This window comes from Micromonospora ferruginea, from assembly GCF_013694245.2.
Classification (GTDB): domain Bacteria; phylum Actinomycetota; class Actinomycetes; order Mycobacteriales; family Micromonosporaceae; genus Micromonospora; species Micromonospora robiginosa.
Genome location: NZ_CP059322.2, coordinates 5,649,298 through 5,706,139, shown reverse-complemented (window position 1 = coordinate 5,706,139; position 56,842 = coordinate 5,649,298). Strand labels below are relative to the sequence as shown.

Here is a 56,842-nt window from a genome sequence, read left to right as displayed (position 1 = left end):
GCCGGCCAGGCGTCCGCGCTCTTCGGGTGGTAGGCGTCGGTGCAGTCCACGGTGAGGAACGTCTCCAGCCCGTTGTTGTACGGGAAGTCGTACCCCCGCTGCTGCCGGGCCTGCGCGGCGCGGGCGGCGAGCGCCTTGCGGGCCGTCGCGGTGGCGGCCTTGCCGGCGGCCGGGTCGGTGGCGGCCAGCAACTGGACGGTGATCTCCACGACCGACGACCAGCCATACGGGTCGTAGAGCGCGCCGAGCGTGGCGCCGACGAAGTCGGCGTAGCTGACGGTGTAGGAGCCGTAGTCCGGGTCGTCGATCACCACCGGCTTCTTGCGCAGCCGCTTCGCGACCGTCTCGTAGGCGGCGACCGGGTTGCCCTTGGCGGCCAGCTCGCACTTCTCGGGGCCGACCTGGCCGCACCGGACGAGGATCTCGTGCAGCGCCTTGTAGGCGCCGTCGGCGCTGCGCAGCCGGGTCTCCTGGAGCTGGTCGCGGGCCTTGCCCTGGCCGACCCAGGCGTTCGGGTTGAGCACGCCGTCCACGACGAGCGCGCGGAACCGGTCCGGGAACATGTTGGCGTAGTACTGACCCAGCGCGGTGCCGTAGCTGAAGCCCAGGTAGCTGAGCTTCTTGTCGCCGACCGCCCGGCGCAGCACGTCCATGTCGCGGGCCACCTCGGCGGTGGACGCCGCGCCGGTCAGCGGCTTGCCGGTGGTCGAGCACGCCTTGCCGACCGCCTTCGACGAGGCGACGTACGCCTTCTCCTCGGCCTTCGTCCACGGGAAGGCGACGTTCAGCCCGGCGTACGCCCGGGTCTGGTCCTTCACCGACGGGAAGCACTTGATGTTGTCGCTGGCCGCCACGCCGCGCGGGTCGACGCCGACGACGTCGAAGCGGTCGAGCAGGTCGTCGCCGAGGAAGTAGGGCGCGGCGAGCGCGATGTCCGTGCCGGAGCCACCCGGGCCGCCCGGGTTGAGGAAGAGGCTGCCGACCTTGTGCTGCTGGTCGCGGGCCTTCACCCGGAGCAGCGCCACCTCGGTGGTGGCGCCCTTGGGCTGGTCGTAGTCGAGCGGCAGCCGGACGGTGGCGCACTCGGCGTAGTCGTAGCAGGCGTACCAGTCGAGCTTCGGCGTCGGCACGCGATCCACCCGGCGCGCCTCGGCCGCGCTGGTGCGGTCGTACGTCGGCGGTTGCGCTGCCGGGGCGGCGGCCGCGGCGGGCGCGACGGCCGATCCGGCGAGGAGGATCCCGGCGATCCCTGTTGCGGCGAGGGACCGGACTACTCGGGGCATGTGGCTGCCTTCCGGTGGGGAACAGATCCGTCGAGGGAACCTCGACCCCCGTCACTGTAGGGATCGGCGGCCGTCGGAGGTGCCCCTCGAACACGGACCAACACGGCAAATAGCCAAGTGATGTAACGATTTTTTCTCGATCGACGCTTTTTGCGCTCCGAAGTGGAGCGCGTGTGTGACGGGAAGCCGTCGCATGGCAGCGGTTGACAGGTCGACGCGCTAAGCCATGCTTGTCGGGTGAGTTCGTTCCCGAGGTCGAGTGCGCGGACGAAGGCCGTCGTCGCGTGCGTGGCGACGCTGGTCGCGCTGGTGACGCTGGCGGCCTGGCGGCCGGCCGGCATCCTGTCGGTCGTGCTGGCCCTGGTCTGCGTCGTGCTCGGCATGATCGCCGGCGTGACCGTCACCTCCGCCCGACAGTCCGGCGGCGCCGAACCCCCGCGGGCCGAGGACTGGCCGGCCTCCGACCCGAGCTTCGGGGTGGACGCGGACACGCTCCAGGCGATCGACCCGCGCGCGGTGCGGAACCTGCGCGCCCCCGGCGGTCACCCGATCGACGCGGACACGCTGGAGACGCTCGACCCACGGTCGGTGCGCCAGCAGCAGCGGGCCGGGAACGGGCTCAGCGACCGGTGAGGGTGGGGCGGGCGAGCGCGTTCACGCCCTGCCCGGCCAGGCAGCGATAGGTGCGGTCGGCCTCGGTGGCGGCCGGCGGCAGCACCTCCAGGTTCCACCCGGTCGCTTTCTCGACGCCGCTGACCAGTCGGAACGTGCCGGTGTTGCAGACCTTGCGGACGGCCGGGTCGGCGGTGACCGCGTCGTGCGCCGCACCGGCGAGCGCGGCCGGCAGGTCACCCGCGGCGTAGGTCTCCCAGGTGTGCTGCCCGTCGCACGGCACCCGGCTCGCCTCGGCCCGGTCGCGGCGCAGCCGCACCGGCCCGTAGCACTCCAACTCGGACCCGCAGCGCGCGCCGGCCGGGAGCCGGACGTCGGTGGACGCGCACCCGGGCAGCGACGTCGCCCCGGCCACGCCGGTGGCCAGCACGGTCGGCGACACCGCCGGCGGCGACCCACCGGCCAGCCAGGCTCCGCCGGCGGCGGAGGCGGCCAGCGCGAGCACGCCGGCCCCGCCCAGGAACCAGCGCCTCGGCCAGCGCCGGCTCCGCGTCGGCACGGTCGGGTGGTCGTCCTTGACCGGCTGGCGCGGGCTCGGCCCGCCGGGGCGGCCGTACGGGCCGCCGGTGCCGACGAACGGCGGGGCCGGGGCGCCCGGGTCGAGCGGGAGCGCGGCGAGCATGCCGCGCAGCTCGACGGCGGAGGGCCGCTCACCCGGGTCGTTGGACATGCCCAGCCGCAGCACGTCGATCAGTTCGTCGGGCACGCCGGGCAGGCCGGGGATCGGGTGTTGGAACATCTCCAGCACGGTGACCAGGCTCGGGCTGCGCTCGGACTGCCAGCGCGGCGGCCGACCGTGCATCACCGCGTAGAGCGTGGCGCAGAGCGCGTAGACGTCGACGGCCGGGCTGGGCGGGCTGTGGCTGAACATCTCCGGCGGCGCGTACGCCGGGGTGAGCACCTCCAGCGTGACCGAGGCGTCGCGCACCTCGGCCAGCACCGCGAGCCCGAAGTCGGCGAGCACCGCCGAGTTGAACTCGGAGTGCAGGATGTTGGCCGGCTTGACGTCGCGGTGCAGCACGCCGGCGGCGTGCGAGTGGGCCAGCGCGTCGGCGATCTTGACACCGAGGTCGCGGGTCTCCGCGGGGCCCAGCGGCGAGGTGCGCATCCGCTCCGCGTACGAGCCGTCGCAGAGTTCCATGATCAGGTAGGGGTGCTGGTCGACGGTGACCCCGACGTCGAAGAGGTCGACCACGTGCGGATGCGACGACATCCGGCCGGCGGCCCGCGCCTCGCGCAGGAAGCGGGCCTGGTCGCGCTCGCTGTCCAGCGTCCGGTTCTCGACCTTGACCGCCACCTCCCGCCCCACCGAGATCTGGGTCGCCCGGTAGACGGTGGCGTAACCACCCCGGGCGAAAACCTCCAGATCGGTCAGACCGGGCACGATGGGCAGCCGCAGGGCGCCGGGCGGGGTCTCGGTCACGGCTCGAAAATACCCAACGGTCCCGGTCGGTCAGCGCGCCGCGTCGGAGGCCGGTGCCGGCACCGGGTCGCCCGGCCCCACCGCACCGGCCGGACCGGCGGTCGCCCGGCGCGCGTCCCACCACAGGCCGGCGGCGGTCGCCAACGCGCCCAGCCCCTCCCACGCGGCCACCCCGAAGAACCGCCCCGGCGCCACGTCGGAGAGCACCGCGATGGTGAACACGGTGAACGTGACCAGCCGGAACCAGACCGTGAAGCGGTAGAACGGCCGCCACTCGGTGGCGACCGCGAGCAGGTAGTAGACGCCCATGTTGAACGAGGCCATCGAGGAGGCGGTGAGGAACGTGCCGGTGTAGTCACCCGGCGCGCGTTCGGCCGGCACCTCGAAGCCGAGCAGGCGTAGCTGCGTCTCCGGCCAGATCAGGCCCAGCGCGCCGAGCAGCAGCGCCAGCAGCCCGAAGACCGCGATCGTCCAGCCGGCGCCGGAGCGCGGCAGCCTCATCGTCCCTCCCCACGAACGCCCGCGGTGATCGCCCACGCGCACCGCCGCCCCACGCTAACCGCCACCACCGTGGAACACATCCCCGGAACCGGCAGAACCGGGGGCGGTCAGCCCGCGAGGAGGCGGGCCCGCAACGCGTCGGCGGCGGCCCGCTCGCTGCGCTGCTCGGTGGCGTACGCCAGGCGCACCGCCTCCTCGGCGCCGGCCAGCGCCTCCGCCCGACGGCCGCCGGCGTCCAGCGCCTCGGCCAGCACCAACTGCGCCACCACCTGGCTGCGGACGTCCTCGGCCGGGGCGGAGATCGCCCGCTGCGCCCAGTCCAACGCCTGCTCCCGCTGGCCGTGGGCGAGCAGCGCACCGGCGTACCGGGCCATCGTCTGGCGCCGGGAGAACAGCAGCGAGGGCGCGTTGGCCGCGCCGGTGGCGACCGGGGCGAGCAGCCCCACCGCGGTCCCCGGATCACCGGCCGCGACCCGGGCCATGGCGAGCAGCACCCGCGGCGCGACCTGGGCCGGCGCCTGCGGGTTGTGCGGCTCCACGCTGGTCAGCACCGCGCGCGCCTCCCGCTCTGCGGTCTCGCAGTCGCCCATGTCCAGCGCGACGAAGCCGCGCAGCGTGCCAGCCATGCCGGTGAGCAGCGGGTGGGTGGTGCGGTCGGCATATTCCAGGGCGTCGGTGAACAGGTCGGCGGCGTGTTCCGGCTCGCCCAGCCCCCGTGCCACCACACCGCGCACCACGAGCGCGAAGCCCTGCCCCCAGTCGTCACCCACCTCGGCGAAGTCCCGGTACGCGCGCCGCGCCGCCCGGTCCGCCTCGGCCAGGTCACCCAGCTCGGCGGTCGCGTACGCCTCGACCGCCCGCAACGTGCCCACCGCCCACGCCTCGCCGACCCGCTCGCCGAACGGCAGGAACACCCGGGCCAACCGGCACGCCTCCCGCAGCCGGCCGGCGAGCAGCCGGGCGAACGCGGTGGTGCCGCGCAGCCACGCCCGCCCGTACGGGTCCTTCAGCTCGGCGAAGAGCCGGGCGGCCCGGCCGAGCACCGCGTCGGTGCCGGCGAAGTCGCCCCGGGTGGTGGTCACCCAGGCCAGGTTCTGCAACGACCAGGCCTGCCCGCGCGGGTCCCGGGCCGCGAGGCTGACCTGGTAGGAGGCGGCCAGCCGGCTGCTCGCCTGCCCCAACCGGCCGGCGATGAAGTCGGCCATGCCGAGCCGGCGCATCGCCGAGCCCCGCACGGTCGGCAGGTCGGCGTCGGTGGCCACCTGCAACGCCTCCTGATAGCTGCGCTCGGCCCGCTCGGCGTCGCCCAGGGTCTGCTGGGCCTGCCCGGCCAGCAGCAGCGCGGCGGCCCGGGTGGCCGGTTCGCCGGCGTTCGCGGCGATCTTCTCGGCCGAGGCGAGCGCGTCGGCCGGGCGGCCGATCTGCAGCAGCGCCCGGGCGTGCACCACCCGGTCGGCCGGCGGTATCGCGCCCCGGGCCAGCTCGGCCGCGCGCTCGGCGTACTCGACGGCCAGCGCCGGCTCGCCCAGCCGCAACGACCGGCGGGCGGCCCGGCCCAGCGCGGCGACACCGAGGCCGGCGACCGCCCGGGCCGCCGCGTCCGGGCGGAGCTTCACCGCGTCGGCCAGCGCGGTCGCCCGCTCGACGTGCTCGGCGACGAAGTCGTCCCGGGCCGTCTCGGTGAACCCGCCGGCCGGGGCGCCCGCCCCGACCGCGCTCTCCGGCGCGGCCCAGCGGGCCAGCGCGGCATGCCGTTCGGCCAGCTCGGCCTTGCTCACCCCGGCGTACGCGGCCTCCCGCATCAGCGGGGTGGCGAAGGCGAACCCGGAGCGCGTGCGGTGCAGCATCCGGCGTTGCAGCAGCTCCTCGACGGCCCGGTCCAGCTCCACCGCGGCCACCGCGGCGGGCCGCCCGTCCCGGCCGACCCGCTGCTCGCGCAGCGCCTCCAGCGCGCCGGGGGCCACCGTGTCGCCGACCACCGCGGCGTCGCGCAGCACCGAGCGGGCGTCCGGCGGCAGCGCGTCGATCCGCGCCGCGAGGACGGCGGCCAGGTCCCGGGAGAGCAGCCGGCTGCCGAGCGAGCCGGGGGCGAGCCGCCAGGACACGTCCGCGCCCCGCCCCGGCCCGGCGGTCAGCGCCCCGCGCTCCATCAGCAGCGTGACCAGTTCGGCCAGGTAGAACGGGTTGCCCTGGGCGGTGGCGAGCAGCCGGTCGGTGTCGGCCTGGGGCAGCTTGCCCCCGGACAGATAGCTGGTGAGCAGCCGGGCCGCGTCCGCGCCGCGCAACGGCGGCAGCGCGTGCACCTCGGCGTCCGCGAGCCGGGTCAGCGCGCCGGCGGTCCGCACCAGCTCGGGGCGGCCGAGCAGCAGCACCAGCACCGGCCCGGCGAGCCGGTTGAGGGTCAGCGCGAGCGCCTTGACCGTCTCGGCGGTGGCGTCGTGCAGGTCGTCCACCACGATCACCATCGGCGCCTCGCCGGCCAGCGCGCTGAGCAGGTCAGCGACCGCGTTCGGCACCGCCTCGGCGTCCGGCGGCGGGCCGGCCGCGTTCCACTCGACGCTGTCCTCGGCGGGCGGCAGCTCGGCGTACCCGAGCAGGGCCAGGAGCTGGTCCACGGCGATCGGCGGCGGGTCGCCGGGGAGCCGGGCGAGACGCTGGCCGAGGCGGCGCAGCCGCTCCTCGACGGCCGGTCGGGTGACCGCGGTCGCCGCGTCGTTGGGCAGGCCGACCGCGGCCCGGACCAGGTCGGCCAGGGGCGCGAGCCGGCGCCGCTCGCCGAATGCGGCGCAGCGGACCGAGAGCACCCGGGCGCCGGTGTGCGCCGCGTAGCGCCCGGTGCCGACGTCGTAGCCGGCGGCGAGCCGTTCCACCTCGGCGGCGAACCGGGACTTGCCGATGCCCGCCTCGGCGGTCATCAGCAGCACCCGGGGCTCGCCCCGGTCGATCACCTCGGCGAGCCGGCCGGCGACCCGCCCGATCTCGGTCTCCCGGCCCACGTAGGGCGCCTCGTCGCCGAGACCGGACCGGGTGCCCGGCGCGTCCAGCAGGCCCAGCAGCTCGTACGCCTCGACCGGCTCGCGCTTGCCCTTGAGCCGCAGCGGGCGCAGCGCCCGCCAGGAGGCGACGTGCCGGGTCGCGGTGGAGGTCCGCGCGCCGGCGTAGATCGCGCCGACCGCGGCGGCGTCGGCGAGCCGCGCAGCGGTGTTCACCGTGTCGCCGATGACGGTGTACTCGATGGCGGCCTGGATGCCGGCGATGACGTCGCCGGTGTTGAGCCCGACCCGCAGGCCCAGCGGCGCGCCGCCGCCCCGCTCGTCGTCGAGCACCCGGCGGACCGCCCGCTGCATGGACAGCGCGGCCCGGACCGCCCGCTCGGCGTCGTCCTCGTGCGCGACCGGCGCGCCGAAGACCGCCATGATCCCGTCGCCGGTGAGCTTGTCGACGTGCCCGCCGAACGTCTTCACCGCGCCGGCCAGCGCGGCGAGCACCCGGTCGGTGACCGCACCGACCCGCTCCGGGTCCAGGTCCTCCGACCAGGAGGTGAACTCGGAGAGGTCGCCGAAGAGCACGGTGACCACCCGGCGCTCGGCGGCCGGCAGGGTGGCGGCGGCCGGCAGCGCCGCCCCGCAGTTGTGGCAGAACCGCGCGCCGGGCACGGCGACGGTCCCGCACACCGGGCAGGTCACGGCTGCTCCACTCCGAGGTGTTCGAGCTGGGCCCGGACCGACCACTCGGCGGCCCACCACAGCGACCGGTCGACGTCGGCGTAGACCACGGCGACGACCTCGGGCGCGGTGGTGGCGCCGGCGGCCACGGCGGCGCGCACCTGGTCGAGCCGGGCCCGCCGGTGGGCCAGGTAGAACTCGGCCGCCGCGCCGCAGTCGGCCAGCGCCGGGCCGTGGCCGGGCAGCGCCCGGATCCCCCGGTACGTCGAGAGCAGCTCCAGGCTCGACAGGTAGTCCCCGAGGTGCCCGTCCGGGTGGGCGACCACGGTGGTGCCCCGGCCGAGGATGGTGTCGCCGGTCAGCACGACCCGCTCGCCCTCATGCTCGACCAGGAAGCAGACCGAGTCGGCGGTGTGCCCGGGGGTCTTCAGCAGCCGGAGCGTCATCCCGAAGCCGCCGAAGTCCTCGGCCGGCTCGGTCAGCGGCTCGCCGCCGATGGTGTGCGCCGGGTCGGCGGCGAGCACGTGCACGCCGCCGAGCAGTTCGCTGAGCCGGGGCGCGCCCTCGGTGTGATCGGGGTGCCCGTGCGTGATCAGCACCAGCCCGATCGGCCCGTGCGCGGCGATCGCGGCCAGGTGCCCCTCGTCGGCCGGGCCCGGGTCGACCACCACCGCCGGCGCGCCCGCCCCAGCGCGCAGCACCCAGGTGTTGGTCCCGTCGAGCGTCATCGGCCCCGGGTTAGGCGCCCGCAGAAGCGACACCCACCCCGGCAGTTCCTCCGCGAGCGCCCCTGCCGCCCCGGTCACACGCCCACCCATGGCAGCGATCGTACGACCCCGCCCGCCATCCCCCGCGATCTTGCAGTTCCGGCCCGGGGTTTGTCCTCGTTCGGGGCTTGTGCCGGGGCACAATCTGCAAGATCGCGGGGACGGGGTGTTACGCGACCTCGACGATCAGCTCGACCTCGACGGGGGCGTCGAGGGGGAGTTCGGCCACGCCGACGGCGCTGCGGGCGTGCCGGCCGGCCTCGCCGAAGACGGCGCCGAGCAGGTCGGAGGCGCCGTTGATCACGGCGGGCTGGCCGGTGAAGCCGGTCGCGCTGGCCACGAAGCCGGTCAGCTTCACGATCTTGACCACGTTCTCCAGCCCGACCAGCGTGTCGATGGCGGCGAGCGCGTTCAGCGCGCACCGCTCCGCCAGGTCCTTGGCCTGCTCGGCGGAGACGCCGTTGCCGACCTTGCCGGTGGCGAGCAGCTTGCCCTCGGCCATCGGGAGCTGACCCGAGACGTAGACGTGCTGCCCGGACTGGACGGCCGGCACGTAGCTGGCCACCGGCGGCACCACCTCGGGCAGTTCGAGACCGAGTTCGGCGAGCTTCGCGTGGGGTCCGTTGCTCATCTGCTCTAGCCCTTCGGGCGCTTCAGGTACGCGACGAGCTGCTCCGGGTTCGGGCCGGGCACCACGGAGACCAGCTCCCAGCCGTCCTCGCCCCAGTTGTCGAGGATCTGCTTGGTCGCGTGGACCAACAGCGGAACCGTGACGTATTCCCACTTCTGCATCGGACGAAGGCTCCCTTGCCTGGCATGGACTCCGGTCAGGCACAGCCTACGGTCCGGCCACCTCAGCCGGTCGCGGGACGCTGCTCCGGGGCGGGCGGCTCGCCGCAGGGGCCCAGGTGCTCGTAGCGCTGCGGGCAGCGGCTGCGGTCGGCCAGCAGCAGGTCGCAGAAGACCCGGTGCCGGTTGTTCTGGTCGTCCGCCGTGGAGACGGTCGTCTCGCCGGCGTCCAGCTCGACCAGGAAGCCCAGCGAGGTGGCCACGATGCTGGCGAGCGCGGTGGCCGCCGCCAGGTCGGGCACCCGTACCGGCAGGTGGATGACGTAGCCGGGCTCCTCCTCGTCCCGGCCCCGGCCGATCGGCCGGACCAGCGTCCGGACCACCTCGACCGGGGGACGGTAGGAACGTTCGTTGAACGACGTGCCCGCGCCCGGTCCGTCGGCGTCGCCGGGCCGCGCCGCCCGGTCGCCGGGGGGAAACTGGGCTCGGGGAATGTTCTCCGCGTCGCGCATCCGCTGCCTCCGGGCGTCATACCTGCTCAGGAACACCACCGGGTGGCTCGGAGTCCCCCGATCCGGCCACCGCGTCGCGACGAACGTAGGACGCGGCAACCGTCCCGACAACGGGACGCGCATGACTGATCACGTTAAGTCACATATGCGACACAAGGCTGGTCGGGAACGCGACGGCTTTCTCGCGTCCGGCACGCCGCGGACACGGGGCTGGCAAGCGGCCCGCCGACCGCTACCCTTCCGGACTGGGTGCGCGCGGTCGCTCGCCCACCACCTCGACCCCGTGCCCGTCGCCTGGGGCGGCGACGGGCGCGCCGCAACCCGGGGGAGATCGATGACCCAACCACCCGCCGGTGGCGCCACCGGCACGCCCGGCGAACCCATCCCGCAACCGACCTCCACCGGGGCCACGCCGACCGGGCCCGGCCAGCCGCCGCTCGGCACGCCGCCAGGCCCGGCACCCGGCCACCCGCCCTATCCGTCCGGAGCGCCGCAGCGTAAGCGCCCGACCCTGCTGATCGCCTCGATCGTGCTGGTCGCGGCGGTGCTGCTCTGCGGCGGCGGCGGCACGGTCGCCTTCCTCGCCCTGCGCAACGGCGAGGAAGGCCGGGGCGCGAAGGAGCCGCAGGTGGCGGTGGACGGCTTCGTCAAGGCGGTCTACCAGGACCGGGACGCCGAGAAGGCGGCCACGTTCGTCTGCTCCGCGGCGCGCGACGACGAGAAGATCGCCGCCAAGGTCGCCGAGGTGCAGAAGTACGCCGCCCAATACCAGAACCCGCGGTTCCGCTGGACCAACCCGACGGTCGACAACCAGACCGGGGACCGGGCCACCGTCTCCACCCGGGTCACCATGACCACCGCCGACGAGAAGGTCGCCGACCAGGAGCTGCGCTTCACCGTGGTGCGGAAGACGGGTTGGTGGGTCTGCGAGGTGGGATGATCCCCGCGGCTGGATAGGCTCGACGGGTGGCAGCGAGTGAGCAGCCGGCCGAGTCCGCCGGCAGATGGCGGGGCCGCCTGCACGTGGTGACCGGCAAGGGTGGCACGGGCAAGACCAGCGTGGCCGCCGCGCTGGCCCTCGGGCTGGCCGCCGGGGGGCGGCGCACCCTGCTGGTCGAGGTGGAGGGCCGGCAGGGCATCGCCCAGTTGTTCGACACCGACCCGCTGCCCTACGAGGAGCGGCACCTCACCGACGCCCCCGGCGGCGGTGAGGTGCGGGCGCTGGCGGTCGACGCCGAGGAGGCGCTCCTCGAATACCTGGACATGTTCTACAAGCTCGGCGCGGCCGGCCGGGCGCTGCGCAAGCTCGGCGCGATCGACTTCGCCACCACCATCGCCCCGGGCCTGCGCGACGTGCTGCTCACCGGCAAGGTCAAGGAGGCCACCACCCGCACCAGCGGGTCACGCCGGGTGTACGACGCGGTGGTGCTGGACGCACCGCCGACCGGGCGGATCGGCCGCTTCCTCAACGTCACCGCGGAGACCGCCCGGCTGGCCAAGGTCGGCCCGATCAAGACCCAGAGCGAGGGCGTCTCCGCGCTGCTCCGCTCGCCGATGACCTCGGTGCACGTGGTGACGCTGCTGGAGGAGATGCCGGTCCAGGAGACGCTCGACGCGGTGGCCGACCTGACCCAGCTCGGTTTCCCGGTCGGCCGGGTGATCGTGAACGGCGTCCGGCCGCCGGTGCCGGCCGGCCGCGCGGTGACCGCGGCCGAGCTGAAGCGGGGGTTGGCCGCCGCCGGCCTGCCCACCGACGCCCGGACCGTGGCGGGCCTCGCCGAGGAAGCCCGTGACCAGCGGGTACGCCGTGAGCTTGAGGACTCGCTCCGCGGTGACCTGGTGGAGTTGGGGCTGCCCCTGACCGAGCTGCCGCTGCTGCCCGACGGGGTCGACCGGGCGGGCCTGGCGACGCTCGCCGAGGCGCTCGTCCGGGCGGATTGACTCACACCTGCGGCCGGCACGGAGCAGAGAGCCCCTCGGGACCGATACGCTCGAATGGTGCCTTCCGAAGACGCGGCGCCTCCGCTGGACGTCGACCAGATCCTCGCCGACCCGGGCGTGCGGATCGTGGTCTGCTGCGGCGCGGGCGGGGTGGGCAAGACGACCACCGCCGCGGCGCTGGCGCTGCGGTCGGCCGAGCGGCACGGCCGGCGGACGGTGGTGCTCACCATCGACCCGGCCCGTCGGTTGGCCCAGTCGCTCGGCCTGACCGAGCTGGACAACACGCCCCGCCAGGTCAAGGGCATCGACGTCGAGGCCAGCGGCGGCGAGCTGCACGCCATGATGCTGGACATGAAGCGCACGTTCGACGACGTGGTGCTCCAGCACACCGACCCGGCGAAGGCGGCGGAGATCTTCGCCAACCCCTTCTACCAGGCCATGAGTTCCACCTTCGCCGGCACGCAGGAATACATGGCGATGGAGAAGCTGGGCCAGTTGCACGCCCGGGGCGACTGGGACCTGATCGTGGTGGACACCCCGCCGTCGCGTTCCGCGCTCGACTTCCTCGACGCGCCGGCCCGGCTGTCGCGGTTCCTCGACGGCCGGATGCTGCGCCTGCTGCTGGCGCCGGCCCGCAGCGGTGGGCGGAGCATGTTCAGCCTGGTCACCGCGAGCTTCGGGATGTTCTCCAAGGTCGTGCAGAAGGTGCTCGGCGCGCAACTGCTCACCGACCTGTCCGGCTTCGTCGCCGCGCTCGACTCGATGTTCGGCGGCTTCCGGCAGCGGGCCGAGCAGACGTACCGGATCCTGCAGGCCAACGAGACGGCGTTCCTGCTGGTCGCGGCGCCGGAGCCGGACGCGGTCCGGGAGGCCGCCTATTTCGCCGGCCGGTTGCGTGACGAGCGGATGCCGCTGGCCGGGCTGGTGCTCAACCGGGTGCACGAGCCGGCGGCGGCCCAGTTGGGTGCGGCGGAGAGCCTGGCCGCCGCGGAGCGGCTGGCGGCCTCCGGCGGGCACGAGGGCACCGTCGAGGTGCTGCGCGCGCACGCCACCCTGGCCCAGCAGGCGGACCGGGAGCAGCGGGTGGCCGCCCGGTTCACCGAGGCGTTCCCGGCGGTGCCGGCGGTGTCGGTGACGGCGCAGCCCGCCGACGTGCACGACGTCGACGGGCTGCGGACGATCGGCGAGGCGATCAGCAGGCGGTGAACGCGCCGGCCGGCCGTGCCGGTCAGGTCGCGGTGGTGACCAGGACCTTGTCCTTGCCGGCCTTGTCCTTGGCGTTCTTCTTCATGGCCGCCTCGAACATCTTGCGCCAGCTCGTCACCTGCGGGTGGCGGCGCAGCAGCGCGCGTCGTTCGCGTTCGGTCATGCCTCCCCACACCCCGAACTCGATCCGGTTGTCGAGCGCGTCGGCCAGGCACTCGTACCGAACTGGGCAGCTCCGGCAGATCCTCTTCGCCACGTTCTGTTCGGCGCCCTGTACGAACAACGCGTCCGGGTCCCCGTTCTGACACGCCGCCAGCGACGGCCAGTCAGTGATCATGCCCATCTGTACACGTCCCCCCTTGCAGTACCTACCGACTTCGCGCGAGCAGCCCCCGAACTTCCCCCCGGTCGTCCCGGCCGGCCTCCCCAGGGCGGCATGGACGACGTGTGACTGCGATCGCCGTCACCATCATGCTGTGTAGTCACCCGATTACGCAACGTTGTCGGCGAAATCCATCGTTCCGGACATTCCCGGCTTACCCGGGCCTTCGCCGCCGTCTACCCGACCCCGGTACGGCAAAACGCGGCTGTTTGACGGAACTTTTGTGGATCTCGCGCAACCCGTCACCCGGGCTCGTGCGTTTAGCACAACGAGGCCGGCGCGTGATGGAAATGGGGAAAGTTCCCCGTGCGCCTGCCGTTCCCTGCTCGCGTACCCTGTCGAGGTGACCTGGATGCGGAAACGTGACCACAACGTGTTTACCAACGCCGCATCGCTGCTGATCTGTGGCCTGCTGGCCGGCGTGGTGGTAGCCGCGGCGGCCTTCCCCGCGGTGGCGATGTCCGGCCTTGCCGCCAAGGCGGGCGCCGAGACATTCGGCGCGCTGCCCAAGGAGCTGACGGTGGCCCGGGCCCCGCAGATCACCTACCTGCTCGCCTCTGACGGCAAGACGCCGCTGGCCACGATGTACGACGAGAACCGCAAGGACGTCAAGCTCAAGGACATCTCGCCGTACATGCAGAAGGCCATCGTGGCGGCCGAGGACCACGACTTCTACAAGCACAACGGCGTGGACCTCAACGGCGTGGCCCGGGCGTTCGTCAACAACCAGTCCGCCGGCTCGTCGCGCCAGGGCGCGTCCACGCTCACCATGCAGTACGTCCGGCTGGCCATCTCCTACTCGGCCACCCACCCGGCCGACGTGGTCGCCGCGACCGAGGACACCAGCACCCGCAAGCTGCGCGAGATGAGCCTGGCCCTCCAGGTCGACAAGGAGCTCTCCAAGGACGAGATCCTGGAGCGCTACCTGAACATCGCCGCGTTCGGCAACGGCGCGTACGGCATCTTCGCCGCCAGCAAGGTCTACTTCAACAAGCTGCCGAGCAAGCTCGACATCCAGGAGTCGGCGATGCTCGCCGGCCTGGTCAAGGCGCCGACCTCGTTCGACCCGACCACCAAGGCCGGTTACCCGGAGGCGGTCGGCCGGCGTGACTACGTCATCCAGAACATGGTGCAGATCGGCGCGGTCACCCAGGCCGAGGCGGACGCCGCCAAGAAGATCAAGCTCAAGGTCGCGGACAAGCGCACGCCGAACGGCTGCACCCAGGCCAACACCAACTCCTGGGGCTTCTTCTGCGACTACTTCTACCGCTGGTGGCTCCAGCAGGAGACGTTCGGCGGCACCTCGTACGACCGCGAGCGGCGGCTGAAGAGCGGCGGCTACTCCATCGTCACCAGCCTGGACGTGCAGGCGCAGAAGGCCGCCGACAAGGCCGTCCGCAACCACCTGAGCGAGAGCAGCAAGGCGGCCCGGATGGTGGCCGTGATCGAGCCCGGGACCGGTCGGGTCCGGGCCGTGGCGGTGAACCGGAAGTTCAAGATCGACGACCCGAAGAACCCGCAGAACAAGCTCTCCAGCGATCCGAAGAAGGCCAAGAAGAAGATCCGGGGCAACTACCCGAACACGGTCAACCCGTTGGTGACCGGCGGCCCGGGCATCGCCGGCTACCAGGCCGGCTCGACCTTCAAGATCTTCACGCTGGTGGCCGCGCTGGAGAAGGGCTACCCGCTCAGCTACAGCATCAACGCCCAGCCGGTGTTCAAGTCCGACTACCCGGTCGAGTTCAACTCCCCGGCCGCCTGCCCGGGCACCAGCAAGTACTGCCCCAAGAACGCCAGCGCCGCGATGGCCGGCCCGCACAACATGTGGAGCGGTTTCGGCTTCTCGGTGAACACGTTCTTCATCGACCTCCAGCAGCGGGTCGGCGCGGAGAACGCGGTCAAGGCGGCGCAGAAGCTCGGCATCAGCTTCCGCTCGTCGAGCGACGCGCAGCTCGCCGCCAACCCGCACCAGTGGGGCGCGTTCAGCCTCGGCGTCTCGCAGACCACCCCGCTGGAACTGGCCAACGCGTACGCCACGCTGGCCGCCGACGGGAAATACTGCGACCCGATCCCGGTGCAGGAGATCCGCGGGCCGGACGGTGACAAGCTCGACATCGCCAACCCGCACTGCGAGCAGCGGGTCAGCACCGAGGTGGCCCGGGCCGCCGTGGACGCGGCCCGCTGCCCGGTCGGCGACCGCTCCGCGACCTCGAAGTGCGGCACCGCCACCGCCGGCAACGTCCGCGGCATCGTCAAGGCGCCGGTGGCCGGCAAGTCCGGCACCACCGACGGCGACAAGACGTCCGCGCTGGTCGCGATGACCAAGCAGTACGCGGTGGCCGGCATCATGGCCGACCCGGACTGGGCGCAGACCACCCAGAAGATGCTCCACAACGAGACGCCCCAGGGCATCAACCCGGCGGTCTTCGAGACGCTGCGCGACGCCATGAAGGGCAAGGAACGGAAGAACTTCACCCCGCCGGACGGCAAGATCGTCATGGGTGACCAGCGCTCGATCCCCGGCGTGAAGTGCCAGCCGGTGGACGCCGCCAAGTCGCGGATCAGCGGCGCCGGCTTCGAGCCGGTGGTGTCCAGCAACAAGGTGCCGTCCGAGTGCCCGGCGGGCACCGCGGCCGGCACCAGCCCGGACGGGCGCACCATCAAGGGCGGCGTGGTCCTGATCGAGGTCAGCTCCGGGCAGGGCGCGCCGAAGCCGGGCGACTCCACCGGGCCGGGCGGCCCGGCGGTGCCACCGAATCCCGGCAACGGCCGGCCGCCGGGTCGCCGCTGACCGGCAACGACGACGACGGGCGGGCACCCCAGCGGGTGCCCGCCCGTTCCGTCTCGTGGCGTGCGGTCAGAGGCCGAGCTGGCGGCGTACCTCGGCGGCCACCCGGCCACCCTCGGCCCGGCCCGCCACCGCGGCCTGGGCCGCCTTCATGGCCGGGCCCATCTGCGCCTTGCCGGTGAAGCCGCCCGCGGCGAGCGCCTCCGAGACCAGCTCGGCCAGCTCGTCGTCGGGAAGCTGCTTCGGCAGGTAGCGCTCCAGCACCTCACCCTCGGCGGTCTCCTTGCCGGCCTGCTCGGCGCGCCCGGCGTCGGCGAAGGCGGTGGCCGCCTCGCGCCGCTTCTTCGCCTCCTTGGTCAGCACCGCGAGCACCTCGTCGTCGCTGAGCTCGCGCTTCTCGCGGCCGGCCACCTCCGCGTTGCCGACGGCCGCGAGGGCCATCCGCAGCGTGGACGTGGTCAGCTCGTCGCGCGCCTTGAGTGCGGCGCGCATGTCGGTGGTGAGACGGTCCTTCAGCGTGCTCATGGACGGTGAAACTACCCTGAACACCATGCGAAAGCGCACACTATTCCGGCTCACGGCGGGGACCGTCGCCGCCGGCGCGGCGACCCTGGCCTACGCGTCGCTCGTCGAGCGCAACCTGTTCACCCTCCGCCGCTACGACGTGCCGGTGCTCCCGACCGACGCCGAGCCGCTGCGGGTGCTCCACCTGTCGGACCTGCACATGATGCCCAACCAGCGGCGCAAGCAGGACTGGGTGGCGTCGCTGGCCGCGCTCGACCCGGACCTGGTGGTGGTCACCGGCGACAACATGGCCGACCCGGAGGCGGTGCCCGGCGTGCTGCGGGCCCTGCAGCCGCTGCTCGACCTGCCCGGCGCGTTCGTGTTCGGCTCCAACGACTACACCGGGCCGGTGTTGAAGAACCCGTTCACCTACTTCCTGCCCGACCGGGAGTACACCGAGGGTGTGCCGCTGCCGTACGAGGAACTGCGCGGCATCCTCACCGGCGCGGGCTGGGTGGACCTGAACAACGCCCGCACCACGGTCAAGGCCGGCGGTCGGGAGATCGAGCTGGCCGGTGTGGACGATCCACACGTCGAACGCGACGACTACGACGCGGTGGCCGGACCGGTGGGCGACGCCGCCCTGTCGATCGCGCTGGCGCACTCCCCCGAGCCGGCCGTGCTGGACCGGATGGCCGCCGACGGCTTCGGGCTGATGCTGGCCGGGCACACCCACGGCGGGCAGGTCTGCGTGCCCGGCTACGGCGCGCTGGTGACGAACTGCGGGCTGCCCCGGTCGATGGCGCGGGGCCTGCACCGCTGGCCGGGCTCGGACTCGTGGCTGCACGTCTCCGCCGGCCTGGGCACCCACCCGACCGCGCCGGTCCGCTTTGCCTGCCGGCCCGAGGCGAGCATCCTGACCCTGATCTCCCGCTGAACCGGCCGCCCGGCGGCGCGGGGGGATACCGAATTTGACCTCCGGGACGGGTGGGCTACTATTTGTCGGCACGCCTCGGGGTGTGGCGCAGCTTGGTAGCGCGCTTCGTTCGGGACGAAGAGGTCGTCGGTTCGAATCCGGCCACCCCGACCAGAGGTAAGTGACGGTCGAGGCCCCTCCACGGAGGGGCCTCGACCCGTTTCCGGGGGCGGCTGCGCGCGGTCGATGGCATCTCCTGGCAAGGTAGACGCATGCCAGCGATGATGATCCGATCCCGCCTGACCGATTGGACCACCGTCGTCCCCCTGCTCGCCGTGCTCCTGCTCGTCTTCACCTGGGGCCGCGAGCTGCCCGGCCCGCTGATCTTCGTGGTGGCCGCCCTGCTCGCGGTCGCGGTGCTGGCCGCCGTCCACCACGCCGAGGTGGTCGCGCACAAGGTGGGTGAGCCGTACGGCTCACTGGTGCTCGCGGTCGCGGTCACCGTGATCGAGGTCGGTCTGATCGTCACGCTGATGATCAGCGGCGGAGACAAGACGCAGGCGCTGGCCCGGGACACCGTCTTCGCCGCCGTGATGATCACGTGCAACGGCATCCTCGGCCTGTCCCTGCTGCTCGGCGCGCTGCGCCGGCAGGTGGCGGTGTTCAACCCGGAGGGCACCGGCGGGGCGCTGGCCACCGTGGCCACCCTCGCCACGCTGAGCATGGTGGTGCCGACGTTCACCACCAGCCGGCCCGGTCCGGAGTTCTCCCCCGCCCAGCTCGCCTTCGCGGCGGTCGCCTCGCTCGCCCTCTACCTGCTGTTCGTGATGGTGCAGACCGGCCGGCACCGGGACTACTTCCTCCCGGTGACCCAGGAGGGCAGCATCATGGCCGAGGACCGCGACGGCGACGGGCACGCCGAGCCGCCGTCCACGCGTACCGCCCTGGCCAGCCTGGCGTTGCTGGTGGTGGCGCTGGTGGCGGTCGTCGGTGACGCGAAGACCATCTCCCCGGCGATCGAGAGCGCCGTCCAGGCGGCGAACCTGCCGCAGGCGTTCGTCGGGGTGGTCATCGCGCTGCTGGTGCTGGCGCCGGAGACGCTTGCCGCCGCGCGGGCGGCCCGGCGGGACCGGGTGCAGATCAGCCTGAACCTCGCGCTCGGCTCGGCGATGGCCAGCATCGGGCTGACCATCCCGGCCATCGCCATCGCCTCGATCTGGCTGGACGGCCCGCTGCTGCTGGGGCTGGGCGGCACCCAGATGACGCTGCTCGCGCTGACCGCGGTGACCGCCGTGCTGACCGTGGTGCCCGGGCGGGCCACCGTGCTCCAGGGCGGCGTGCACCTGGTGCTGCTCGCCGCGTTCGTGTTCCTGGCCGCCAGCCCGTGACCACACCGGCCGATCGCGGTCAGTCGTGCAGTTCGGTGCGGGCCACCTCGCCGAACGCCGCGGTCAGGTAGTCCGCGAACGGGCGGCCGGTGACCGCGAGCAGGTCCGCGACGAGCAGCGGGGCGTGCCGGGCCACGGCCGCCGGGTCGGGCGGAGCGTCGTCGTCGCCCGGATCGTAGACGCCGAGCGCGCCGGCCAGCAGCACCAGCAGGACGTGCGGGTCGACGTCGGGCCACCACGGCGCGGCGGCCCGGACGCAGCGTTCCAGCACCTGGCGGACGTCGTCGCCGTCCAGCCCGTCCGGGTGCCCCTCCTCCAGCAGCAGCCGGACCACGCCGCCGAGCACCAGCCCGGCCCGGTCGGCGGCGGCGAGCCGTTCGACGGCCGGCCGGTACGCCTCGGCGTCCCGCGCCCGCGCCGCGTCGACCGCGTCCGTGGCGGTCACGGCGATCTCGCGGGCCGGGGCGGGCAGATGACGCCAGGTCGTGGTCATCCGGCCAGCATGGCAGACCACGTGTGCTTGCTCACGTTCCGGCCCGGCCCCCGCGCCGGTAAGGGGTAAACGGGTCGCGGTCGTCGTACCGGCCGCACAGAATCCAGCCATGCTGCGCCGCGCCCTACCCGCCCGTCCCGAGGCCCGCCGGATCCTCGCCGGCACCCTGTTCTCCGCCGTCGGGCGCGGTCTCACGCTGCCGTTCCTGTTCATCTACCTCACCGACGTGCGTGGTCTCACCGACGCCCGCGCCGGCCTGGTGATCGGCTGGTTCGGCGCGGTGACGCTGGCGCTGTCCCCGCTGGGCGGCACGCTGATCGACCGGTACGGCGCGCGGCGGGTGGTGCTGCCCTGCCTGGTCGTCGAGGCGGTGGGCACCGGCTCGCTGGCCCTGGTCGACTCGACCGCCTCGGCGTTCGGCGTGATGACGCTGATCGCCGTGGGCAGCTCGGCGATCTGGGCCGGGCAGAACACCATCCTCGCCTCGCTCACCGGCGCCGACGAGCGGCAGCGGGTCTTCGGGCTCAACTTCGCGCTGCTCAACCTGGGCATCGGCGCGGGCGGCCTGATCTCCGGCGCGGTGGTCGACGTGGCGCGCCCGGTCACCTTCCAGGCGATCTACCTGCTGGACGCGGTGAGCTTCCTGATTCCGGCGCTGATCCTGCTGACGCTGCCGTACGTGGGACGCCGTCCGGCCACGGGGACGAGCGACGCCGGTGCCGCGCCGGCGGGCGGTGGCTACCTGACGGTGCTGCGGGACCGGCCGTTCCGCCGGCTCGTCATCTTCGGTCTGGTGCTCACCACCTGCGGCTACGCGCAGATCGAGGTGGGCTTCGCGGCGTACTCGGTGCGGGTGGTGGAGGTGACGCCGCGGGTGGTGGCCTGGGCGCTCGCCGCGAACACCGTGATGATCGTGCTCTCCCAGCTCCTGGTGCTCCGCCGGTTGGAGGGGCGCAGCCGCACCGGCGCGCTGGCGGCGGTGGGCGGGGTCTTCGCGGCCGCCTGGTTGGTGCTCGGCGCGGCCGGCCTGGTCGGCGGCGGCAACGCGCTGCTCGCGGCGCTCGGTGTGGTGGCCTGCTCGGCGATCTTCGGGTTCGGCGAGACGATGCTGTCGCCGGTCATGCCCGCCCTGACCAACGCGCTGGCCACGGACGAGCTGCGCGGCCGCTACAACGCCATGAGCTCGATGATCTTCGGGATCAGCGGGGTGGTCGGCCCGGTCACCGCCGGACCGCTGATCGGCGCGGCCGACGGGCGGGTGTGGGTGGCGGTCGTGGTGGGCGGCTGCCTGGTCGCGTCGCTCCTCGCGCTGTCCCTGCGCCCCCTGCTCACCCCCACCCAGGACGGCCGTCCGAAGCCCGCCCCGACGCCGGACCCCGAGCCCGCCCCGGCAGCCTGACCTCCCCCAGGCTCCTCGACCCGGGAGTTCGCGGCACCCTCCCCGACGCGAACTCCCCGGATCGGCGCGGACGACGACGGGCCCCGGAGCAGCGCTCCGGGGCCCGTCGTCGGTGCGGGTCAGGCCGCGGGGACCTCCGCGGTGGTGCGGATCCGGTCCAGCGCCGGCGCGGACACCGGCGACTTCTCGGTCAGGTACGCGGTGAAGGCGTCCAGGTCGATCTGGCCGGTCACCGCGTTGGTGCCGCCGGTCAGGACGCTGAAGCCGTCGCCGCCGCCGGCGAGGAAGTTGTTCACCGTCACCCGGTAGGTCGCGGTGTCGGTGACCGGGGTCCCGTTGATGGTGAGGCTGCCCCGGACCACCCGGGTGCCGGCGCACGGCGTGCCGGCCGGCGCGGTGGTGCCGTTGACGTCGACCACGTAGTTGACCGTCGAGGACGCGTAGAGCACCCGGGCCACGGTGAACTGCTGCTCCAGCATGCAGTAGAGCTGCGCGCCGGTCAGGTCCAGCGTGACCAGGTTGTTGGCGAACGGCTGCACGGTGAACGCCTCGGCGTAGGTGACCGGGCCGGCGTCGACGTCGGCGCGTACGCCGCCGGGGTTCATGAACGCGGCGACCGCGTTCTGCTCGTTGTCGGTCGCGGCGAGCTGCGCGTCGGCGATCAGGTTGCCCAGCGGCGACTCACCGGTCTGGTAGGTCGGCTTGCCGTTGGCGTCGACCCCGGTCTGGTAGAGGTTCTCCTGGGTCTTGGTGATCGCCTCGGTGGTCTCGCCGACCACCCGGTCGGCCACCGGGCCGAGCGCGGTCTTGTAGCGGTTGATCAGCTCGGTCGAGGCCGGGTCCTTGGCGACGTCCCGGGTGACCACCACGTTGTTCGCCGACGCGCTGACGACGTCCCGGGTACGCGGGTCGATCTTCAGGTTGATGTCGGTGACCAGGCGGCCGAACGAGCTGGCGCTGGTGACCAGCTTGCCGTTGATGTTGCAGTTGTACGCGGCGTGCGTGTGCCCGCTGACGATCACGTCGATGGACGGGTCCATCCGGTTGGCGATGTCGACGATCGGGCCGCTGAAGCCGGTGCAGTCGTTGATGCCGCCGCCGTTCTGCACGCCGCCCTCGTGCAGCAGCACGACGATGCTCTTGACGCCGAGCAGCCGCAGGATCTTGGCGTACTTGTTTGCGGTGTCGGCCTCGTCGGTGAAGCGCAGGCCGGCGACGCCCTGCTGGCTGACGATGTTCGGGGTGCCCTCCAGGGTCATCCCGATGAACCCGATCGGCACACCCTTGACGATCTTGATGCCGAACGGCTGCATCAGCGGCAGGCCGGTGGAGGTCTTGAACGCGTTCGCGGAGAGGTACTTGAACTTGGCGCCCTCGAACGGGGTGCCGTCGGCGCAGCCGTCCACCGGGTGGCAGCCACCGCGCTGCATGCGCAGCAGCTCCTTGGCGCCCTCGTCGAACTCGTGGTTGCCGACGCTGGCGAACTCCAGCCCGGCGAGGTTCATCTCCTCGATGGTGGGCTCGTCGTGGAACGCGGCGGAGAGCAGCGGCGAGGCGCCGATCAGGTCGCCGGCGGCGACGGTGACGGTGCCCTTGCCCTGCGCCTGGGCCGCGGCGCGCATGGCCTTCAGGTGGCTGGCCAGGTATTCCGCGCCACCGGCGGTCTTGCCGTCGATGGTGCCGCTGGACCCGCTCGGCGGCTCCAGGTTGCCGTGGAAGTCGTTGATCGCGAGCAGTTGGACGTCGACCGGCTTCGAGTGGGCCTCGGCCTGGTCGGGGGTGACGGCGACCGCGGTGAACGCGGTCGCGGCGAGTGCGGCCAGGCCTACGGTGGCCCGGCGGCGCATCCCGGAGACGGACATGGAACTCCTCGTGAGATACCGGCGCGTGGCGGCCGGACGATGGTTCGCCCGGTGGCCCTGATCCGTGCCGTGACAGGGGTCGATCGCGGGAGGCGGCGCTCGGGGGACCGCCGCCCCGCCCGGGGTAGCTTCTCATCCACCGGGCCGCAGGTCGACCGGGGTGGCGTTCCGAATCCTCGGCGCGCCCGGCGACCCGTACCGGTCCGCCCGACGAGTCCGACATGACGGGCAGGTGAATGTTGGCGCGGCGTACGCGGGAAGCTGAGGGTGCCGGCCCCCAGGGACCAGGAAGCCGGCACCGTCGCTCATGTCACGCGGAAAACCTTGCTCTGGCAACCTTCTTGTCCGGAAAAACTCCCGGCGGGCATCCGCTGTCGACCGAACGGCCGTTCATGTCCACCGGACCGGCGGCCGGAGCGGACTGTCCGAACTCGACCGGAGCGCCGGAGGGCGGGGGTGGAGCCGCGGCGCCGACGAGCGTGCGCAGCGCGCGCCGGGTCCACCGCCCGGCCACCCCCGGCCGACCCGCCAGGTAGTCGACGGTCCGCGCCACGTCCCAGCCGTGCGCCTCCCGCAGCCCCCGGGCCAGCATGCCGAGGTAGACCGCGGCCGGACGGGTCCACGGCACCCGCACCGCCCGGTGCGGCGCGGTGAAGGTGAGCATCGGCAGGCCGTCCCGCTCGCCGACCCGCAGCAGCGTCTCGTAGCGGCCCGGACCGAGCGTGGCCCGGCCGGTGTCGACCGCCGCGCGGATCCCCGCCAGGTCGGCGCCGGGCGGCCGGTACATCTCCTGGGCCGCGATGTCGGCGAACTGCTCGACCGTCACCAGGTATGCGCGGACCGCCGCCCGGCCGGGCAGCTCCGGGTCGTAGAACGCCATGCCGCCGGTCCAGGCCCGGGACTCGCCGGCGAAGTAGACCCCGCCGGGGATCAGCGCCGGGACCGTCCGCCGCGGCGGACGGCAGTCCCGACAACCGGGGTACGTGCGCAGCCCGCCGGGTGGCCGCCCGCCGCGCAGGTACCAGTCGAGTCGCGCCGCGTGCAGGTTGGATCCGTAGGCGACGTACCAGAGGAGCGGCACGGGGCTTAGAACCAGCAGGTCCGCCCACCCGCGTGACTGACCTGGACGGTGTGCGTGACGCAGCCCCCGTCGGCCACCAGGTGCAGCAGGAAGGCGGTCGGCTCGGCGACCCAGCCGATCTCGTCCGCGTCGCTCATGGTCAGGCTCGCCTGCACCCAGGTGCTCGGCGCGGTGGTCAGCACCGTGCCGGCGAAGGCGCTGGTCACCGGCCGGTGCAGGTGGCCCGCGGTGACGCGTACGACATGGGGGTGCCGACTGATCACGGCGGCGAGCGCGTCGGCATCGGCGAGCCGGACGGCGTCGGCGGCCGGCACGCCCACCGCGACCGGCGGATGGTGCAGGCACACGACGGCGGGCGCCTCCGGCCGGCCGGCGAGCACCCCGTCGAGCCAGTCGAGCTGCTCGTCGCCGAGCCGCCCGCCGGAGCCGCCGGGGCCAGCGAGTCGAGCACCACGAGCGTCGCGTCCGGATGGTCGACGTGGTAGTGCGCGGAGAAGCCGCCGGCCAGGTGGGGGGTGCCACCGAACGTGTCGAGCAGCGACTCCCGGTCGTCGTGGTTGCCGGTGGCCAGGTGGATCGGCAGCGGGAACCGGCCGACGATCTCGCGGAGGGCCAGGTATTCGTCCGGCCGGCCGTGGGCGGTCAGGTCGCCGGTGACCACCACGCACTCCGGCCGGGGCCGCAGGGCGAGCACCGTGCCCAACGCCCGGTGCAGCCCGGACGCCGGCTCGGCGGCGAGCGGACCGGTGGTCACGTGCGGGTCGCTGAGTTGGGCGATGAGCATCGGCGTCTCCTCGTGGCCCGGGATCTCCACCGTACCCACAGGCGGTGTCCACAGCCTGTGGATAGCACATGTGTACGAAGGTCGCCGGTGCCCGCGCTGAGTACGCTTGATCGCGTCCATCCCCCCTCTCAGCAGGAACGACGTGGATCACGAGCGAGTCCTCCGCGACGTCACGGTGCGCCTTCCCACGGCGTCGACCGTGCCGGAGGCGTGCCAGTGGACCGTCGCCGCGCTCGCCCGGCACACCCCGGCGACCGCCACCGTCCTGCTCCGCGTCCACGACCGCCTGAGGTGCGTCGCGGCGACCGGCGCCTGGCAGGTCTTCTCGCACGTGCCGGCCACCGCCGACGGCGCCGCGCCGGCCCGGCTCCGGCCCGAGCCGTCGGTGGTGCGGCGGGTCTACGCCTCCGGCGAGAGCGCCGCCGTGCCCGACGTCAGCGCCGACCCCGACTACCTGCCGGTCCGGCCGGACGTCACCGCGGAACTCTGCGTGCCGGTCCGCGACCCGGCCGGCCGCCCGATCGGCGTGCTCGACCTGCAGTGGAGCGAACCGGTGACGCTGGCGCCCTGGCGGGAGACCGCCGAGCGGCTGGCCGACCGGCTCGGCGCCCGGATCGCCGCGCTCGGCGGGCCGCCGGCGGAGAGCCGCAGCGAGAAGCTGCTCCGGCACGCCGCCGCGTTCACCGCCGCGCCGACCGACTGGGACCTGATGACCGCCGCCATCACCGCGGCCCGGGACGTGTCCGCGCTCTCCGCCGCCGTGCTGGTCCTCACCGGCCGGCGCGGTCCCCGCCTGGGCGCGCCCACCGACACCCCGGGTGACCTGGAGGCCCGAATCCGGGCCGAGCTGACCGACGCCGGCCCGGCCGCGCTCGACCGCATGATCGACCGGGCCCACCGGTACGGCTCGGCGTACACGCTGGGCGAGGCGGGGCACCCGCCGACCGAGGAATACCTGCCGCTGACCCGTGCCGGCGCGCGCACGCTGGTGGCGGTGCCGGTCGGCGCGCCGACCGCCGGTGGCGTGCTGCTGGTCGCCGACGAGCGGTCACTACGCCCCGACCCGACCACGGTCAACCTGATCGAGTTGCTGGCCGGGCAGGCGTGGACCTGCCTCGACCGGCTGCGCACCCTGGCGCGCCTGCGCGAGCAGGCCAGCTCGGACCCGCTCACCGGGCTGCGGCACACCGGGCCGTTCGGGCAGCGGATCGCCAGCGCCACACCGGGGCGTACCGCCCTGCTGGCGATCGACGTGGACGGCTTCAAGGACGTCAACGACACGTACGGCCACCAGGCCGGCGACCGGCTGCTGGTGGGATTGGCCCGGGCGTTGGAGGGCGCGCTGCGTCAGGGCGACGAGTTGTACCGGACCGGCGGCGACGAGTTCGTGGCGGTGATCGAGGTGAGCCATCCGCAGGAGGCGGTCGGGATCGCCGAGCGGCTCACCGAGGCGGCCCGCCGCACCGGCCGGACGATCAGCGTCGGCATCGCGCTCCCCCGCCCCGGCGAGACCCCCGACCGCACCCTGCACCGAGCCGACCAGGCCCTCTACGCGGTCAAGCGCCAGGGCCGAGACGGAGTCCACCTCTCCGCCGCCTAACCCACCCCGCCCCGCTCCCGCCCCACTCCGCCCCGCCCCCGCCCCGCCCCGCCCCGCCCCGCGCCGCCCCGCGCGTCGATCTTGCAGTTTCGGCCCCGGTTATGCGGCATATGTGCCGAATGCCCGGGCACAAAGTGCAAGATCGCGGGGGTCAGGGGCGCGGGGGCAGGGGCGCGGGGTCAGGGGGTGAGTTCGCGGGCTAGGAGTTCGGCGATCTGGGCGGTGTTCAGGGCGGCGCCCTTGCGGAGGTTGTCGCCGGTGACGAAGAGGTCCAGGGCTCGCGGGTCGTCGACGGCGCGGCGGATCCGGCCCACCCAGGACGGGTCGGTGCCGACCGCGTCGATCGGCATCGGGAACTCGCCGGCGCCCGGGTCGTCGACCAGGATCACTCCCGGCGCGTTGCGCAGCACCTCGCGGGCGCCCTCGGCGTCCACCTCGGTGGCGAAGACGGCGTGCACGGCGATCGAGTGACCGGTCACCACCGGCACCCGCACGCAGGTTGCCGAGACCTTCAGGTCGGGCAGCCCGAGGATCTTGCGCGACTCGTTGCGCAGCTTCATCTCCTCGGAGGACCAGCCGGCGTCGGCCAGCGAGCCCGTCCAGGGCACCACGTTGAGCGCCAGCGGTGCCGGGAACGGGCCCAGCTCGTCGCCGACGGCCTGGCGTACGTCGCCGGCGCGGGAGCCGAGCACCCGGTCCCCGGCGACCTTGCCGAGCTGCAGGTGCAGGGCGTCCACCCCGGCCTGTCCCGCCCCGGAGGCCGCCTGGTAGGAGGCGAGGACGAGTTCGCGCAGGCCGTACTCGCGGTGCAGCGGGGCGATCGCCACGATCATCGCGAGCGTGGTGCAGTTGGCGTTGGCGACGATCCCCTTGGACCGGCGGCGCACCTGGTCGGGGTTGATCTCGGGGACCACCAGCGGCACGTCCCGGTCCATCCGGAACGCGCCGGAGTTGTCCACCACCACCGCGCCGCGGGCCACCGCGACCGGCGCCCACTCGGCCGAGACGTCGTCGGGCACGTCGAACATCGCCACGTCGACGCCGTCGAACGCCTCGGGGCTGACCGCCTGGACGGTCAACTCCTCGCCCCGGCACCACACCCGACGGCCGGCCGAGCGCTCGGACGCGAGCAACCGGATCTCGCCCCACACGTTGCGGCGGGAGGAGAGGAGCTGGCACATCACCGTGCCGACGGCACCGGTCGCGCCGACCACGGCGAGGGTGGGCAGCGGCGGCATCCGCGCTACCGCCCGGTGCCGGCGTAGACGACGGCTTCGGTGTCACCACCCAGCTCGAAGGCGTCGTGAATGGCCCGGACCGCCTTGTCGAGGTCGGTGTCGCGGCAGACCACGGAGACCCGGATCTCCGAGGTGGAGATCATTTCGATGTTCACGCCGGCGGTGCCGAGCGCGGCGAAGAAGCCGGCGGCGACGCCCGGGTGCGAGCGCATGCCGGCGCCGATCAGCGAGACCTTGCCGACGTGGTCGTCGTAGAGCAGGCCCTTGAACTTGACCGACTCCTGGATCTTGCTGAGCGCGGCCATCGCGGTCGGGCCGTCGGTCTTGGGCAGCGTGAACGAGATGTCGGTGCGGCCGGTGCCCTCGGTGGACACGTTCTGCACGATCATGTCGATGTTGATCTCGGCGCCGGCGACGGTGTCGAAGATCCGCGCGGCGGCGCCCGGCTCGTCGGGCACCCCGACGATGGTGATCTTCGCCTCGCTGCGGTCGTGGGCGACCCCGGTGATCAGTGCTTGTTCCACAGGAAGGTCCTCCATCGATCCGGTGACCATCGTGCCGGTGTTGGTCGAGTATGACGAACGGACGTGGATCGGCAACCCCGCGCGCCGGGCGTACTCGACGCTGCGCAGGTGCAGCACCTTCGCGCCGCAGGCGGCCAGCTCCAGCGTCTCCTCGTAGGTGATCTGCGCGATGTGCCGGGCGTTCGGCACGATCCGCGGGTCGGCGGTGAAGATGCCGTCCACGTCGGTGTAGATCTCGCAGACGTCCGCCCGGAGCGCGGCGGCCAACGCCACCGCGGTGGTGTCCGAGCCGCCGCGGCCGAGCGTGGTCACGTCCTTCGTGTCCTGCGAGACGCCCTGGAAGCCGGCGACGATGACCACCGCGCCCTCGTCCAGCGCGCCCTTGAGCCGCCCCGGGGTCACGTCGATGATCCGGGCCCGGCCGTGCACCGAGGTGGTGATCACGCCGGCCTGGGAGCCGGTGAACGAGCGCGCCTCGTAGCCCAGGTTGTGGATGGCCATGGCCAGCAGCGCCATCGAGATCCGCTCGCCGGCGGTGAGCAGCATGTCCAGCTCGCGTCCGGGTGGCAGCGGGCTCACCTGGTTGGCCAGGTCGAGCAACTCGTCGGTGGTGTCACCCATGGCGGAGACCACCACCACCACGTCGTCGCCCGCCTTGCGGGCGGCCACGATGCGCTCGGCCACCCGCTTGATCCGCTCCGCGTTGGCGACGGAGGACCCGCCGTACTTCTGCACCACGAGTGCCACGACGGTGCGCTCCCCTCCCAGTGACGGCCCTGAGCGTGCCGACGCCGCCGGGTCTGAAAGGTCCGGCGGCGCGTGTCAGACGTCCTCAGGGTATCGGGCGGGCCGCGCGGCCGGAGCGGGTGATCCCACCATCCGGCCCGGGCCCGCCAACCGGTACAGCCGTACGGTGGGCTGACCTCGACCCCCGCGACGTCGCAGAATGACCCGGTGCACGCTCACCGACGCGCGGCCCGGCCACTGACCGGCGTACTCGCGCTCACCCTGCCGGCCCTGCTGGCCTCCTGCGTCGCCGACCACCCTCGGACGGCGCCCACCGACGGCGCCGACCCGGTGCCGGTGCAGGTCGACGCCGCCCGTGACGAGCTGGCCGGGCTGGCCGCCGCCGCGCAGGACCGCCACTTCACCGCCACGTACGCCTTCGCGCCGCCCGGCGGCCCGTCCCGCACGCTCACCTGGACCAGCGCCAACGACGGCGGCTGGCGGGTCGACGTGCCCGGCTGGGGGCGCGGCGGCACGGTGGACGTGTCGCTCGCCGGCACCTCGGACGGGCTGTTCCAGTGCGCCCTGCCCTCGACCGCGCGGGTGCTGCCGGCCGGCTGCGTCCGCCTCGGCGACACCGACGACGCGGTGCCCCGCCGGCTGGATCCCCGGGTGCAGCACCCGTTCACCGACTGGCTGGAGGTGCTCACCGACCGGGAGGCGCCGCTCGCCGTCTCCCCGGCCACGCCGCCGGCCGGCGTCACCGGCCGGTGCTACGCGGTCGACTCCACCGCCGCCTCGATGAACGCGCCGCTGGACGTGGGCGTCTACTGCTTCGGCGAGGACGGCACCCCGCTGGCGGTCCGCGCCGCCTTCGGCAGCCTCACGCTGACCGGCCGACCCGGCCCGGCGCCGGCGACCGTCGAGCTGGCCGCCGCGGTGACCGAGGGCGAGCCGGTCGACCGGGACGGAACGCCCTAGTCTTTTGTCCGTTACGGGTGTCCTTGCCCACACCTGACCACCCCTGAGCCGTGCGATAAAACGGTCATCGGGGACGCTGAGCCGATGACCGACCTGACCCCGCTGCTCGCCTTCCGGTGGAGTCCGCGCGCGTTCGACCCGGACGCGGAGCTGACCGCCGACGAGGTGGCCGCCCTGCTGGAGGCGGCCCGCTGGGCGCCCTCGGCCGGCAACGCCCAGCCCTGGCGGTTCGCGCTCGGCCACCGGCAGGACGAGACGTGGAAGCGGATCCTGGTCGGCCTGCCCGACGCCGACCAGGGCTGGGCGCGCCACGCCGCCGCCCTGCTGCTCGCCGCGCACGCCGGCGGCGAGCCGGAACGGACCGCGTACGACCTGGGTCAGGCGGTCGCCCACCTCACCGTGCAGGCCACCGCGCTCGGTCTGCACGTACGCCAACTCACCCGGCTCGACCGCGCCCGCCTCACCACCGAACTGGACCTGCCCGACGACATCCGACCGCTGGTGGTGGCCGCGATCGGCCGCCTCGGCGACCCGGCCATGCTCCCGCCCGACCTGTACGCCCGGGAGACTGCGCTGCGCCGCCGCCGGCCCGTCTCCGCCCTGCTCCTGCGCTGAGGCGCCGCCCGCCCGCGTCCCCGGACCCCGCTGGACCACGTCGCCGGATGCGCGACCACGCCGGACCGCGTCACCGGACACGATCCCGCCGATTCGCGTCGGCGGGCTGCGGCGCGGCGGGTCGGCGGTGCGGTGTTCAGGCGCCGCGCGCGGCCCGGAGCAGGGCGTCGCCGACCTCGGTGTTGCGGTAGAGCACGTGCCGCCCGGCGCGGGACCGGGCGACCAGCCCGGCCGCGTGCAGCGCGGTGAGGTGCTGGGAGACGTTCCCGGCCGACATCCCGGTGAGCCGGGCCAGGTCGGTCGTGGTCACCGCCGAGTCGAGCAGGTGCAGCAGCGCGGCCCGGCCGGCGCCGACCACCCGGGCCAGCGGGTCCCCGGGCGGCGCCGGGGCCCGCTCCCAGAGCGTCCCCACCGCCCGCACCGGGTACGCCCCGGCCGGCAGCGAGTCCTCCAGCAGGTTCCACAGCACCCGCCGGTCGGTGAAGACGCTCGGGTTCAACGCCAGGCCCCGGCCGCGCAGGTCGAAGTCGCGCTCGAACGGGTCGTCGCTGACCACCCGGTCGCCGAGCCAGCGCAGGCTCGGGTGGAGCTGCTCGAACAACCGGCCCGCGCCACCCTCGGCGAGCTGGGCGGCCCGGTGCGCCACGTCGGCGTCGAGCAGCGCCCGCATCCGGGGCCAGTCCGGGGCGATCGCCTCGTCGTGCCAGACCCGCACGGCCTCGACGAGCTGCGGCAGCAGCCTCCGTGGGTCGGCCAGCAGCGCCTGCCCGAACGGGTTCAACGGCCGGCGCGGGGTGGTCGCCAGCAGGTCCTGGACCACCACCTCCGGCGGCGTCGCGGCGATCTGGTCGAGCTGCTCGGCCATCCCCGCGCCCGGCCGGGCCGCCGGGGTGAGGAAGTCGGGCAGCCAGCACCGCGGCCGGGTCAGCTCCACCAGCGGGCGAACCCGGACGGCCACCTCGGGACGGCGCAACGTCACCCGGGCCCGGTCGATCCAGGGCAGGTGCACCGCGTAGCGGACCGGGTCGGCCAGCGCCCACAGGCTCATCACGGTCTCGTTGGCCGGCGACACGGCGAACCGCACGCCCGCCACGTCGGCCAGATTGAACCGCAACTCGGACACCCGCACCCCCGAAGCCAGGATTCGGCCCAGACTAAAACGCTCGACCGGTGCGCGGGGGGCACGGTTTGCTCACCGGTCATGGGGGCCAGAGAGAGCATCCGCACCGCCGTCCGACACGTCGTACCGCCGGCCGGGCTGACCCGCGCCCTGGCCGTGCAGGCCATGGTGTTCGCCATCGGCCACGGCCTGTTCCAGGCCGGCAGCGCGGTCTTCTTCACCCGGGCGCTGGGGCTGAGCCCGGCCCAGGTGGGTCTGGGCCTGTCGCTGGCCGCCGGGGCGTTGCTGCTCGGCACCGTGCCGCTGGGCGGCCTCACCGACCGGTACGGCCCGCAGCGCGTGTGGGTCGTCTGCCTGCTGCTCGACGCGGCGCTGTTCGCGACGTACCCGTTCGTCACCGGCTTCGCCGGCTTCCTCGCCGTGGTGCTCGCGCTGGCCGTCACCGGCGCGGCGACCGGGGTGGCCCGCCAGGTCTACTCGATCAACGTGTTGCGCCCGGAGGAACGGGTCACCGCGATGGCCTACCAGCGGTCCTCGCTCAACGTCGGCTTCGGGCTCGGCGCGCTGATCAGCGGCCTGGTGCTGGCGATCGACACGATCTGGGCGTACCGGGGCATGGTCTTCTTCATCGCGGTGGTCTTCCTGGTGACCGCCGGCTTCGTGCGCCGGCTGCCCCGGCTGCCGGAGGTGACCCGGCCGACCGAGCCGATGAGCCGGCTGGCGGTGCTGCGGGACCGCCCGTTCATGGCCGTCTCGCTGCTGTCCGGGCTGCTCAGCGCCCACCAGACGCTCTACCTGACGGTGATGCCGCTGTGGATCCTCACCCACACCGACGCGCCGAAGACGATCATCGCCGCGCTGGTGCTGCTCAACACGGTCCTGATCGTGCTGCTGCAGGTGCGGGCCAGCCGGGGCGCGGACACCGCGTCGGGCGCGGCCCGGGCGTCCCGCCGGGGCGCGCTGCTGATCGCCCTGTTCTGCGTGGTCCTGCCGATCTCGGCGCAGACCCGGGGCTGGCTCACGGTGGTGGCGCTGGTGGCCGCCGCGACGCTGCTCATCCTGGCCGAGCTGATCGAGTCGGCGGGCACCTGGGGGCTCACCGCCACGCTGCCGCCGGCCGCCCAGCGCGGCGCGTACGTGGGCGCGTTCGGGCTCGGTTCGCAGGTGCAGTTCCTGATCGCGCCGGCCGGGCTGACCGCGCTCGGCGTGAGCACCGGCGGCTGGGGCTGGTACCCGGCAGCGGCGATCTTCGTGCTGGTCGGGCTGGCGATCGTGCCGGCGGTGGCCCGGGCCGAGCGGACGCCCCGACTGGGCGAGGCGCCGGAGTCCACCCGACCGGTGACCCCGGTCCCATAGTCCGGACCGGCCTTCCCACCGCCCGTCCCACCACGTAGGGTGACTCTGTCATGTGGCAGGCGTCTCTTCTCCTTGGCTGCCGCGACGAGGCCTGACCGGCCGGCACCTCGTCGCGGAGTTGAACCGCGCCGTCCAGCACATCCGAACTTTCCCTCGGCACCGCCGCGCACCGTCGCCCGGCACCTCGCCGACACCTTCCGATCTGCTGACGCCACATGTTCCAGGGAGCACTCCGAGATGGCTCAACCCGTCACCGAGACCGATCCGTTCGCCCGGCAGCGCCCGAGCCGGATGCCGGTCCACCGCTACCTCCCGTACGACCGGCAGTTCCGCATCGACCTGCCGGACCGGTCCTGGCCCACCCGCCGCGTCGAGGCCGCGCCCCGCTGGTGCGCCGTCGACCTCCGCGACGGCAACCAGGCGCTGATCGACCCGATGTCGCCCGAGCGCAAGCGCCGGATGTTCCAGCTCCTGGTGCAGATGGGCTACAAGGAGATCGAGGTCGGTTTCCCGTCGGCCAGCCAGACCGACTACGACTTCGTCCGCCAGCTCATCGAGCAGGACCTGATCCCGGAGGACGTCACCATCCAGGTGCTGACCCAGTGCCGGGAGCACCTGATCGAGCGGACGTTCGAGTCGCTGCGCGGCGCCCGCCGGGCCATCGTGCACTTCTACAACTCGACCTCGACGCTGCAACGGCGGGTGGTCTTCGGCCTGGACCGCGACGGCATCACCGACATCGCCACCCAGGGTGCCCGCCTCTGCCAGAAGTACGCGGAGATCCACACCCCGGACACCGACATCCACTACGAGTACTCGCCGGAGTCCTACACGGGCACCGAGCTGGAGTACGCGCTGGAGGTCTGCGCGGCGGTGATCGAGGTGATCGACCCGACGCCGGACCGGAAGCTGATCGTCAACCTGCCGGCCACGGTGGAGATGGCGACGCCGAACGTCTACGCCGACTCGATCGAGTGGATGCACCGGCACCTGCCCCGGCGGGACAGCCTGGTGCTCAGCCTGCACCCGCACAACGACCGGGGCACCGGCGTGGCCGCCGCCGAGCTGGGCCTGCTGGCCGGCGCCGACCGGATCGAGGGCTGCCTGTTCGGCAACGGCGAGCGCACCGGCAACGTCGACCTGGTCACGCTGGGCCTGAACCTGTTCTCCCAGGGCATCGACCCGATGATCGACTTCTCGAACATCGACGAGATCCGGCGCGCGGTCGAATACTGCAACCAGCTCCCGGTGCACGAGCGCCACCCGTACGCGGGCGACCTGGTCTACACCGCGTTCTCCGGCTCCCACCAGGACGCCATCAACAAGGGCTTCGCCGCGCTGCACGCCGACGCGGCGGCGGCCGGGGTGCCGGTCGACGAGTTCACCTGGGCGGTGCCCTACCTGCCGATCGACCCGAAGGACCTGGGCCGCACCTACGAGGCGGTCATCCGGGTCAACTCGCAGTCCGGCAAGGGCGGCGTCGCGTACATCATGAAGTCCGAGCACCAGCTCGACCTGCCGCGCCGCCTCCAGATCGAGTTCTCCGGCGTGGTGCAGTCCGTCACCGACCACGACGGCGGCGAGGTCGAGCCGGGCACCATGTGGGAGATCTTCGCCCGCAACTACCTGGTCGACCACCAGGTGGACCCGGCGGTCACGCTGGCCGGCTACACGATCGGCACCGTCGACGGCAAGGTCGAGATCGACGCCCGGGTCGGCTTCGACGGCGAGACGCGGGCGCTGGCCGCGATCGGCAACGGCCCGATCGACGCGTACGTCAACGCGTTGCAGTCGCTGGGCGTGGCGGTCCGGGTGCTCGACTACCACGAGCACGCGCTCTCCTCCGGCGGCGACGCGCAGGCCGCCGCGTACGTGGAGTGCGAGGTGGACGGCCGGACGGTGTGGGGTGTCGGGGTGGACGCCAACATCGTCACCGCCTCCATCAAGGCGGTCACCAGCGCCGTCAACCGCACCCGCTGAGGTGTAAGGCGGGGCCCCTTCTTAACGCTTTCTGCATAGGAAGGGGCCCCGCTTAACGCTTCGCCCCCGGGCGGTGGATGAGGACGGCGGCCAGCAGGGCGCCGGCGAGCAGCAGCCCCGCACACCACGCCAACGCCCCCCGGTACGCGTCGGCCAACGCGCCCTTCTGCTCGTACCCGGTGCCGGAGAGCCCGACCAGCAGCGGCAACGCGGCCACCGCGAGCAGACCGCCGGCCCGGGAGGCGGCGTTGTTGAAGCCGCTCGCCACCCCGGCGAAGCGGTCCGACACGGCCCCGAGCACCGACGTGGTCAGCGGCGCCACCACCAGCGTGAGCCCGGCGCCGAACAGCACCACGCCGGGCAGCACGTCGGTCCAGTACGACGCGCCCGGCCCGACCCGACGCAGCAGCAGCAGGCCGGCCGCGGCGATCACCGGGCCGACGGTGAGCGGCAGCCGGGGGCCGATCCGGGCGGACAGCGCGCCGGCCCGGGGCGAGCCGACCAGCAGCAGCACCGTCATCGGCACCGTGGCCAGGCCGGTGAGCAGCGCCGACCAGCCGACCACGTTCTGCAGGTAGACGGCGAGGAAGAAGGTGAACCCGCCGAGCGCCGCGTACACCACCACGGTGAAGATGTTGAGCACCGAGAACAGCCGACTGGAGAACAGCCCGGTGGGCAGCATCGCGGTGTCGCCGCGTCGACGCTCCACCAGCACGAAGACCACCACCGCGGCCAGCCCGACCACCGCCGTGGCGAGCACCGCCGGGGAGGCGCCGTGCGCCGGGGCGTCGATCAGCGCGTACGTGACGCCGCCGAGCGCCAGCGCCCCGAGCAACGCGCCGGCCACGTCGAACCCGTGGTGCTCCCCACCGGTACGCGAGACCGCCTCGTCCCGGCTCTCCGGCACCCAGCGCATCGCGGCGAGCACCACGCCCACGGCCAGCGGCAGGTTGACGAAGAAGATCCACCGCCAGGAGAGCGCGTCGATCAGCCAGCCGCCGACCAGCGGTCCGAGCGCGGTGGACACGCCGGAGAGGCCGGACCAGGTGCCGATCGCCTTGCCCCGGTCGTCCGGGTGGAAGCTGGCCTGGAGCACGGAGAGCGAGCCGGGGGTGAGCAGGGCCCCGCCCGCGCCCTGGAGGAACCGGGCGGCGACGAGCCAGCCGGTGCCCTGGGCCAGCCCGCAGAGCACCGACGCCGCCGCGAACCAGACCACCCCGAGCAGGAAGATCCGCCGCCGGCCGAAGCGATCGCCCAGCGCGCCGCCGAGCAGCACGAACGCGGCGAGCATCAGCAGGTAGCCGTTCACGGTCCACTGGAGACCGGCCACCGTGGCGTCCAGTTCGGCGCCGAGGCGGGGCAGCGCGACGTTGACCACGGTGCTGTCCAGGAACACCATGCCGGAGGCGAGGACCGCCGCGAGCAGGGTGCCGCGCCCGGCGGCGGTTCCGGTACGCAGGCGGGGCGCGGATGCGGGTGTGGTCACGTCCATCCACTCTGCCCTCGATCCACCGCCGACGCCACGAATCAGAGAAACCGCCGCCGGGTACTGTGCGGACTCGCCCGGAGCCCGCAAGCTGGAGAGGTGTCGTCTGTGCGTACGAGTTCAGGAGTCCGAGCCGGGCTGACCGCCGCGCTCACCGCGGTGCTCGCCCTCGGCGCGGCCGGCTGTGACCCCGCCGTCACCGAGCCGGACGCGTCGCCGAGCGCTGCCGGGAACGTCAACCAGCAGCTCGGCCAGTTGACCGTGGCCACGGCCGGGTCGATGAAGGGTTACAGCCGCACCCGGTTCCCGCACTGGCGGGACACCGGCAAGAACTGCGACGTGCGGGACAGCGTCCTCCAGAAGGACGGTGAGGGGATCAAGCTCTCCGGCTGCAACGTGGTCGGTGGGCGATGGGAGAGCGTCTACGACGGGGTGGAGCTGACCGACCCGTCGGACGTGGACATCGACCACACCGTGCCGCTGGCCAACGCCTGGCGCTCCGGCGCGGACGAGTGGGAGGACTCGAAGCGCGGTGACTTCGCCAACGACCTGACCCGACCGCAGCTCATCGCGGTTTCCGCGCGCTCCAACCGGGCAAAGGGTGACCAGGACCCGTCGCAGTGGAAGCCGGCGAACCGCTCGTACTGGTGTCAGTACGCCGCCGACTGGGTGACGGTCAAGCACTACTGGCGGCTGACGGTGACCACTGCCGAGAAGGCCGCCCTCACCGACATGCTGGAGGGCTGCACATGGGCGAGCAAGCCGTGACGGGGGCGGGTGGCGCGCCGGCCCCGGAGAGGACGCCGGACGCGACCGGCGACGACGCGGCGGCGGCTGGCGGCGGCCCGGCCCCGACCTCGGCCGGTCCGGCGTCGGCCGGGATGACCGCGGACGGCCGGCAGGCGGCATCCGCCGACGTCTCCGGAGCCGGCATGTCCGCCGACGCGACGCCCGGTGCGGCGCCGGGGCCCGCGGACGCGCCGGCGGGGAACGCACCGGCCGGACCGGCGACGCGTACCGCCGACATCACGGCCGGTCCGGGCGGGGTGATGACCGACGAGGCCGGCGTGGTGACCGGCGAGCTGACGTTGCGCACCGAGCACGCCGACGGCACGGTGCGGCTGCGGGTGCAGTACAAGGACGCCGACGAGTGGTACGCGGTGACCGGTGGCAGCGCGCCGCTGGCCGACCCGGCCGCACTGGACGCGGTGCACACGATCGCGGTGGGGCTGCTGAACCGCCCCGAGGGCTGAACCGAGTCGACGCGTCGGCCCCACCGGGGGCCGACGCGTCGTCGTGTCACGGGGTGGGGATGAGTTCCCCGGTCTCGCCCGGCGCCGCGCCGTCGTCCGGCCGGACCAGCTCCGGCTCGACCTCGTGCGGCCGGATCTTCCCGGCCGCGATGTCCTCGGCGTAGTGGCAGGCGACCCGGTGCCCGTCGAGCACCTCGCGCAGCGCGGGCCGCTCGTCGGCGCAGCGGGTGGGCTGGGCCCACGGGCAGCGGGTGTGGAACCGGCAGCCGGCCGGCGGGTTCGCCGGTGACGGCAGGTCACCGGCGAGCAGGATCCGCTCCCGCCGGTCCTCGACCTGGGGGTCGGGCACCGGCACCGCCGACATGAGCGCCCTGGTGTACGGGTGCATGGGCTCCCGGTAGAGGTCGTCGCTGGACGCCTCCTCGACCAGGCCGCCGAGGTACATGACCCCGACCGTGTCGGCGATGTGCCGGACCACCGCCAGGTCGTGCGCGATGATCAGGTACGTGAGGCCGCGCTCCTCCTGCAGCTCGTCGAGCAGGTTGAGCACCTGGGCCTGGATCGAGACGTCCAGCGCGGACACCGGCTCGTCGGCGACGATCAGGTCCGGTTCGAGCACCAGTGCCCGGGCGATGCCGATGCGCTGGCGCTGGCCGCCGGAGAACTCGTGCGGATACTTGCTCAGCGCCGACGCGGGCAGGCCGACCGCGGCGAGCGCCTCGCGGAGCCGCTTGCCGACGGCCGCCTTGTCCTTCGCCAGGCCGTGCGCCTTGAGCCCTTCGACCAGCAGCGACTCCACCGACTGCCGGGGGTCGAGGCTGGACAGCGGGTCCTGGAAGATCATCTGGATCCGGCGGCGGATCCGGCGCATCGGCTCGTCCTTGAGCGAGCGCAGGTCGGTGCCGTCGAAGACGATCTCGCCGTCGGTCGGCTCGACCAGCCGCAGCAGGCCGCGGCCCAGCGTGGACTTGCCGCAGCCCGACTCGCCCACGAGGCCGTACGTCTCGCCCCGGTTGATGGAGAGCGAGACCCCGTCGACGGCGTAGACGTGCCCGATCGTCCGGTCGACGAGCACGCCGCTCTTGATCGGGAAGTGGACCTTGACGTCGCGCAGTTCGATCAGGGGTCCGGTCCGCTCGGTCGACTCGGTCACGGGACCGCCACCTCCTCGGAAACGGGGTTGTTGCAGCGCAGGTCGCCGCCGTTCGCGGTGGGCTCCAGCGGGGGCGTCCCGTCGAGGCAGGCGTCCACCACGTTGTCGCACCGGGGCGCGAACGCGCAGCCCTCGGCCCACGGGATGTTGTCGGCCACCGAGCCACGGATGGCGTGCAGCGGCTCGCCGCGCGGCGAGTCGAGCCGCGGCACGGAGTTGAGCAGCCCGTGCGTGTACGGGTGCTCCGGCCGGGCGAACAACTGGTGCCGCTCCGCCCGCTCCACGATCTTGCCGCCGTAGAGCACGTTGACCGTGTCGCAGAGCCCGGCCACCACGCCCAGGTCGTGCGTGATCATGATGAGCGCGGTGCCGGTCTCGTCGACGAGCTGCTTGAGCAGCGTGAGGATCTGCGCCTGGATGGTCACGTCCAGGGCGGTGGTCGGCTCGTCGGCGATCAGCAGCCGCGGCTTGCAGGCCAGCGCGATGGCGATCAGGGCGCGCTGCCGCATGCCGCCGGAGATCTGGTGCGGGTATTCCTTCAGCCGCCGGGTCGGGTCCGGGATGCCGACCGCGTCGAGCAGTTCCCGGGCCTCCTTCAGCGCCACCTTGTGGTCCATGCCCCGGTGCCGTTCGAGCACCTCGGCCACCTGGGTGCCGATCGGGACGACCGGGTTCAGCGAGGAGAGCGGGTCCTGGAAGATCATGCCGATGTCCCGGCCGCGCCGGTCCCGCAGGTCCTCCGGGCGCAGCTTCAACAGGTCGGCCCCGTCGAAGTTGACCTCGCCGCTGACCTTGTTGCCGCGTCGGGGCAGCAGGCCCATGATCGCCAGGCTGGTGACGCTCTTGCCGCAGCCGGACTCGCCGACCAGGCCGACCGTCTGCCCCGGCTCCACGCTGAAGCTGACCTCGTCGACCGCGGTGAACGGTCGCTCACCCTTGCGCTGGAACACGACGCTCAGGTCGCGTACGTCGAGCAGGCTCATCGGGTCACGTCCTCATCGTGCTGGTCGTTGGTCCGCATCGGGGTCACCGCCGGCTCTTCGGGTCGATGGCCTCGCGCATGCCCTCGCCCAGCAGGGTGAAGCCGAGCGCGACCACGATGATCGCGGCGGCCGGGAAGTACGCCAGTTCCGGCCGGACCTCGAAGTAGCGCTGACCGTCCACGCCGAGCATCAGGCCCCACTCCGCGCGGTTGATGTCGGGGTCGCCGAGACCGAGGAAGGACAGCGACGCGGCTTCCAGGATCGCGGTGGAGAGCGTCAGCGTCGCCTGCACGATCACCGCGGTCATCGCGTTGGGCAGCATGTGCCGCAGCACGATCGCCCCGCGCTTGACGCCGAGCGCCCGGGCGGCCAGCACGTGGTCGCTCTCCCGCTGGGCGAGCATCGAACCGCGCAGCAGCCGGGCGAAGATCGGCACGTTCACGATGGCCACCGCGAGGATGACCGTCCACTGGCTGGACCGGCTGGCCAGGGCGACCAGGCTGATCGCCAGCAGCAGCGCCGGCAGGGCCAGCATCACGTCGGTGAAGCGCATCAGGATGTTGTCGACCCAGCCGCCGAAGGCGCCGGCGAGCGCGCCGACCAGCACACCCAGCGCCAGCCCGATCAGCGTGGCGAGCACGCCGACGAACAGCGTCTGCCGGCTGCCGTGGATCATCCGGGACAGGAAGTCCCGGCCGAGCGGGTCGGAGCCGAGCGGGAAGCCGCTGCTGGCGCCGGGGATGTTGTCGACGGTCAGGTTCTTGGTCAGCTCGTCGAAGCGCTGCGCGGGGTCGTGCGGCGCGAGCAGCGGCGCGAAGATCGCGACCAGCACGAACAGCGCCACGATCGCCGCGCCGACCATCGCGGTCGGGTTGCGCCGCAGCCGGCGGAACGCGTCGCGGACCAGGCTGACACCGCCCTTGTCGGCGGTGGCCTGGGCCAACTGCTCCAGCCGGGCGCGCTTGCGCTCGCCGAGCCGGTCCAGGCCGCGGGGCAGGCTGCCCTCGCGCTTCTCGGTGACGGCCGACGGGTCCACGCTCTCGCGCGGCGTGCCCACGGTGGGCCGGGTGATCGGATCGCTCATCGCACACGCACCCTCGGGTCGATGAAGGCGTAGGAGAGGTCGACCAGGAGGTTGACCAGCACGAAGACCAGTGCGGCCAGCAGGATCAACGCCTGGAGCACCGGGTAGTCGCGACCGCCGCTGATCGAGTCGTAGATCAGCGTGCCGAGGCCGCCCCAGTTGTAGACCCGTTCGGTGAGCACCGCGCCGGAGAGCAACGCGCCGGTCTGCAGGCCGATGGTGGTGACCACCGGCAGCAGCGCGTTGCGCAGGATGTGCCGGCCCCGGATCGTCTTGTGCCGCAGGCCCTTCGCCTCGGCGGTGCGGACGTAGTCCTCGTTGAGCACGTCGAGCACGCTGGCCCGGGTGATCCGCACGACGACCGCGAGCGGGATGGTGGCCAGCGTGATCGCCGGCAGGATCAGGTGCCAGAGCGCGTCGCCGGTGGCGTCGAACTCCCGGGTGAGCAGCCCGTCCAGCACGAAGAAGCCGGTGACGTCGGTGTTGTCCAGCCCGGTGCTGATCCGGCCGGACGGCGGGAACATGTGCATGTTCTGGGTGAACACGTCCTTGAGCAGATAGCCCAGGAAGAAGATCGGGATCGAGATGCCGAGCAGGGTGCCACCGATGCTCAGGTTGTCGAGCAACCGACCCCGGTGTCGGGCGGCCAGGTAGCCGAGCGGCACGCCGAGCCCGATCGCGATGACCATCGCGGCGGCGCCCAGCTCCACGGTGGCCGGGAAGGCTCGACCGATCACCTCGGTGACCGGGTCACCGCTCCGGATCGAGTTGCCGAAGTCGCCGGTCAGCAACCGCTGCATGAACTTCGCGTACTGCACCAGGATCGGCTGGTCGTAGCCGAGCGCCTTGACCAGCAGCGCCCGTCGCTCCGGCGTGGCCCGCTCACCGAGCAGCGCCTCGATCGGGCCGCCGGGCAGGTTGCGCAGCCAGACGAAGACCAGCGCGGACAGCCCTATCAGGGTCACCACCAGCTGCAGCAGGCGGCGAACTATGACTCGCAACATCTCTCACACACCAGATTCTCGGTTGAACAGCGGGTCGGCCCGGGCCGGGAGCGAGTGCCCGGCCCGGGCCGATTCCGCGTGTGGCGTCAGCGGTGGAGCCGCCTCAGCCGACGCTGACGGTGTTGAACCGCTCGTCGGTCAGCGGGCTGGCGACGAGACCCTTGACGTCCTTGGTGACCACGATGGCCGGCGGGGCGTGCCAGACCGGCACGGCCGGCAGCCACTTGGTGGCGATGTCGCGGTTGACCTGCTCCCAGGCGGCCTTCTTGCCGGCCTCGTCGACCGTGGCGTCGGCCTTGGTGATGGCGTCGAACATCTCGGTCATGCCCTGGTCGCCGAACTCGACCTTGCCGCGGCCGAAGAACGTGCCGACGAAGTTGCCCGGGTCGTTGTAGTCACCGGTCCAGCCGAGCAGGTGCAGGTCGTGCTTGCCGAACTGCTGCACGTCGTCCTTGTAGCCACCGTTCCACGGGCGGGCCACACCGTTGACCGTGATGCCGACGGCCTTCAGGTCGTTGGCGAGAACGGTGAAGATCTCCTGCGGGTTCGGCATGTACGGCCGGGACACGTCGGTGGGGTAGAAGAAGTTGAGGGTCAACTTCTCCGCGCCCGCCTCCTTGAGAAGCTGCTTGGCCTTCTCCGGGTTGTAGTCGTACTTCTGCACGTCCGGCGCGTAGCCGAGCACGGTGTCCGGCATGAACTGGTCGGCGACCTTGGTGCCACCCGGGCCCTTGGTCTGGACGAGCTGCTGGCGGTTGAGTGCGTACGCGATCGCCTGCCGGACCCGGAGGTCCTTCAGCTTCGGGTTCTTCTGGTTGATGCCCAGGTAGAGGATGTTGAACGCCGGACGGTCGAGGACCTGGAAGCCCTCGCCGGCGAGCGCCTTCCGGTCGGCCGGGGCCGGGAAGTCGATGCCCTGGACGGTGCCCGCCTTCAGCTCCTGCTTCCGGGTGTTCTCGTCCTTGATGATCTTGATGATCAGCTTGTCGACCTTGGCCTTCTCGCCCCAGTAGTCGGGGTTCCGGTCCAGGGTGATCTCACCCTTGGCCTTGTCCCAACCCGCGAACTTGAACGGGCCGGTGCCCACCGGGTGCTCGTTGGCGAACGCGCTGTACTCGAACGAGTCGCCGTTCTGCTTCACCGCGTCGGCGTCGTACTTCTTCAGCGCCTCGGGGCTGGCGATCGACAGCGCGGTCAGCGCGAAGGCACCCGGGAAGGCGCCCTTGTACTGGTTCATCGTGACGACGGCGGTGCCGTCGTCCTTCGCCTCGCACTTGTTGTAGACCGGCTGGCCGACGCCCTCGGCCTCGTTCTTGGCGAAGCCGCCGAACGTGTCCGAGTAGTAGATCATCTGCGACTGGGCGGCGGCGCCCTTCATGTTGAACCAGCGGTCGAAGTTGAAGCAGACCGCGGCGGCGTTGAAGTCGGTGCCGTCGTGGAACTTCACGCCCTTGCGGAGCTTGAAGGTCCAGACCTTGCCGTCCGGGTCGTGCTCCCAGCTCTCCGCCAGGGCACCCTGCAGCTCGGCGGTGCCGGGCTTGTTCTGCACGAGGGTGTCGTACATCTGGCGGATCGGCCGGAACGACTCACCGTCGTCGTTGAAGATCGGGTCGAAGTTCTTCGGGTCCCCGGCACCGGCGAAGACGAAGGTGCCGCCGGTCTTGGCGTCACCGCCGCCCTCTTCACGGTCGCTCTTCGCGCAACCGGACGCACCGACCGCCAGGGCGGCCGCGGCCGCGAGGGCCATGGCCGTTTTCAGCCTGCTCGCCTGCATCTCTCACCTCTGTCATGCACATGTGTCCACGCCGAGCTGTGACTCAGTCCGTGAGCGGGAGGTTATGGCATGTCACACAGAAGAGGAACGGGCGAAGGGCAATCGCTATCAAGCCGACACCTTCCGAGGCCGGCTCGCACGACGGTCCGGCGGTGGGCACGCCGCCCACCACCGGACCGGGGAACTCAGACCGCCCGGCGTCCCTCGAAGGCACGGCCCAGCGTGATCTCGTCGGCGTACTCCAGGTCGCCGCCGACCGGCAGGCCGCTGGCCAGCCGGGTCACCGCGATCCCCATCGGCTTGACCATCAGCGCCAGGTAGGTCGCGGTCGCCTCGCCCTCGGTGTTCGGGTCGGTGGCGAGGATCAGCTCGCGGATCTCGCCACCGCTCAACCGGGTCATCAGCTCGCGGATCCGCAGGTTGTCCGGGCCGATGCCCTCCAGCGGATTGATCGCGCCGCCGAGCACGTGGTAGCGCCCACGGAACTCGCCGGTCCGCTCGATCGCCACCACGTCCTTCGGCTCCTCGACCACGCAGAGCACCTCGTCGGTACGCCGTGGGTCGCGGCAGATCCGACACTGCTCGGACTCGGCCACGTTGTAACAGGTCGTGCAGAACCGGACCAGGTCCTTGACCTTGCGCAGCGCGCCGGCCAGCCGGTTGACGTCGGCCGGATCCGCCGACAGGACGTGGAACGCGATCCGCTGGGCGCTCTTCGGGCCCACGCCCGGCAGCCGACCCAGCTCGTCGATCAGGTCCTGGATGGCACCCTCGTACATCTGCCGGCTCAGAAACCGGGCAGGCCGAGGCCGCCCATCCCGCCCGCGACCGGGCCCATCTTCTTCTCGGTCAGCTCCCGGGCCGCCTCGGCGGCGTTGTGCACGGCCGCGACGACCAGATCCTCCAGGGTCTCCACGTCCTCCGGGTCGACCGCCTTCGGGTCGATCTTGATCCCCTTCAGCTCACCGGTGCCGGCGACGGTGGCCGTCACCAGGCCACCGCCCGCGGTCCCGGTCAGCTCCGCCTCGGCCAGCTCGGCCTGGGCGTTGGCGATCTGCTGCTGCATCTTCTGCGCCTGCTTCAGCATCTGCTGCATGTTGGGCTGTCCACCTGGGCGCACGGGCCGCTCCTTCTCGCACTCGTCTGCTCGGCCGCCGCTCAGCCTATCCGCTGTGAGCAGTCGGTCCCGCACGGCAGCCCGCCCGCCGGTCCGTGCCGCGATCACCAGGGCTGCGGGCGACCGCCGGATCAGCCGGCGTCGGCGACGAAGACGTCGAGCATGCCGTTGGTGTCGCCGGGCACCAGGTTCGACGCGTACGAGGTGAACGACACGTACCGCCCCCGGTGGTCGATCGAGGGATCGTTGCTGAAGCTGTCGGCCTGGGCACCCTCGGCCGAGACGCTCAGCCGGGTGGTCGTCCCGGTCCGCCACCGGGCCAGGAAGACGTCCTCGGCCCCGTTGGTGTCCCCCGGCACCAGGTTGGACGACCCCGAGACGAACGCGACCCCCCTCCCGTCGCCGCTGATCGCGGGCTGGCTGCTGCTGCGATTGCCCTGGACGCCGCCGGCGGTCAGGCTCACCCGACGGGTCACGCCGGCGGCCAGGTCCCGGACGAAGACGTCCTCGACGCCGTTGGTGTCGCCCGGCACCAGGTTCGACGACCAGGAACTGAACGCGGCGAACCGGCCGTCGGCACTGATCGCCGGACCGCTGCTCACACCGTCGCCCTGCTCCCCGGTGGAGGAGACGCTGATCCGGGAGGTGACCGCCCGCCACCGGTCGCGCAGGAAGATGTCCGGTGCGTCGTTGGTGTCGCCGGGCACCAGGTTCGACGCCGTCGACAGAAAGACCACCCACCGGCCGTCGCCGCTGATCGTCGACGACGAGAAACCGCTCAGGCCGTTGGCCTGGCCGCCCGCGGCGGGGACGCTGACCCGGCTGGTGGTGCCGTGCAGCAGGTCCCGGACGAACAGGTCGGCGAACCCGTTGGTGTCCCCCGGCACCAGATTGCTGGCGAACGAGCTGAAGGCGACGTACCGGCCGTCCTGGCTGATGCTCGGCACGGTGCTGTCGCCGTTGCCCTGCCCACCGCCGGCGGGCACGCTCACCCGGACGGTGGTGGACGCGACCCGGTCCCGGACGAAGACGTCGATCACGCCGTTGGTGTCTCCCGGCACCAGGTTCGACGCCGCCGAGATGAAGGCGACGTACCGGCCGGTGCCACTGATCGCCGGGCCGGTGCTGTAGGCGTCGCCCTCGACGCCGGCGCTGGAGACGCTGACCCGGCTGGTGGTCGCCGTCGCCCGGTCCCGGACGAAGACGTCGTCGACGCCGTTGGTGTCGCCCGGCACCAGGTTCGACGCGCGGGAGGCGAAGGAGACGTAGCGCCCGGTGCGCGACGAGCTGCTGCTGGAGCTGCGCTCGTTCGCCTGGGCCTGGTCGCTGGAGACGCTGATCCGGGTCGTCGTCGGATCGGGTTGGCGCGCCGGGGCGGCACCCGAGGGCGCGGGCGCCAGCGCTGCGGTCAGGGACAGGGTGGCCCCGAGAACCACCCTCGCTGGAACAATTCCCACTTTGCTCACCGAAACCTTCGAACGGCATCAAACCGACATCGATGGTCACCGGGCAAGCGCTCCAGCGTCAAGCCTCTGAGCAGGAAGAACGTCTATTGAACAGGGTGGTGTGCGGAATGCGGCTACCGCGCGTCCACTTCGCCGATCTGCTCCGCGCCGAACGCCTCGCGGAGCAGCCGTACCGCCTGCTCCTGACTGGACTCGCGCGCGGTCCGCTCGTCGATGACCTCGTCCAGCGGCTCGTCGCCCGGATCGAATCCCTCGAAGTTCGCCGCCGGCGCGGCGCCGGGGCGTCCCGCGCCGCCGCGCACCGGGCCGTCGAAATCTGGATCGTACGGCGGCTCGCCGGCCCAGTCGGCGTCCGCCGTCTTGCGCGCTCCCGCCCCGGTACGCGGACCCCGTCCCGCCGCGGCCGCCCGTGCCGCCGCGATGGCGCTGCTCACCGGCGCACCGGTGGGTGCGGGCGTCGGGGACGCGCCCGGCTGGGCCGCGGTCGCCCGCGCCCCCGGCGCGGTGCCCGCCGCCGACGTGCTGCCCTGCGACGTGCCGTTCGCCGACGCGCCGGCTGCGGACATGCTGCCGTTCCCCGGGGCGCCGGACGCGGACATGCTGCCGTTCCCCGGGGCGCCGGACGCGGATGCGCCGTTCCCGGACGCGCCCCCCGGGCGGGCCGGCTCCGGCCACTCGTCCGCGCCGGCCGCCGCGTCACCCGGTCCAGCCGGCTCCGGCCGCCGGTCCGCCGTCGCGCCACCCGGCCGGGCCGGCTCGGGCCAGTCCTCGGCCTCGTCGGCGTCGGGCGCCGCAGCCGGACCCGACGCGTCGGGTCCGGACGCCGGCCGGCCCGGGCCACCGCGACCATCCTGACCGCGTGACCCGCCCTGGTCACTCTGCCCGCCCTGGCCGCCCACCCTGCCCGGACCGCCCTGGCCGCCGGCGTCGTCGCCCGCGCGTCCGGCATGGGCCGGTTCGGTCGGGCCGTTCCGGTCCGGACGGGTGGGTGAGTCCGCCGGCGGGGAGGTCGGCCGGGCCGTGGCACGCGGCGGACCGCCGAGCGTCGCGCCGCCCCGCTCGCCGGCCACCTCGCAGCGGATCTGCCAGCGACCGCCCAGTTCCTCGTAGAGCGCGTCGGTCAGCACGGCGGCGTGGTCCGCCATCATCTTCGCCAGCACCGTCGACTTCACGGTCAGCACCAGCGTGTCGCCGTCCAGGTCGCGGACCACGGCGTCGCGCATCAGCGCGGCGATCCGCTTGTTGGTCCGGTTGACCTTGCCCACCACCTCCGGCCAGACCCGGCGCACCGCGACCGCGTCCAGCGCGCCCGGGTTCGCCGCGCCGGGGCGGGGCGGCTCGGGCGTGGCCGGGTCGGGCATCACCACCGGCTGCGGACGGCGGACCGCCGCGACCGGCGCCGGGCCGTCGGTAACCGCGGTCGGGCCGGCCGGGACCACACCGGGGACGTCCGGCACGGGACCGACACCTCCGGCGGAGGCACCCGCAGCCGGGTCGGAGCCGGCGACGGGAGCACCCGCAACCGAGCCGGGACCCGCGGCGGGAGCATCCGGAACAGGGGCCGGGCCGGTGTCGGCACCGGTCGGGGTGTCGGCAGCCGCCGGCGTGCCGGCGGTCGACGGGTGGATCGCGGCGGCAGCCGCGCCCGTGGCGGGAGCCGCCGGGCGTACCCCCTGGTCGGGAGCGGCGGGCGGCTCGGCGCCGCCGAGGGTGAGCCGGCGCTCCATCCGCTCCAGGCGCTGGAGCAGGCCACCGGAGGCGTCGTCGACGCCGGGCAGGAGCATCCGGGCGCAGATCAGCTCCAACAGCAGGCGGGGCGCGGTGGTGCCGCGCATCTCCACCAGGCCGTTGTGCACGATGTCGGCGCAGCGCGACAGCGTGGCCGGGCCGAGGCGCTGGGCCTGGGCGGCCATCCGCTCGATCTGGTCGGCCGGACCGTCGATCAGGCCCTTGGCGGCGGCGTCCGGCACCTGCTGGAGCACGATCAGGTCACGCAGCCGCTCCAGCAGGTCGGAGGCGAACCGGCGCGGATCGTGGCCGGCCTCGGCGACCCGGTCGACCGTCGCGTACGCGGCCGCGCCGTCCCCGGCGGCCAGCGCGTCGCACATCTCGTCGATCAGCGCGGAGTCGGTGACGCCGAGCAGCGCGGCGGCCCGGGCGTAGCCGACCCCCTCCGGGCCGGCGCCGGCGATGAGCTGGTCGAGCACGGAGAGGCTGTCCCGCGCGCTGCCGCCACCGGCGCGCACCACGAGCGGGAAGACCGCCGGCTCGACCTTGACGCCCTCGGCCTCGCAGAGCTGCTCCAGATAGGGGCGGAGCACCTTCGGCGGCATCAGCCGGAACGGGTAGTGGTGGGTCCGCGACCTGATCGTGCCGAGGACCTTCTCCGGCTCGGTGGTGGCGAAGATGAACTTGACGTACTCCGGGGGCTCCTCGACCAGCTTGAGCAGGGCGTTGAAGCCGGCCGACGAGACCATGTGCGCCTCGTCGATGACATAGATCTTGAAGCGGCTGCGGGCCGGCGCGAAGAACGCCTTCTCGCGCAGCTCGCGGGCGTCGTCGACACCGCCGTGGCTGGCCGCGTCGATCTCGATGACGTCGATCGAGCCGGCGCCGTCGTTGGCCAGCGAGCGGCACGACTCACACTGGCCGCACGGCTCGGGCGTCGGGCCCTGCTCGCAGTTCAGCGAGCGGGCCAGGATCCGGGCGCTGGAGGTCTTGCCGCAGCCACGGGGGCCGGAGAAGAGGTACGCGTGGTTGAGCCGGCCGCTGCGCAACGCCTGCGACAACGGCTCGGTGACGTGCTCCTGGCCGATGACCTCGGCGAACGTACGGGGCCGGTACTTGCGGTAAAGGGCCAGTGCCACCCGTCCCGCCTCCTCTCGACCGAGCCATTCTGCGCCGGTCGGCCACCGGTGACCACCCACCACCTGAGTGACCTGACCTGCAGCGACCGTACCGGGCCCCGGAGACAGAAAGGCCTCCCGTGCACCCGGCAGAGCTCGCTTATCCTTGCTGCCTTCCGGCCCTGGGGAGGTTCACGAGATACCGCCGCACGGGAGGTGCCGCCAAGCCTACCCGAAGCCGAGTGGATCTTCCGGGAGGGTGGGGTGGCCCGCCGTCGAGGGACCTGTATCCTGGCTCGCGGAGGATTCGCCTAGAGGCCTAGGGCGCACGCTTGGAAAGCGTGTTGGGTTTACACCCTCACGAGTTCGAATCTCGTATCCTCCGCTCGCTTGAGCAGCACGAACGAAGAGGGCCGGCCCCGACGGGGCCGGCCCTCCGTCGTCTCTGGAGTGCGTCGCACCCCCGTCCGGCCGCGCCCGCGCCCGCGCCCGCGCCATCGCCGGGCCGGCGGGCACAGGGCTGCCGACGCGCTTTCCGAGTTGCCGATGACAAGCATTTTCTTGTCATCGACAAGGTTGCGGCGGGTTGATTCGCAGCGAGAGCTTGTCGCCCCTCCGGCGTCGCACAATCTGTGTGACAAACGACGGATCCACTCTTCCACAATGAGCGACGGCACCCGAGATGCGTCCTCGGGTGCCGTCATGCTCCCTACTTTTGGAAGGGCAAGGAGCCACCATGCACATTAGCGATCTGGCACGACCACGGGAAGGCTCCGGCGGCAGCCGGAGACGTCGCGCGGTAAGTGTCCGACAGTTTGTCGTCGCGACCGGCAGTGTCGCGCTCACCGTGTGGGCGTACCAGCGAACCGGGGATCTCACCCTCGCCGCGTTCGCCGGCCCGGTCTGCCACGGGTTCCTCAGCTACTGGCTCGTGGATTGAGCGGGGGACGCGGTGGCGAGCTGGATCGTCCGGCTGGAGTTCCGCAGGACCACCTCGATCCTGGCGGTCTCCCGGGTCAGGAACGCGGCGATGGCCGTCACCTGGAGGTCCGTGGAGACGGCTGCGGGCGCCAATCTGGTGGCCACCCGAAGGTTGGCCGACACAACGTCGACCCGGGTGCTGTCGGAGGCCGCCCGCACGGTCCGGTGGATACAGGCCACCAATGGTTCGGTCGGTGAGCCGACCGCCATCTCCGTGCGCCCGGAGGACGCCCCTCAGCAGGTGCCCGATCTGGTCACGCTCGCCGAGATAGGAAAACTGCTCGGAGTGTCCCGGCAGCGGGCCCAACAACTGTCCCGACAACCGGATTTTCCCCGCCCCCTCGCCAAGACCGGCAGCGGGCCGTTATATGCCCTCTCGGATGCCGAGAATTATTATCGCGTCCGGCAGTTCAGAAAGGGCAGGGATCACCCGGGGGACAGTCCCCCCGACGCTGGTCGCCAACCGGGTGAGGAGCAGATCTGACCGGCGCCCCGCGCCGACGGTGCGGGGCCGGCCCATGTGTCGGCCCCGCACCGTGCCGGCGACCAGCGTCGCCCCCGCGGTATCCGTCTCCCGGAGCCCCCTGGCCGGGGCACCGCGCGTAGAGCCCTTGACCGGTTCACAAGCCTTCCCGTTCGACGGGTGTTCGATGGGGATTGACAAAGTTAACCGGTTAAGAAGACCATCGTGGATATCTTCGCCGGGTCGGACGCCGGAAGGGCAACCGACGGTCCGACCCGTCCGGGCGGCGAGGGCTCCCCGCAACCACCATCCGTACGGGAGTTCCTCATGATCCAGCGCACCCGCACGCGGGCGTGCCTGGCCGGGGCGGCGGCAGCCGTCACCGCGCTGGCCACCGCCCTCGTCACCACGCCACCCGCCCAGGCCGCCGCCGGGGCATGCTCGGTGACCTGGCAGGTCACCAACGAATGGAGCGGCGGCGCCACCACCAACGTCACCATCACCAACACCGGCGCCGCCGTGAACGGCTGGACGCTGGGCTGGGCGTTCCCCGGCAACCAGGTGATCGGCGACATGTGGAACGCCACGAAGACGCAGTCCGGCGCGAACGCCACCGCCACGAACGTCTCCTACAACGCGGGCCTCCCGGCCGGCGGCACGGTCAGCTTCGGCTTCAACGTCACCTACACCGGGTCGAACGCGGCCCCGAGCGCGTTCACGCTCAACGGCGCGAGCTGCGGCGACACCACGCCGCCCAGCCCGACCGGCAGCCCCACGCCGAGCCCGACCGGCAGCCCGAGCCCGAGCCCGACGGCGAGCCCCGACCCGACCACCACACCCAGCGGCAACCTCGCGCTGAACCGGCCGGTCACCGCGTCGTCCACGGAGAGCCCGAACGCCGCCGCCCAGGCGGTCGACGGCAACGGCGGTACGCGCTGGTCCAGCCTCTACGCCGACCCGCAGTGGATCCAGGTCGACCTCGGCGCCACGTACCCGATCAACACGGTGCGGCTGCGCTGGGAGGCCGCCTACGGCAGGGCGTACCAGATCCAGACGTCGACGGACGGCACCACCTGGACCCCGGTGTTCAGCACCACCACCGGCGACGGCGGCACCGACGACGTGACGCCGGCCGGCGCGAGCGGCCGGTACGTGCGGATGTCCGGCACCGCCCGCGGCACCGCCTGGGGCTACTCGCTCTACGAGTTCGAGGTGTACGCGGTGAAGCCGCCCACCCCGCCCGGCCCGGACTGCGGTCAGGCCCCGGCCGACCCGCAGGCGAACTCGAAGGCCCGCAACCTGATCTGCTACCTGCGCACCCACACCTACGTCAGCGGCCAGACCGACCTGCCGGACGCGGACAAGGTGCAGCAACTGACCGGCCGCTACCCGGCGATCGTGGCGTTCGACTTCATGGAGTACACCAAGGGCAGCATCCAGACCCAGCAGGTCATCGACTGGGCGAAGGCGCGCAACGGCATCGTCGCGTTCCAGTGGCACTGGTACTGCCCGCGCGGCGGCAACTACTCCGCGCCGTGCGACTTCCAGCCCGACCTGAGCAACCCGTCGTCCCAGCTCTACAAGGACATCGACCTGGTGGTGCGGGAGCTGAAGAAGATGGGCGACGCCGGCGTGCCGGTGCTGTTCCGCCCGCTGCACGAGGCGAACAACAACTACATGTGGTGGGCGAAGAAGGGCCAGGACGCCTACAAGCAGCTCTGGCGGCTGATCTACCAGCGGGCCCAGCTCGCCGGCGCGCACAACATCGTCTGGGTGTTCAACGGCATGGCCAGCGGCCAGGGCACCTCGCTCGCGTCCTGGTACCCGGGCGACGGCTACGTCGACCTGGTCACCTCCGACTACTTCCAGAGCAGCAGCGACTTCGCCACCACCAAGGCGGTCAGCGGCGCCAAGACCACCGGCGTGGCGGAGACGTTCAGCCCGCTCAACCCGAACTCCGACCCCGCGTGGCCGTACTTCGTGGTCTGGGCGTCGCGCGACTGGAACGGCAGCGGCAAGGACGTGGCCGGGCTGTGGCGCACCGCGATGTCCAACCCGAGGACCATCTCGATCGACCAACTTCCCGACATGTCCGCGTGGTGACGACCTGATCGTCAGGGGGCCGGCCCGTCGAGGGTCCGGCCCCCTTCCGCGTACGCGGAAACTGAACGTCATGGCCGACGAGCGTCCCCTGTACGAGCGAGATCCGGCAGCCTGGCAGGCGCATCTGGCCGAGGGCAACGCCCGGCAACCGCGCAAGCGGGTCGGCGCCGACGTGCTCCTGCGCAACCGGCGCGGCGAGATTTTGCTGGTCAACCCCCGCTACAAGCCGGACTGGGACCTACCGGGCGGCATGGCCGAGGCGAACGAACCCCCACACGTCACCGCCGCCCGGGAATTCCGCGAAGAACTCGGGCTGGAGCTGCGCGTCGGGTCGATGCTGGTGGTGGACTGGGTGGCCCCGCACGGCCCGTGGGACGACAGCCTGATGTTCGTCTTCGACGGCGGCGTGTTGCCGGGCACGGCACACCTTCGGCCGACGGACGGCGAGCTGGCCGAGGCGCGTTTCGTCGCGCTCGACGACGCGCGGGCGCTGCTTCGCCCGTACATCTGGCAGCGGTTGCGTCACGCGGTGGGCGCGCTCGCCGACGGACGCCCGAGGTATCTCGTCGGCGGCGCGTGACGTCAGCCGCGGAGGTGGCGCAGGACGGCCAGGACCCTGCGGTTGTCGGTGTCCGACGACGGCAGGCCCAGCTTGGCGAAGATGTTCGCCACGTGCTTCTCCACCACCCCGGGCGTGATGACCAGCGCCGACGCGATGCCGGCATTCGAGCGCCCCTCGGCCATCAGCGACAGCACCTCGCGCTCCCGTGGGGTCAGCGACGCCACCCCCGTCGTGCGCTGCCCGGCCCGCATCAGGTGGCCGACCACCTCCGGGTCCAGCGCGGTGCCGCCGGACGCCACCCGGGTCAGCGCGTCCACGAAGTCGGCGACGTCGGCGACGCGGTCCTTGAGCAGGTAGCCGACGCCGGTCGGCCGGTCGGCGAGCAGCCGGGTCGCGTACCGGGTCTCCACGTACTGGGAGAAGACCAGCACGCCGACGCCGGGATGGTCGCGCCGGATGTCGATCGCGGCACGCAGCCCTTCGTCGGTGTGCGTCGGTGGCATCCGGATGTCGACCACCGCCACGTCCGGCAGGTGGGCGGCGGTCGCGGAGCGCAGCGCGTCGGCGTCGGCCACCGCGGCGCACACCTCGAAGCCACGGTCGGTGAGCAGCCGGACCAGCCCTTCGCGCATCATCGCGGCGTCCTCCGCGATCACCACCCGCATGCCGTCGCCTCCGTTCACGCCCGTGTGGGCAGGTCGATCTCGACCCTGGTCGGGCCGCCGGTCGGGCTGTGCACGCGCATCCGCCCGTCCACCACGCCGACGCGGCGGGCCAGCCCGGCCAGGCCGGGGCCATCCGGGTCCGCGCCGCCGGCGCCGTCGTCCTGGACGGTCAGCGTCAGGCGCTCACCGGGCCCGACGACGCCGAGCCGGATCCGCGTCGCCCGGCTGTGCTTGGCCGCGTTGGCGAGCAGTTCGGCGGCGCAGAAGTAGGCGATGGTCTCGATCGCGGGCGCCGGCCGGTCGGGCAGGTCGACGGTGACGGTCACCGGGACGGCGCTGCCGGTGGCGAGCGTCGCCAGCGCGTCGCCGAGCCCGTTGTCGAGGACCGGTGGGTGGATCCCGCGCACCAGGTCACGCAGGTCGGCGAGCGCGTCCTTCGCGCCCCGGTGGGCGAGCGCGACCAACTCGCGGGCCTGCGCCAGGTCGGGCGGCGGACCGTCGGCGCCGAGCTTCTCGGTGGCCATGCCGAGGTTCATCGCGAGCGTGGCCAGCCGGATCTGCGCGCCGTCGTGCAGGTCCCGTTCCAGCCGGCGCATCATGCTGGCCGCGTCGTCGATCGCCCGGGCGCGGCTGGCCTGGAGTTCGCGTACCCGTTGGGCGAGTCGGCGCGGGCCGAGCAGCCACCGCATCGCGGCCAGGTCCGGTGCCGTGCCGGCGCGCATCAGCCACGGCGCGACCAGCAGCATGGCCAGTCCGGCGGCGGCGATGAGGAACGTGCCGGCGAACGTCCGCGCGCCGAGGAGGCCGAACGGCGTCAGCGCCCACACCGGGCCGAGGCGGGTGCCGGGCGGGTGGTTGCGGAACAGCGGCCACCACAGCGGGTAGCTGAGGTTGACCGGGCCGAGCAGGTAGCAGAACAGGCCGTACCCCTGGGGGATGGCCAGCGGCACCTTGAGCAGGCCGTAGCCGACGGCGCGCCAGCCGGGCCCGTCGGCGACCAGCGCGCCGATCCGGTGCGACGGCCGCGGTGGCGGGGCATCCACGTGTACGCCGAGCAGCCGGCCGGCGATCCGGCGGTGCACCGCGCCAGTCGCGCGCCCGGCCGGGGCGGCCAGCACGACCAGTAGCGCGACGGTGAGCGGGAACAGCACGAGGAAGATCGGCGCGACGGCCGGCGCGGGTTGCCGGGACGTGCCTCCGGTGGCCCAGAGGATGAGGGCGCCCAGGGCCGGCACCAGCGCCGGCACCGCCAGGACGGCGACCGCGCTGACCACGCCGACCAGGCAGAACGCCGCCCGGCGCAGGGCCGACCCGGTGAACGGGGCGCGCAGCGCGGTCATCGGCCCATTGTCGCGTCTCACGCGTCGCGCCGGCGGAGCAGGAGGCCGCCGCCGAGGATCGCCAGGGCCGCGTACCCGCACATCAGCAGCACGCTGGTCCAGCCGCCGAACAGCCCGGGGGTCGGCGTCATCACCGCGACCGAGTTGAGCAGCATCAGCAGCGGGACGAAGCGGCCGACCGCGATGCCGTCCGCGCCGAACAGGCCGACCGCGAACGACGGGACGAACACCAGCGCGAACAGCGTGCCGATCCCGGCGCCGGAGTGCCGTACGACAGTCCCGATGCCCACCCCGATCAGCGCGGTGGCGGCCAGGTAGCCGCCGGTGAGCAGGACCGCGCGCAGGACCCGCGGGTCGCCCAGGGAGGCGGTCGGGATGGCGGTGCCGCGGATCGCGACCTGCCCGCCCAGGTAGCCGGCGAAGCTGGCGAGCAGGCCGACGCTGAGCGCCGCGCAACCGCCGACGGCGACCTTCGCGGCCAGGACGGTCCGGCGTCGCGGGACGGCGGCGAACGTCGAGCGGATCATCCCGGTGCCGTACTCGCCGGTCACCGCGAGGACGCCGAGCGCGCCGAGCAGGAGTTGGGCCAGGATGGCGCCGCTCAGGCTGTTGTTGAGGATCTGGGCGGTGGTGGCCACCGGCGTGTGGGCGCGGTAGCCGAGTCCCACCCCGACGCCTGCTGCCGCCATCGAGAGCACCGCGCCGGCCGCCAGCCACCACGTCGACCGGACGCTGGTCAGCTTGATCCGTTCCATCCGGGCCGCGTGCCGGAATCCGTAGCCGCTCATCACACGTCCGTTCCGTGGTGGTCGGTGACCGGCGAGGTGAGCCGGAAGAACGCGTCCTCCAGGGTGTCGCCGCCGGTGGCGAGTTCGGCGACGGTCGTCTCGGCCAGCAGCCGGCCCCGGCCGATCACCACCAGCCGGTCCGCGGTCAGCGCCGTCTCGGCGATCAGGTGACTGGACACGAACACGGTCCGGCCCTCGGCGGCGAGCCCGCGCAGCAGGTCCCGGATCCACCGGATGCCCTCCGGGTCGAGGCCGTTGACCGGCTCGTCGAGCAGCAGGACAGCCGGGTCGCCGAGCAGCGCCACCGCGACCCCGAGCCGTTGCCGCATGCCGAGCGAGTAGGTGCCGGCGCGCCGGTCCGCCACGTCGGACAGGCCGACCACGCGCAGCACCCGCTCGACCCGGGTCGCGGGGATGTCGTTGCTCGCGGCCAGCGCGGACAGGTGCGCGCGGGCGCTGCGGCCGGGGTGGAACGCCCCGGTGTCGAGCAGCGCGCCGACGGTCCGCAGCGGCCAGGTCAGGTCCCGGTAACGGACGCCACCGACCAGTGCCTCGCCGTGGTCCGGGGCGTCCAGGCCGAGGATCATCCGCATGGTCGTGGACTTGCCGGATCCGTTCGGGCCGAGGAAGCCGGTCACCACGCCCGGCTGGACCCGGACGCTCAACCCGTCGACGGCGGTCCGACCGCCGTACCGTTTGGTCAGTTCACGTAGTTCGATCACCGAATCGACGCTAGGCAGCGCGGAGAATCGCCGGAAGCCGGAAACCCGCCGGCAGCGCCCGGGGGTTATCCACCATCTCCCGTCGTACACATGTTCCATCCACAGGTTGTGGACACCGAGAGGACCGGATGAGTTACCAGCTCAGCGCCGTGGTCGCCGACGTCGAGCTGCTCCGCGAGCAGACCGCCGACCTGGATCACGCGGTGCTCGCCGCGCTCCGGCAGGACTTCGCGCTGCTGCCGGTCACCCCGCAGCTCGTGCAGGAGCTGACCGGCCGGCCGCCGGACTTCGCCACCGACGGCCCGTGCGCCGAGCGCCCGTTCGAGCTGGTCCTGTCGCGGCCGCTGGCGGAGCTGCTGGCCCGCTGGTCGACGGGCGGGCCGGTGGCGTACCTGGAGGCGGAGTTCGCCGGCGGCCTCGGCCACCAGTCGGCGGTGGTGTGGCTGGGCGGCGACGTGAGCTGGGGGCCGCGCTACGACGACGCGCTCGACCGGCCGCGCGCCGAGTGGCCGATCAACACGGCGCTGGCCCGACTGGGCGTGGAGCCGGGCGCGTG

51 protein-coding genes, 2 tRNA genes and 1 other RNA gene (2 of these 54 running past the window's edge) are annotated in these 56,842 nt (G+C 73.0%); 21 read left to right on the top strand and 33 right to left on the bottom strand.

The window, feature by feature from the left end; genetic code table 11:
- A protein-coding gene (locus tag H1D33_RS25430) for an alpha/beta hydrolase (protein ID WP_181570779.1) crosses the window boundary here: on the bottom strand, positions 1-1,283 show its 5' portion. It extends 502 nt beyond the left edge of the window; 1,283 of the gene's 1,785 nt are visible here — the first part of the coding sequence; the start codon lies at positions 1,281-1,283; its stop codon lies beyond the left edge, outside the window.
- A gap of 288 nt (positions 1,284-1,571) precedes the next feature.
- On the opposite strand from H1D33_RS25430, the gene H1D33_RS25425 reads away from it, so the two are divergent.
- The gene (locus tag H1D33_RS25425) at positions 1,572-1,916 is read left to right on the top strand and encodes a hypothetical protein (RefSeq protein WP_307755249.1); all 345 of its coding nucleotides are present in this window, start codon (positions 1,572-1,574) and stop codon (positions 1,914-1,916) included.
- Here H1D33_RS25425 and H1D33_RS25420 read toward each other — a convergent pair.
- The 7 genes from H1D33_RS25420 to H1D33_RS25390 form a co-directional block, all read right to left on the bottom strand.
- Positions 1,903-3,378 (bottom strand): serine/threonine-protein kinase, encoded by a 1,476-nt coding sequence (locus tag H1D33_RS25420; protein ID WP_181570780.1) that lies wholly within the window; start codon positions 3,376-3,378, stop codon positions 1,903-1,905. The genes H1D33_RS25425 and H1D33_RS25420 overlap by 14 nt on opposite strands.
- Positions 3,379-3,408: 30 nt before the next feature.
- Positions 3,409-3,879: a hypothetical protein gene (locus H1D33_RS25415; RefSeq protein WP_181570781.1), complete on the bottom strand. Its 471-nt coding sequence runs from the start codon at positions 3,877-3,879 to the stop codon at positions 3,409-3,411.
- 107 nt (positions 3,880-3,986) lie between these two features.
- Complete coding sequence (locus H1D33_RS25410; protein ID WP_181570782.1) at positions 3,987-7,565, bottom strand: adenylate/guanylate cyclase domain-containing protein; 3,579 nt, start codon at positions 7,563-7,565, stop codon at positions 3,987-3,989.
- Positions 7,562-8,362 (bottom strand): MBL fold metallo-hydrolase, encoded by an 801-nt coding sequence (locus H1D33_RS25405; RefSeq protein WP_181570783.1) that lies wholly within the window; start codon positions 8,360-8,362, stop codon positions 7,562-7,564. Before H1D33_RS25405 ends, H1D33_RS25410 begins: the two co-directional genes overlap by 4 nt.
- Positions 8,363-8,480: 118 nt before the next feature.
- Entirely contained in the window at positions 8,481-8,942 is a 462-nt protein-coding gene (locus H1D33_RS25400; RefSeq protein WP_181570784.1) for a RidA family protein, read from the bottom strand.
- Positions 8,943-8,947: 5 nt separating this feature from the next.
- Positions 8,948-9,103 carry a Sp36 family protein gene (locus tag H1D33_RS25395; protein WP_181570785.1) on the bottom strand — a complete coding sequence of 52 codons (156 nt, stop codon included), beginning with the start codon at positions 9,101-9,103 and terminating at the stop codon, positions 8,948-8,950.
- 62 nt (positions 9,104-9,165) lie between these two features.
- Positions 9,166-9,612, bottom strand: a complete 447-nt coding sequence (locus tag H1D33_RS25390) for a hypothetical protein (protein ID WP_181570786.1) — start codon at positions 9,610-9,612, stop codon at positions 9,166-9,168.
- Positions 9,613-9,946: 334 nt separating this feature from the next.
- Here H1D33_RS25390 and H1D33_RS25385 point away from each other — a divergent pair, with 334 nt between their 5' ends.
- Genes H1D33_RS25385 through bagB form a run of 3 tightly spaced genes read left to right on the top strand, consistent with a single transcriptional unit; the run spans position 9,947 to position 12,759 of the window.
- Entirely contained in the window at positions 9,947-10,552 is a 606-nt protein-coding gene (locus tag H1D33_RS25385) for an Rv0361 family membrane protein (RefSeq protein ID WP_181570787.1), read from the top strand.
- A gap of 26 nt (positions 10,553-10,578) precedes the next feature.
- On the top strand, positions 10,579-11,553 hold the full coding sequence (gene bagA, locus H1D33_RS25380) for an ATPase BagA (protein WP_181570788.1): 975 nt from the start codon (positions 10,579-10,581) through the stop codon (positions 11,551-11,553).
- Between the two features lie 54 nt (positions 11,554-11,607).
- Complete coding sequence (bagB, locus tag H1D33_RS25375; RefSeq protein ID WP_181570789.1) at positions 11,608-12,759, top strand: ArsA family ATPase; 1,152 nt, start codon at positions 11,608-11,610, stop codon at positions 12,757-12,759.
- Positions 12,760-12,781: 22 nt separating this feature from the next.
- On the opposite strand, the gene H1D33_RS25370 is transcribed toward bagB, so the two are convergent.
- Positions 12,782-13,102, bottom strand: a complete 321-nt coding sequence (locus tag H1D33_RS25370) for a WhiB family transcriptional regulator (RefSeq protein ID WP_181570790.1) — start codon at positions 13,100-13,102, stop codon at positions 12,782-12,784.
- A gap of 391 nt (positions 13,103-13,493) precedes the next feature.
- On the opposite strand from H1D33_RS25370, the gene H1D33_RS25365 reads away from it, so the two are divergent.
- Complete coding sequence (locus H1D33_RS25365; protein WP_181570791.1) at positions 13,494-15,932, top strand: penicillin-binding protein; 2,439 nt, start codon at positions 13,494-13,496, stop codon at positions 15,930-15,932.
- A 66-nt stretch (positions 15,933-15,998) separates the two neighbouring features.
- On the opposite strand, the gene H1D33_RS25360 is transcribed toward H1D33_RS25365, so the two are convergent.
- Positions 15,999-16,454 (bottom strand): GatB/YqeY domain-containing protein, encoded by a 456-nt coding sequence (locus tag H1D33_RS25360; RefSeq protein WP_181570792.1) that lies wholly within the window; start codon positions 16,452-16,454, stop codon positions 15,999-16,001.
- A 25-nt stretch (positions 16,455-16,479) separates the two neighbouring features.
- On the opposite strand from H1D33_RS25360, the gene H1D33_RS25355 reads away from it, so the two are divergent.
- The 3 genes from H1D33_RS25355 to H1D33_RS25345 all read left to right on the top strand — a co-directional run bounded on the left by H1D33_RS25355 (position 16,480) and on the right by H1D33_RS25345 (position 18,737).
- A complete protein-coding gene (locus H1D33_RS25355; protein WP_181570793.1) occupies positions 16,480-17,370 on the top strand; it encodes a metallophosphoesterase in 891 nt (296 codons plus the stop codon).
- A 76-nt stretch (positions 17,371-17,446) separates the two neighbouring features.
- A tRNA-Pro gene (locus H1D33_RS25350) sits at positions 17,447-17,523 on the top strand.
- Positions 17,524-17,633: 110 nt separating this feature from the next.
- A complete protein-coding gene (locus tag H1D33_RS25345; RefSeq protein ID WP_181572586.1) occupies positions 17,634-18,737 on the top strand; it encodes a calcium:cation antiporter in 1,104 nt (367 codons plus the stop codon).
- Positions 18,738-18,756: 19 nt separating this feature from the next.
- On the opposite strand, the gene H1D33_RS25340 is transcribed toward H1D33_RS25345, so the two are convergent.
- Complete coding sequence (locus H1D33_RS25340) at positions 18,757-19,230, bottom strand: hypothetical protein (protein WP_181570794.1); 474 nt, start codon at positions 19,228-19,230, stop codon at positions 18,757-18,759.
- A gap of 109 nt (positions 19,231-19,339) precedes the next feature.
- Between H1D33_RS25340 and H1D33_RS25335 the strand changes: the two genes are divergently transcribed.
- On the top strand, positions 19,340-20,629 hold the full coding sequence (locus H1D33_RS25335) for an MFS transporter (protein ID WP_181570795.1): 1,290 nt from the start codon (positions 19,340-19,342) through the stop codon (positions 20,627-20,629).
- Between the two features lie 119 nt (positions 20,630-20,748).
- Here H1D33_RS25335 and H1D33_RS25330 read toward each other — a convergent pair whose 3' ends face one another.
- The 4 genes from H1D33_RS25330 to H1D33_RS25315 form a co-directional block, all read right to left on the bottom strand.
- Positions 20,749-22,491 carry a bifunctional metallophosphatase/5'-nucleotidase gene (locus H1D33_RS25330; RefSeq protein ID WP_181570796.1) on the bottom strand — a complete coding sequence of 581 codons (1,743 nt, stop codon included), beginning with the start codon at positions 22,489-22,491 and terminating at the stop codon, positions 20,749-20,751.
- Between the two features lie 310 nt (positions 22,492-22,801).
- Positions 22,802-23,572: a histone deacetylase gene (locus H1D33_RS25325; RefSeq protein ID WP_246411871.1), complete on the bottom strand. Its 771-nt coding sequence runs from the start codon at positions 23,570-23,572 to the stop codon at positions 22,802-22,804.
- A 5-nt stretch (positions 23,573-23,577) separates the two neighbouring features.
- Positions 23,578-23,835 (bottom strand): metallophosphoesterase family protein, encoded by a 258-nt coding sequence (locus H1D33_RS25320; RefSeq protein ID WP_246411873.1) that lies wholly within the window; start codon positions 23,833-23,835, stop codon positions 23,578-23,580.
- A complete protein-coding gene (locus H1D33_RS25315) occupies positions 23,832-24,395 on the bottom strand; it encodes a metallophosphoesterase (protein WP_246411875.1) in 564 nt (187 codons plus the stop codon). Before H1D33_RS25315 ends, H1D33_RS25320 begins: the two co-directional genes overlap by 4 nt.
- Positions 24,396-24,498: 103 nt before the next feature.
- Between H1D33_RS25315 and H1D33_RS25310 the strand changes: the two genes are divergently transcribed.
- Positions 24,499-25,956 (top strand): sensor domain-containing diguanylate cyclase, encoded by a 1,458-nt coding sequence (locus tag H1D33_RS25310; protein ID WP_181570797.1) that lies wholly within the window; start codon positions 24,499-24,501, stop codon positions 25,954-25,956.
- 179 nt (positions 25,957-26,135) lie between these two features.
- On the opposite strand, the gene H1D33_RS25305 is transcribed toward H1D33_RS25310, so the two are convergent.
- Complete coding sequence (locus H1D33_RS25305) at positions 26,136-27,194, bottom strand: aspartate-semialdehyde dehydrogenase (RefSeq protein ID WP_307755248.1); 1,059 nt, start codon at positions 27,192-27,194, stop codon at positions 26,136-26,138.
- Positions 27,195-27,199: 5 nt separating this feature from the next.
- Positions 27,200-28,465 carry an aspartate kinase gene (locus H1D33_RS25300; protein WP_181570798.1) on the bottom strand — a complete coding sequence of 422 codons (1,266 nt, stop codon included), beginning with the start codon at positions 28,463-28,465 and terminating at the stop codon, positions 27,200-27,202.
- 207 nt (positions 28,466-28,672) lie between these two features.
- Between H1D33_RS25300 and H1D33_RS25295 the strand changes: the two genes are divergently transcribed.
- Together H1D33_RS25295 and H1D33_RS25290 are read left to right on the top strand one after the other, a co-directional pair.
- Entirely contained in the window at positions 28,673-29,425 is a 753-nt protein-coding gene (locus H1D33_RS25295; RefSeq protein ID WP_246411877.1) for a hypothetical protein, read from the top strand.
- Positions 29,426-29,509: 84 nt separating this feature from the next.
- A complete protein-coding gene (locus tag H1D33_RS25290; protein WP_181570799.1) occupies positions 29,510-30,040 on the top strand; it encodes a nitroreductase family protein in 531 nt (176 codons plus the stop codon).
- A gap of 136 nt (positions 30,041-30,176) precedes the next feature.
- On the opposite strand, the gene H1D33_RS25285 is transcribed toward H1D33_RS25290, so the two are convergent.
- The gene (locus tag H1D33_RS25285; RefSeq protein WP_307755247.1) at positions 30,177-31,154 is read right to left on the bottom strand and encodes an ArsR/SmtB family transcription factor; all 978 of its coding nucleotides are present in this window, start codon (positions 31,152-31,154) and stop codon (positions 30,177-30,179) included.
- 87 nt (positions 31,155-31,241) lie between these two features.
- Here H1D33_RS25285 and H1D33_RS25280 point away from each other — a divergent pair, with 87 nt between their 5' ends.
- Positions 31,242-32,516 carry an MFS transporter gene (locus tag H1D33_RS25280; RefSeq protein ID WP_181570801.1) on the top strand — a complete coding sequence of 425 codons (1,275 nt, stop codon included), beginning with the start codon at positions 31,242-31,244 and terminating at the stop codon, positions 32,514-32,516.
- Positions 32,517-32,753: 237 nt separating this feature from the next.
- On the top strand, positions 32,754-34,496 hold the full coding sequence (leuA, locus tag H1D33_RS25275; RefSeq protein WP_181570802.1) for a 2-isopropylmalate synthase: 1,743 nt from the start codon (positions 32,754-32,756) through the stop codon (positions 34,494-34,496).
- A gap of 52 nt (positions 34,497-34,548) precedes the next feature.
- On the opposite strand, the gene H1D33_RS25270 is transcribed toward leuA, so the two are convergent.
- Positions 34,549-35,982 carry an MFS transporter gene (locus H1D33_RS25270; protein ID WP_307755246.1) on the bottom strand — a complete coding sequence of 478 codons (1,434 nt, stop codon included), beginning with the start codon at positions 35,980-35,982 and terminating at the stop codon, positions 34,549-34,551.
- Positions 35,983-36,090: 108 nt separating this feature from the next.
- Between H1D33_RS25270 and H1D33_RS25265 the strand changes: the two genes are divergently transcribed.
- Together H1D33_RS25265 and H1D33_RS25260 are read left to right on the top strand one after the other, a co-directional pair.
- Positions 36,091-36,750: an HNH endonuclease family protein gene (locus tag H1D33_RS25265; protein WP_181570804.1), complete on the top strand. Its 660-nt coding sequence runs from the start codon at positions 36,091-36,093 to the stop codon at positions 36,748-36,750.
- Positions 36,732-37,235 carry a hypothetical protein gene (locus H1D33_RS25260; protein WP_181570805.1) on the top strand — a complete coding sequence of 168 codons (504 nt, stop codon included), beginning with the start codon at positions 36,732-36,734 and terminating at the stop codon, positions 37,233-37,235. The genes H1D33_RS25265 and H1D33_RS25260 overlap by 19 nt, the downstream gene beginning before the upstream one ends.
- Positions 37,236-37,281: 46 nt before the next feature.
- Here H1D33_RS25260 and H1D33_RS25255 read toward each other — a convergent pair whose 3' ends face one another.
- The 10 genes from H1D33_RS25255 to ffs all read right to left on the bottom strand — a co-directional run bounded on the left by H1D33_RS25255 (position 37,282) and on the right by ffs (position 48,881).
- Positions 37,282-38,388, bottom strand: a complete 1,107-nt coding sequence (locus tag H1D33_RS25255) for an ABC transporter ATP-binding protein (protein ID WP_181570806.1) — start codon at positions 38,386-38,388, stop codon at positions 37,282-37,284.
- Complete coding sequence (locus H1D33_RS25250) at positions 38,385-39,371, bottom strand: ABC transporter ATP-binding protein (protein ID WP_181570807.1); 987 nt, start codon at positions 39,369-39,371, stop codon at positions 38,385-38,387. Before H1D33_RS25250 ends, H1D33_RS25255 begins: the two co-directional genes overlap by 4 nt.
- A gap of 43 nt (positions 39,372-39,414) precedes the next feature.
- Positions 39,415-40,455, bottom strand: a complete 1,041-nt coding sequence (locus tag H1D33_RS25245) for an ABC transporter permease (RefSeq protein WP_220138738.1) — start codon at positions 40,453-40,455, stop codon at positions 39,415-39,417.
- On the bottom strand, positions 40,452-41,459 hold the full coding sequence (locus H1D33_RS25240; RefSeq protein ID WP_181570808.1) for an ABC transporter permease: 1,008 nt from the start codon (positions 41,457-41,459) through the stop codon (positions 40,452-40,454). The genes H1D33_RS25245 and H1D33_RS25240 overlap by 4 nt, the downstream gene beginning before the upstream one ends.
- A gap of 103 nt (positions 41,460-41,562) precedes the next feature.
- On the bottom strand, positions 41,563-43,233 hold the full coding sequence (locus H1D33_RS25235; protein WP_220138739.1) for an ABC transporter substrate-binding protein: 1,671 nt from the start codon (positions 43,231-43,233) through the stop codon (positions 41,563-41,565).
- A gap of 185 nt (positions 43,234-43,418) precedes the next feature.
- Positions 43,419-44,012: a recombination mediator RecR gene (gene recR / locus H1D33_RS25230; RefSeq protein ID WP_181570810.1), complete on the bottom strand. Its 594-nt coding sequence runs from the start codon at positions 44,010-44,012 to the stop codon at positions 43,419-43,421.
- An 8-nt stretch (positions 44,013-44,020) separates the two neighbouring features.
- Entirely contained in the window at positions 44,021-44,329 is a 309-nt protein-coding gene (locus H1D33_RS25225; RefSeq protein ID WP_220138762.1) for a YbaB/EbfC family nucleoid-associated protein, read from the bottom strand.
- Between the two features lie 152 nt (positions 44,330-44,481).
- Complete coding sequence (locus tag H1D33_RS25220) at positions 44,482-45,786, bottom strand: TolB family protein (RefSeq protein WP_220138740.1); 1,305 nt, start codon at positions 45,784-45,786, stop codon at positions 44,482-44,484.
- A gap of 143 nt (positions 45,787-45,929) precedes the next feature.
- Entirely contained in the window at positions 45,930-48,683 is a 2,754-nt protein-coding gene (locus tag H1D33_RS25215; protein ID WP_181570812.1) for a DNA polymerase III subunit gamma and tau, read from the bottom strand.
- Between the two features lie 108 nt (positions 48,684-48,791).
- An RNA gene (ffs, locus tag H1D33_RS25210) (signal recognition particle sRNA small type) lies at positions 48,792-48,881 on the bottom strand.
- An 81-nt stretch (positions 48,882-48,962) separates the two neighbouring features.
- Here ffs and H1D33_RS25205 point away from each other — a divergent pair.
- From H1D33_RS25205 to H1D33_RS25190, 4 genes are all read left to right on the top strand, one after another.
- Positions 48,963-49,047: transfer RNA gene (locus tag H1D33_RS25205), tRNA-Ser, on the top strand.
- Between the two features lie 567 nt (positions 49,048-49,614).
- Complete coding sequence (locus H1D33_RS25200) at positions 49,615-50,127, top strand: hypothetical protein (RefSeq protein ID WP_181570813.1); 513 nt, start codon at positions 49,615-49,617, stop codon at positions 50,125-50,127.
- Between the two features lie 306 nt (positions 50,128-50,433).
- A complete protein-coding gene (locus H1D33_RS25195; RefSeq protein ID WP_181570814.1) occupies positions 50,434-52,209 on the top strand; it encodes a glycosyl hydrolase in 1,776 nt (591 codons plus the stop codon).
- A 70-nt stretch (positions 52,210-52,279) separates the two neighbouring features.
- Positions 52,280-52,789: an NUDIX domain-containing protein gene (locus tag H1D33_RS25190; protein WP_181570815.1), complete on the top strand. Its 510-nt coding sequence runs from the start codon at positions 52,280-52,282 to the stop codon at positions 52,787-52,789.
- A gap of 2 nt (positions 52,790-52,791) precedes the next feature.
- On the opposite strand, the gene H1D33_RS25185 is transcribed toward H1D33_RS25190, so the two are convergent.
- From H1D33_RS25185 to H1D33_RS25170, 4 genes are read right to left on the bottom strand one after another with little or no spacing between them, the layout of a single operon-like run.
- Complete coding sequence (locus H1D33_RS25185; RefSeq protein ID WP_181570816.1) at positions 52,792-53,436, bottom strand: response regulator transcription factor; 645 nt, start codon at positions 53,434-53,436, stop codon at positions 52,792-52,794.
- A gap of 14 nt (positions 53,437-53,450) precedes the next feature.
- Positions 53,451-54,776 carry a sensor histidine kinase gene (locus H1D33_RS25180; RefSeq protein WP_181570817.1) on the bottom strand — a complete coding sequence of 442 codons (1,326 nt, stop codon included), beginning with the start codon at positions 54,774-54,776 and terminating at the stop codon, positions 53,451-53,453.
- 17 nt (positions 54,777-54,793) lie between these two features.
- Complete coding sequence (locus H1D33_RS25175) at positions 54,794-55,564, bottom strand: ABC transporter permease subunit (protein WP_181570818.1); 771 nt, start codon at positions 55,562-55,564, stop codon at positions 54,794-54,796.
- A complete protein-coding gene (locus H1D33_RS25170) occupies positions 55,564-56,286 on the bottom strand; it encodes an ABC transporter ATP-binding protein (protein ID WP_181570819.1) in 723 nt (240 codons plus the stop codon). Before H1D33_RS25170 ends, H1D33_RS25175 begins: the two co-directional genes overlap by 1 nt.
- Before the next feature lie 128 nt (positions 56,287-56,414).
- Here H1D33_RS25170 and H1D33_RS25165 point away from each other — a divergent pair, with 128 nt between their 5' ends.
- Positions 56,415-56,842 carry the 5' portion of a hypothetical protein gene (locus tag H1D33_RS25165; RefSeq protein WP_181570820.1) on the top strand. Its footprint extends 187 nt past the window's final position, so 428 of the gene's 615 nt are visible here — the first part of the coding sequence; its start codon is at positions 56,415-56,417; its stop codon lies beyond the right edge, outside the window.

Coding starts and splice junctions, on each gene's coding strand:
- H1D33_RS25245 (WP_220138738.1), bottom strand. CDS start 40,455: ATGAGCGATCCGATCACCCGGCCCACCGTGGGCACGCCGCGCGAGAGC.
- H1D33_RS25260 (WP_181570805.1), top strand. CDS start 36,732: ATGGGCGAGCAAGCCGTGACGGGGGCGGGTGGCGCGCCGGCCCCGGAG.
- H1D33_RS25415 (WP_181570781.1), bottom strand. CDS start 3,879: ATGAGGCTGCCGCGCTCCGGCGCCGGCTGGACGATCGCGGTCTTCGGG.
- H1D33_RS25395 (WP_181570785.1), bottom strand. CDS start 9,103: ATGCAGAAGTGGGAATACGTCACGGTTCCGCTGTTGGTCCACGCGACC.
- H1D33_RS25390 (WP_181570786.1), bottom strand. CDS start 9,612: ATGCGCGACGCGGAGAACATTCCCCGAGCCCAGTTTCCCCCCGGCGAC.
- H1D33_RS25365 (WP_181570791.1), top strand. CDS start 13,494: ATGCGGAAACGTGACCACAACGTGTTTACCAACGCCGCATCGCTGCTG.
- H1D33_RS25370 (WP_181570790.1), bottom strand. CDS start 13,102: ATGGGCATGATCACTGACTGGCCGTCGCTGGCGGCGTGTCAGAACGGG.
- H1D33_RS25180 (WP_181570817.1), bottom strand. CDS start 54,776: ATGACCGCGCTGCGCGCCCCGTTCACCGGGTCGGCCCTGCGCCGGGCG.
- H1D33_RS25290 (WP_181570799.1), top strand. CDS start 29,510: ATGACCGACCTGACCCCGCTGCTCGCCTTCCGGTGGAGTCCGCGCGCG.
- H1D33_RS25330 (WP_181570796.1), bottom strand. CDS start 22,491: ATGTCCGTCTCCGGGATGCGCCGCCGGGCCACCGTAGGCCTGGCCGCA.
- H1D33_RS25345 (WP_181572586.1), top strand. CDS start 17,634: ATGATCCGATCCCGCCTGACCGATTGGACCACCGTCGTCCCCCTGCTC.
- H1D33_RS25280 (WP_181570801.1), top strand. CDS start 31,242: ATGGGGGCCAGAGAGAGCATCCGCACCGCCGTCCGACACGTCGTACCG.
- leuA (WP_181570802.1), top strand. CDS start 32,754: ATGGCTCAACCCGTCACCGAGACCGATCCGTTCGCCCGGCAGCGCCCG.
- H1D33_RS25235 (WP_220138739.1), bottom strand. CDS start 43,233: ATGCAGGCGAGCAGGCTGAAAACGGCCATGGCCCTCGCGGCCGCGGCC.
- H1D33_RS25195 (WP_181570814.1), top strand. CDS start 50,434: ATGATCCAGCGCACCCGCACGCGGGCGTGCCTGGCCGGGGCGGCGGCA.
- H1D33_RS25340 (WP_181570794.1), bottom strand. CDS start 19,230: ATGACCACGACCTGGCGTCATCTGCCCGCCCCGGCCCGCGAGATCGCC.
- H1D33_RS25355 (WP_181570793.1), top strand. CDS start 16,480: ATGCGAAAGCGCACACTATTCCGGCTCACGGCGGGGACCGTCGCCGCC.
- H1D33_RS25185 (WP_181570816.1), bottom strand. CDS start 53,436: ATGCGGGTGGTGATCGCGGAGGACGCCGCGATGATGCGCGAAGGGCTG.
- H1D33_RS25335 (WP_181570795.1), top strand. CDS start 19,340: ATGCTGCGCCGCGCCCTACCCGCCCGTCCCGAGGCCCGCCGGATCCTC.
- H1D33_RS25250 (WP_181570807.1), bottom strand. CDS start 39,371: ATGAGCCTGCTCGACGTACGCGACCTGAGCGTCGTGTTCCAGCGCAAG.
- bagB (WP_181570789.1), top strand. CDS start 11,608: ATGGTGCCTTCCGAAGACGCGGCGCCTCCGCTGGACGTCGACCAGATC.
- H1D33_RS25405 (WP_181570783.1), bottom strand. CDS start 8,362: ATGGGTGGGCGTGTGACCGGGGCGGCAGGGGCGCTCGCGGAGGAACTG.
- H1D33_RS25175 (WP_181570818.1), bottom strand. CDS start 55,564: ATGAGCGGCTACGGATTCCGGCACGCGGCCCGGATGGAACGGATCAAG.
- H1D33_RS25190 (WP_181570815.1), top strand. CDS start 52,280: ATGGCCGACGAGCGTCCCCTGTACGAGCGAGATCCGGCAGCCTGGCAG.
- H1D33_RS25225 (WP_220138762.1), bottom strand. CDS start 44,329: ATGCAGCAGATGCTGAAGCAGGCGCAGAAGATGCAGCAGCAGATCGCC.
- recR (WP_181570810.1), bottom strand. CDS start 44,012: ATGTACGAGGGTGCCATCCAGGACCTGATCGACGAGCTGGGTCGGCTG.
- H1D33_RS25360 (WP_181570792.1), bottom strand. CDS start 16,454: ATGAGCACGCTGAAGGACCGTCTCACCACCGACATGCGCGCCGCACTC.
- H1D33_RS25385 (WP_181570787.1), top strand. CDS start 9,947: ATGACCCAACCACCCGCCGGTGGCGCCACCGGCACGCCCGGCGAACCC.
- H1D33_RS25400 (WP_181570784.1), bottom strand. CDS start 8,942: ATGAGCAACGGACCCCACGCGAAGCTCGCCGAACTCGGTCTCGAACTG.
- H1D33_RS25305 (WP_307755248.1), bottom strand. CDS start 27,194: ATGCCGCCGCTGCCCACCCTCGCCGTGGTCGGCGCGACCGGTGCCGTC.
- H1D33_RS25240 (WP_181570808.1), bottom strand. CDS start 41,459: ATGTTGCGAGTCATAGTTCGCCGCCTGCTGCAGCTGGTGGTGACCCTG.